Annotated in this window: 49 protein-coding genes and 1 tRNA gene (1 of these 50 running past the window's edge); 27 read left to right on the top strand and 23 right to left on the bottom strand. The window is 67.2% G+C overall.

Going from position 1 to position 57,671, the window contains the following annotated elements:
- The 3 genes from ON30_RS06635 to ON30_RS06645 all read left to right on the top strand — a co-directional run.
- On the top strand, window positions 1-1,203 hold a 1,203-nt coding region (locus ON30_RS06635), incomplete at its 5' end, for a hypothetical protein (RefSeq protein WP_040704943.1).
- Window positions 1,200-2,576, top strand: a complete 1,377-nt coding sequence (locus tag ON30_RS06640) for a CHAT domain-containing protein (protein ID WP_051029005.1) — start codon at window positions 1,200-1,202, stop codon at window positions 2,574-2,576. The genes ON30_RS06635 and ON30_RS06640, both read left to right, overlap by 4 nt.
- Entirely contained in the window at window positions 2,560-5,277 is a 2,718-nt protein-coding gene (locus tag ON30_RS06645; protein ID WP_040704944.1) for a tetratricopeptide repeat protein, read from the top strand. Before ON30_RS06640 ends, ON30_RS06645 begins: the two co-directional genes overlap by 17 nt.
- Here ON30_RS06645 and ON30_RS35925 read toward each other — a convergent pair whose 3' ends face one another.
- Both ON30_RS35925 and ON30_RS38880 read right to left on the bottom strand, forming a co-directional pair.
- Entirely contained in the window at window positions 5,278-5,907 is a 630-nt protein-coding gene (locus ON30_RS35925) for a TetR/AcrR family transcriptional regulator (RefSeq protein ID WP_051029006.1), read from the bottom strand.
- A 200-nt stretch (window positions 5,908-6,107) separates the two neighbouring features.
- A complete protein-coding gene (locus ON30_RS38880) occupies window positions 6,108-6,263 on the bottom strand; it encodes a hypothetical protein (protein ID WP_157183634.1) in 156 nt (51 codons plus the stop codon).
- A 410-nt stretch (window positions 6,264-6,673) separates the two neighbouring features.
- Here ON30_RS38880 and ON30_RS06660 point away from each other — a divergent pair, with 410 nt between their 5' ends.
- From ON30_RS06660 to ON30_RS06670, 3 genes are all read left to right on the top strand, one after another.
- On the top strand, window positions 6,674-6,922 hold the full coding sequence (locus ON30_RS06660) for a LuxR C-terminal-related transcriptional regulator (protein ID WP_040704948.1): 249 nt from the start codon (window positions 6,674-6,676) through the stop codon (window positions 6,920-6,922).
- Between the two features lie 194 nt (window positions 6,923-7,116).
- A complete protein-coding gene (locus tag ON30_RS06665; RefSeq protein WP_051029007.1) occupies window positions 7,117-8,553 on the top strand; it encodes a phenylacetate--CoA ligase family protein in 1,437 nt (478 codons plus the stop codon).
- On the top strand, window positions 8,550-9,635 hold the full coding sequence (locus ON30_RS06670) for a ThiF family adenylyltransferase (RefSeq protein WP_040704949.1): 1,086 nt from the start codon (window positions 8,550-8,552) through the stop codon (window positions 9,633-9,635). Before ON30_RS06665 ends, ON30_RS06670 begins: the two co-directional genes overlap by 4 nt.
- Window positions 9,636-9,670: 35 nt before the next feature.
- On the opposite strand, the gene ON30_RS06675 is transcribed toward ON30_RS06670, so the two are convergent.
- Window positions 9,671-10,879, bottom strand: a complete 1,209-nt coding sequence (locus ON30_RS06675) for a TetR/AcrR family transcriptional regulator (RefSeq protein ID WP_245553959.1) — start codon at window positions 10,877-10,879, stop codon at window positions 9,671-9,673.
- A gap of 296 nt (window positions 10,880-11,175) precedes the next feature.
- Here ON30_RS06675 and ON30_RS06680 point away from each other — a divergent pair, with 296 nt between their 5' ends.
- Window positions 11,176-11,448 carry a response regulator transcription factor gene (locus ON30_RS06680; RefSeq protein ID WP_040705021.1) on the top strand — a complete coding sequence of 91 codons (273 nt, stop codon included), beginning with the start codon at window positions 11,176-11,178 and terminating at the stop codon, window positions 11,446-11,448.
- A gap of 57 nt (window positions 11,449-11,505) precedes the next feature.
- Here ON30_RS06680 and ON30_RS06685 read toward each other — a convergent pair whose 3' ends face one another.
- From ON30_RS06685 to ON30_RS42205, 4 genes are all read right to left on the bottom strand, one after another.
- Window positions 11,506-11,940 carry a hypothetical protein gene (locus ON30_RS06685; protein ID WP_040704951.1) on the bottom strand — a complete coding sequence of 145 codons (435 nt, stop codon included), beginning with the start codon at window positions 11,938-11,940 and terminating at the stop codon, window positions 11,506-11,508.
- A gap of 305 nt (window positions 11,941-12,245) precedes the next feature.
- On the bottom strand, window positions 12,246-15,068 hold the full coding sequence (locus ON30_RS06690; protein WP_040704952.1) for a M48 family metalloprotease: 2,823 nt from the start codon (window positions 15,066-15,068) through the stop codon (window positions 12,246-12,248).
- The gene (locus tag ON30_RS38375) at window positions 15,065-15,574 is read right to left on the bottom strand and encodes a hypothetical protein (RefSeq protein WP_051029008.1); all 510 of its coding nucleotides are present in this window, start codon (window positions 15,572-15,574) and stop codon (window positions 15,065-15,067) included. Before ON30_RS38375 ends, ON30_RS06690 begins: the two co-directional genes overlap by 4 nt.
- Before the next feature lie 450 nt (window positions 15,575-16,024).
- Window positions 16,025-16,252: a response regulator transcription factor gene (locus tag ON30_RS42205; protein ID WP_218006238.1), complete on the bottom strand. Its 228-nt coding sequence runs from the start codon at window positions 16,250-16,252 to the stop codon at window positions 16,025-16,027.
- A gap of 346 nt (window positions 16,253-16,598) precedes the next feature.
- Here ON30_RS42205 and ON30_RS38885 point away from each other — a divergent pair, with 346 nt between their 5' ends.
- The 4 genes from ON30_RS38885 (at window position 16,599) to ON30_RS06715 (ending at window position 20,758) form a co-directional block, all read left to right on the top strand.
- Complete coding sequence (locus ON30_RS38885; protein ID WP_157183635.1) at window positions 16,599-17,051, top strand: hypothetical protein; 453 nt, start codon at window positions 16,599-16,601, stop codon at window positions 17,049-17,051.
- A 6-nt stretch (window positions 17,052-17,057) separates the two neighbouring features.
- Complete coding sequence (locus ON30_RS06705; protein ID WP_157183636.1) at window positions 17,058-18,419, top strand: NAD(P)/FAD-dependent oxidoreductase; 1,362 nt, start codon at window positions 17,058-17,060, stop codon at window positions 18,417-18,419.
- Between the two features lie 84 nt (window positions 18,420-18,503).
- The gene (locus tag ON30_RS06710; RefSeq protein ID WP_040704954.1) at window positions 18,504-20,330 is read left to right on the top strand and encodes an acyl-CoA dehydrogenase; all 1,827 of its coding nucleotides are present in this window, start codon (window positions 18,504-18,506) and stop codon (window positions 20,328-20,330) included.
- Window positions 20,330-20,758 carry a hypothetical protein gene (locus tag ON30_RS06715; RefSeq protein ID WP_040704955.1) on the top strand — a complete coding sequence of 143 codons (429 nt, stop codon included), beginning with the start codon at window positions 20,330-20,332 and terminating at the stop codon, window positions 20,756-20,758. Before ON30_RS06710 ends, ON30_RS06715 begins: the two co-directional genes overlap by 1 nt.
- Window positions 20,759-20,811: 53 nt before the next feature.
- On the opposite strand, the gene ON30_RS06720 is transcribed toward ON30_RS06715, so the two are convergent.
- The gene (locus tag ON30_RS06720; RefSeq protein ID WP_051029010.1) at window positions 20,812-22,692 is read right to left on the bottom strand and encodes an ABC transporter ATP-binding protein/permease; all 1,881 of its coding nucleotides are present in this window, start codon (window positions 22,690-22,692) and stop codon (window positions 20,812-20,814) included.
- 194 nt (window positions 22,693-22,886) lie between these two features.
- Between ON30_RS06720 and ON30_RS06725 the strand changes: the two genes are divergently transcribed.
- Window positions 22,887-23,087 (top strand): DUF6011 domain-containing protein, encoded by a 201-nt coding sequence (locus ON30_RS06725; RefSeq protein WP_040704956.1) that lies wholly within the window; start codon window positions 22,887-22,889, stop codon window positions 23,085-23,087.
- A 68-nt stretch (window positions 23,088-23,155) separates the two neighbouring features.
- Here ON30_RS06725 and ON30_RS35935 read toward each other — a convergent pair whose 3' ends face one another.
- From ON30_RS35935 to ON30_RS06760, 7 genes are all read right to left on the bottom strand, one after another.
- Window positions 23,156-24,178 carry a helix-turn-helix transcriptional regulator gene (locus tag ON30_RS35935; RefSeq protein ID WP_051029011.1) on the bottom strand — a complete coding sequence of 341 codons (1,023 nt, stop codon included), beginning with the start codon at window positions 24,176-24,178 and terminating at the stop codon, window positions 23,156-23,158.
- A 137-nt stretch (window positions 24,179-24,315) separates the two neighbouring features.
- Window positions 24,316-24,888, bottom strand: a complete 573-nt coding sequence (locus tag ON30_RS06735) for an NUDIX domain-containing protein (protein ID WP_040704957.1) — start codon at window positions 24,886-24,888, stop codon at window positions 24,316-24,318.
- 36 nt (window positions 24,889-24,924) lie between these two features.
- Window positions 24,925-25,479 carry a hypothetical protein gene (locus ON30_RS06740; protein WP_040704958.1) on the bottom strand — a complete coding sequence of 185 codons (555 nt, stop codon included), beginning with the start codon at window positions 25,477-25,479 and terminating at the stop codon, window positions 24,925-24,927.
- A 165-nt stretch (window positions 25,480-25,644) separates the two neighbouring features.
- Complete coding sequence (locus ON30_RS06745) at window positions 25,645-26,019, bottom strand: VOC family protein (protein ID WP_040705028.1); 375 nt, start codon at window positions 26,017-26,019, stop codon at window positions 25,645-25,647.
- Between the two features lie 181 nt (window positions 26,020-26,200).
- Window positions 26,201-26,956, bottom strand: coding sequence for a trypsin-like serine peptidase (locus tag ON30_RS06750; RefSeq protein ID WP_040704959.1), 756 nt, complete (start codon window positions 26,954-26,956; stop codon window positions 26,201-26,203).
- Between the two features lie 40 nt (window positions 26,957-26,996).
- The gene (locus ON30_RS06755; protein WP_157183637.1) at window positions 26,997-27,668 is read right to left on the bottom strand and encodes a hypothetical protein; all 672 of its coding nucleotides are present in this window, start codon (window positions 27,666-27,668) and stop codon (window positions 26,997-26,999) included.
- A gap of 367 nt (window positions 27,669-28,035) precedes the next feature.
- Entirely contained in the window at window positions 28,036-28,662 is a 627-nt protein-coding gene (locus tag ON30_RS06760) for an MspA family porin (RefSeq protein ID WP_083911187.1), read from the bottom strand.
- Window positions 28,663-29,400: 738 nt separating this feature from the next.
- Here ON30_RS06760 and ON30_RS06765 point away from each other — a divergent pair.
- The 3 genes from ON30_RS06765 (at window position 29,401) to ON30_RS06770 (ending at window position 31,740) form a co-directional block, all read left to right on the top strand.
- The gene (locus tag ON30_RS06765) at window positions 29,401-30,132 is read left to right on the top strand and encodes a hypothetical protein (RefSeq protein ID WP_157183638.1); all 732 of its coding nucleotides are present in this window, start codon (window positions 29,401-29,403) and stop codon (window positions 30,130-30,132) included.
- A gap of 200 nt (window positions 30,133-30,332) precedes the next feature.
- On the top strand, window positions 30,333-30,836 hold the full coding sequence (locus ON30_RS38890) for a hypothetical protein (protein ID WP_157183639.1): 504 nt from the start codon (window positions 30,333-30,335) through the stop codon (window positions 30,834-30,836).
- Window positions 30,796-31,740 (top strand): homocysteine S-methyltransferase family protein, encoded by a 945-nt coding sequence (locus ON30_RS06770; protein ID WP_051029012.1) that lies wholly within the window; start codon window positions 30,796-30,798, stop codon window positions 31,738-31,740. The genes ON30_RS38890 and ON30_RS06770 overlap by 41 nt, the downstream gene beginning before the upstream one ends.
- Window positions 31,741-31,774: 34 nt before the next feature.
- Here ON30_RS06770 and ON30_RS35940 read toward each other — a convergent pair whose 3' ends face one another.
- Window positions 31,775-32,701 (bottom strand): helix-turn-helix domain-containing protein, encoded by a 927-nt coding sequence (locus tag ON30_RS35940; RefSeq protein WP_083911188.1) that lies wholly within the window; start codon window positions 32,699-32,701, stop codon window positions 31,775-31,777.
- Window positions 32,702-32,981: 280 nt separating this feature from the next.
- On the opposite strand from ON30_RS35940, the gene ON30_RS06780 reads away from it, so the two are divergent.
- Window positions 32,982-34,076 (top strand): pyridoxal phosphate-dependent aminotransferase, encoded by a 1,095-nt coding sequence (locus tag ON30_RS06780; protein WP_083911189.1) that lies wholly within the window; start codon window positions 32,982-32,984, stop codon window positions 34,074-34,076.
- A 114-nt stretch (window positions 34,077-34,190) separates the two neighbouring features.
- Window positions 34,191-35,159: a 2-hydroxyacid dehydrogenase gene (locus tag ON30_RS06785; protein WP_083911190.1), complete on the top strand. Its 969-nt coding sequence runs from the start codon at window positions 34,191-34,193 to the stop codon at window positions 35,157-35,159.
- Window positions 35,160-35,186: 27 nt separating this feature from the next.
- On the opposite strand, the gene ON30_RS06790 is transcribed toward ON30_RS06785, so the two are convergent.
- Window positions 35,187-36,617, bottom strand: a complete 1,431-nt coding sequence (locus tag ON30_RS06790) for an NsdA family TPR-like regulatory protein (protein ID WP_501040357.1) — start codon at window positions 36,615-36,617, stop codon at window positions 35,187-35,189.
- Between the two features lie 325 nt (window positions 36,618-36,942).
- Here ON30_RS06790 and ON30_RS06795 point away from each other — a divergent pair, with 325 nt between their 5' ends.
- Window positions 36,943-37,266 (top strand): hypothetical protein, encoded by a 324-nt coding sequence (locus ON30_RS06795; RefSeq protein WP_040704967.1) that lies wholly within the window; start codon window positions 36,943-36,945, stop codon window positions 37,264-37,266.
- Window positions 37,267-37,351: 85 nt separating this feature from the next.
- Here the strand turns inward: ON30_RS06795 and ON30_RS06800 are convergent, their stop codons facing one another.
- Together ON30_RS06800 and ON30_RS06805 are read right to left on the bottom strand one after the other, a co-directional pair.
- Window positions 37,352-37,594, bottom strand: coding sequence for a hypothetical protein (locus ON30_RS06800; RefSeq protein WP_157183640.1), 243 nt, complete (start codon window positions 37,592-37,594; stop codon window positions 37,352-37,354).
- Window positions 37,595-37,671: 77 nt separating this feature from the next.
- Window positions 37,672-37,893: a helix-turn-helix domain-containing protein gene (locus tag ON30_RS06805; protein WP_040704969.1), complete on the bottom strand. Its 222-nt coding sequence runs from the start codon at window positions 37,891-37,893 to the stop codon at window positions 37,672-37,674.
- 146 nt (window positions 37,894-38,039) lie between these two features.
- Between ON30_RS06805 and ON30_RS06810 the strand changes: the two genes are divergently transcribed.
- The 5 genes from ON30_RS06810 (at window position 38,040) to ON30_RS06835 (ending at window position 48,839) form a co-directional block, all read left to right on the top strand.
- Window positions 38,040-39,509, top strand: coding sequence for a Scr1 family TA system antitoxin-like transcriptional regulator (locus tag ON30_RS06810; protein WP_157183641.1), 1,470 nt, complete (start codon window positions 38,040-38,042; stop codon window positions 39,507-39,509).
- Between the two features lie 642 nt (window positions 39,510-40,151).
- Entirely contained in the window at window positions 40,152-42,239 is a 2,088-nt protein-coding gene (locus tag ON30_RS06815) for an AIPR family protein (protein ID WP_083911192.1), read from the top strand.
- Window positions 42,240-42,347: 108 nt separating this feature from the next.
- Window positions 42,348-45,911, top strand: a complete 3,564-nt coding sequence (locus tag ON30_RS06820) for a type I restriction endonuclease subunit R (RefSeq protein WP_083911193.1) — start codon at window positions 42,348-42,350, stop codon at window positions 45,909-45,911.
- Window positions 45,908-47,218, top strand: a complete 1,311-nt coding sequence (locus ON30_RS37205; RefSeq protein ID WP_083911194.1) for a restriction endonuclease subunit S — start codon at window positions 45,908-45,910, stop codon at window positions 47,216-47,218. Before ON30_RS06820 ends, ON30_RS37205 begins: the two co-directional genes overlap by 4 nt.
- 106 nt (window positions 47,219-47,324) lie before the next feature.
- Complete coding sequence (locus ON30_RS06835) at window positions 47,325-48,839, top strand: class I SAM-dependent DNA methyltransferase (RefSeq protein ID WP_040704975.1); 1,515 nt, start codon at window positions 47,325-47,327, stop codon at window positions 48,837-48,839.
- 754 nt (window positions 48,840-49,593) lie between these two features.
- Here the strand turns inward: ON30_RS06835 and ON30_RS06840 are convergent.
- Window positions 49,594-49,917, bottom strand: a complete 324-nt coding sequence (locus ON30_RS06840; protein ID WP_040704976.1) for a 4a-hydroxytetrahydrobiopterin dehydratase — start codon at window positions 49,915-49,917, stop codon at window positions 49,594-49,596.
- Window positions 49,914-51,437, bottom strand: coding sequence for an NsdA family TPR-like regulatory protein (locus ON30_RS06845; RefSeq protein WP_157183642.1), 1,524 nt, complete (start codon window positions 51,435-51,437; stop codon window positions 49,914-49,916). The genes ON30_RS06840 and ON30_RS06845 overlap by 4 nt, the downstream gene beginning before the upstream one ends.
- Window positions 51,438-51,503: 66 nt before the next feature.
- Between ON30_RS06845 and ON30_RS06850 the strand changes: the two genes are divergently transcribed.
- The 3 genes from ON30_RS06850 (at window position 51,504) to ON30_RS06860 (ending at window position 52,986) form a co-directional block, all read left to right on the top strand.
- A complete protein-coding gene (locus tag ON30_RS06850; protein ID WP_157183643.1) occupies window positions 51,504-52,022 on the top strand; it encodes a hypothetical protein in 519 nt (172 codons plus the stop codon).
- A 207-nt stretch (window positions 52,023-52,229) separates the two neighbouring features.
- Window positions 52,230-52,508, top strand: a complete 279-nt coding sequence (locus ON30_RS06855; RefSeq protein ID WP_040704978.1) for a hypothetical protein — start codon at window positions 52,230-52,232, stop codon at window positions 52,506-52,508.
- Between the two features lie 184 nt (window positions 52,509-52,692).
- Window positions 52,693-52,986: a hypothetical protein gene (locus ON30_RS06860; protein WP_040704979.1), complete on the top strand. Its 294-nt coding sequence runs from the start codon at window positions 52,693-52,695 to the stop codon at window positions 52,984-52,986.
- Between the two features lie 75 nt (window positions 52,987-53,061).
- On the opposite strand, the gene ON30_RS06865 is transcribed toward ON30_RS06860, so the two are convergent.
- Window positions 53,062-53,769, bottom strand: a complete 708-nt coding sequence (locus tag ON30_RS06865; protein WP_040704980.1) for a hypothetical protein — start codon at window positions 53,767-53,769, stop codon at window positions 53,062-53,064.
- Window positions 53,770-54,388: 619 nt separating this feature from the next.
- Window positions 54,389-54,470, bottom strand: a tRNA-Leu gene (locus ON30_RS06870).
- 385 nt (window positions 54,471-54,855) lie between these two features.
- Between ON30_RS06870 and ON30_RS06875 the strand changes: the two genes are divergently transcribed.
- Window positions 54,856-57,671, top strand: the start of a protein-coding gene (locus tag ON30_RS06875; RefSeq protein WP_040704981.1) for a type I polyketide synthase. 6,517 nt of this gene lie beyond the right edge of the window; only the first 2,816 of its 9,333 coding nucleotides appear in the window; the start codon lies at window positions 54,856-54,858; the stop codon falls past the right edge of the window.

Consider the following 57,671-nt stretch of genomic DNA (forward strand, 5'->3'; position numbering starts at 1 on the left):
GCGGCCGCCGACGGACTGGCCGCGGCCGTCGGCGACCCGGATCTGCCGCGCGTGCTCGACCGGGTTCGGGCCGCGGGGGCGGAACGCCGGGTGCTGACCGGTCAGGTGCTGACAGCCCCGTGGACGCGTTACGCCGCCGTCGCCGCCGCGCGCCGCTGGATCCTGCGCCCCGTGCACGAGGGCGCGCTGCTGCTCGACCGTGCGGTCGCCGCTCACCTGATCGGCCGCGACCTCGAGGCCGCGGCGCTGTTCGTCGCCGCCGAGGACACCCTGCTCGACCTGGGCGAGCGTTCCCGTGACGGCGAATTACCCGATGTGGTGGTCGAACTCGTGCACGAGGCGTTGCGGATCGCGCTGGCCTGCGGCGTCGACGGGCCGATCGAGGAGATCGCCGAGGACCTCGCCGGTCACGCCCTGCTGTCCGACGACGACCTCGCGACGCTGCTCGCGGAGTGGCGGCGCGCGAGTGAGACGGCTCTCGTGGGCGGCGGGGCGTCGAGCCTCGGCGTGGGCGACGGCGACGACCGCGAACCCGTCGACATCCGCGCCGTCCCGCCCCGCATCCTCGCCTGGGGCGGGCCGGACCACGCGGAACTCGCGATCGAACACGACCGTGCCGCGGCGAGTTTCGTCGTCGGAACGGCGCTGGCCGACGGCGTCGACCCGACCTGTCTGGAAGCGCGGCGGATACTCGCCTTCGCCGCCCGGCGCGCCGACGGCGCACTCACCGCGACCGCACCGATGCGTCCGCACGGCGAGGGCCTGGTGGCGCGCCTGCCCGCGCTGGGCAACGACCGCGCCGACCTGGTCTTCGGCGTGCTCGCCGCGGGCACGGACCCGGACACGTTGCGCACCGCGCCCAGGGATCGTCCGCTGATCGACGTCGACCGGGTGATGGTCGAGATCTGGGGCAGACACCGCGGCGCGCTGGCCACCCTGCGCACCGCCCCGGTCGACGCGGGCGAGGATCTGCTGCGCCGCATGCAGGCCGACTACCGCACCGGCCTGATGATGACCGTGGGCGAGGTGGACGCCGTCTTCGACGACCTCGACGAGCGCGCGGACACCACCTCCGACGACGACGTCGCCGCGCTGCTACGCGCCCGCCGGGACGCGGTGGCCCGCTACGCCGAATCGCTGCGCGACGAAGGCGGACTCGACCCGATCCTCACCGAACTGCTGCCGCCGGAGGCGATGTCGTGAACCGCGAGGTCGATGTCCTGGTCCGGGCGGCCGACGCGGGAGCCACCTACCTGACCTGGCGGTGGCTCGACGACGTGCACCGCCCCGAATACGCGGTCCTCACCGTCGAGGCGACGCGGTCCGCCCTGGCTCGACTCGACGCCGCCCTCGCCGCGCCCACCCTGGACCGGGAGCGGGAGGAACGCACCCGCTCGGCCGTCGCCGAGGGCACGTTCACCGATGTCGCGCGGGAACGCGAACTGTCCCGCGCGCTGACCGAGGCGGTGTTCCCGGCGGCGTTGCGGGCGGGCATCCGCCGCCGCGCCGAGGCAGGCGTGCGGGTGCGGGTGCGCTGGACGCCGAGTCCGCGACTGGCCCGCATCCCCTGGGAACTGCTGTGCGTCCACGACGACGTGCGCCTGCTCGAGGTGGCCGATTCGCTGCTCGAACCGCCCTCCGCCGTCCACGCGGGCCGCCCGTGTCTGCCCGATCCGTGGGAGGTCGCGCGGGATCGTCCGCCGCTGTTCGTCATCGATCCGAAAGTGCCCCGACGCTCGGCCGAGTTGTTCGCGTTGAAATCCGCCCTTGAACCGCCCGACACCCGCCCGTTCGCGACGCGACTGGACGAATACGTACAGGCCGGACGTCTCGGAGTCGGCGAAGCGAGCGCCGGACTGCGACCCCGGCTCACCCGCGTCGGGTTGAGCAAGGCGCTGCGGACCCCGCGCTCGCGGCTGTTCTACTTCGGTCACGTCAGCTCCTCCGACGCCGAACCCGGTTCCGCGGCCATCCATCTCAGCGACACCGCCGAGACCTGGGGCATGGCCGCGCCGCTGCGCGAGATCGGCGACGACGGCCGCGCCCGCGAAACCACGCAGGACCACCGTCCGCTCGCAGCCGTCGACCTGCTGTTGGGCACCTCGTCCGCCGACGCCGCCGTCTGGAAGACCTACGGCCACGACGAAGCGAAATACGGCTACGAACTGTGGCCGATGCCGCCGCGGGTAGCGATGATCGCCTGCGAAGGCGGTGCGGACTACCGCGCCGCCGAAACCTTCGGCCTGGTCGTCGCGATGGTCAACGCGGGCGCGGGACTGGTCACCACCACCCGCTGGACCCTGCCCACCGACGCGGCCTTCCGCGCGGCGGGCCACACCGACATCCACCCCACCGGCGACCTGGCGTTGCGCGTCGACGCCGCCCACGAAGGCGCCGACCCCCTCGGCGAACTCGCCGCCTGGCAGCGCGACCGACTGCGTCGCTGGCGCGCGACCGGCGACCCCGCCTGCACCCCGCTGGTCTGGGCGGCGTTGACCCACACCATCGCCCCCGCCCGTCCGCCGGTGGACCCCGCCGCCCGAGAATTCGCCGGCACCGGTGACGGACCCCGCTGAGGACGACTGGCCGAGCGCACTGTTCCTGCACGGCCTGGACCTGCTCGACGAGAACCGCGCCGCCGACGCGCTGCCCGTCCTGGAATCGGCGCTCGCCGACTGCGCGGACCACCCCGAAGTCGAACGCGCGGCGATCTGCCTGCGCTGGATCGGCGCGACCCACGCGCGCCTGGCGGGCATTGCGGCCGGCGTCGAATACCTGGTCCAGGCCATGGACCTGCTCGAGGACGAACCACTCACCGAAGTGACCGTCGAGTGCGCGCACCTGGCGGGCGTGTGGCTCTCACTAGGCCGCCGCTACGACGAAGCCGTCCCCTACCTGCGACTGGCTCGCGAAGGCTTCCGCCTCATCGCCGAACACGACTACGAGGACTTCGAACGCGACGCCGTCGTGGAAGCCGCCGCCGAAGTGGACGACGCCCTCGGTGACGCCATGTACGCCGCCGAACGCTACGCCGAAGCCCTCCCGCTCTACCGTTCCGCCGCCGCCGCTTTCGAAAGCCTCGGTGACTTGGAGAGCGAGACCTTCGCCCGTCACGACTGCGCGGCCACCCTGATGGCACTCGACGACGCCGAAGGCGCGCGCACCGAATTCACCGCCCTGTGCGCACTACTGGAAAAACAGGACCAGCACGGTGATCTCGCCGACTGTGTCTACCTGGTCGGCGTAACCAGCCACGCACTCGGCGACACCGCGAAGGCCGAGGCGGACTACCTTCGGGCGCGGGCAATGTACGACCCGAGCGAACAGGAAGTCGCGATCGCCAACTGCGACAACTCCTTGGGCGAGCTGTACCAGGAACTCGAGCGGGTGCCCGAGGCCATCTCACGCACGGTGGCGGCCAGAACGGTCTTCGAGAAGCACGACATGGAAGACGATCGCGTGGGGTGTCAGGCACGGCTGATCGACTTGTACCCGAAACTCGCGGATCTACAGATCGAGGCCGCGCAGATCGACGTGGCCGCCGACACCGCCGCCTTGCTGCGGGAGATCGTCACGGCGGAGGATTTCACCGAACGTGTGCTCGCGGAGGACCTTCCGCGGTACTTGACCGATCTCCCCATAGCTGTCGCGCACGTGGAGACCGCGCTCGGCGCCGCGTGTCTCGGGGTGGGCCGATACTCCGAGGCCGCCGAGGCGTTGACGCGGCTGCGTGACCTCCGACGCGAAACCGCCGACCGGTTGGCCGAACTCGATGCCGAGGTCCTGCTGGCGATGGTCTGGTTGCATCAGGGGCGCGTCGATGCCGCCGAGACGGCGGTGGCGCGTGCCCGGGACGAATTCGCGTTGGCTTCGGACGCGCCCCGGTACTGGCGCGCGCTGCGGATCATGGCCGTGATCGCCTCCACCCGACTCGACTACGCGGCGGCCATGACCATGCTCGACAGTGCGATCCGGTGGGCGAGCGAGAATGGGGACGACGAGTTCCTCGCCGAATGCCGGGGCGACCGTGCCCAGGTGCTCATCGACACCGCCGACTTCGCCGCCGGGATCGACGAGGCGACCGAGGCCGGGGCGAAGTTCGAGGAATTCGGCGAGTGGCTGCACGCGGCGGCCTCCCAGGTCCGCGTGGCCACCGCGGAGTACTTCCTCGGCAATTACGCGCGTGCCGCGCGATTGTTGGATGCGGCGTGCGCGATGTTCGAGCGCAGCGGAGCCCACCGACTGCACCTGAGTGCGAAAGTGGTCAAGGGGTTGTTGCTCAGCGATACCGGTCGCTACGGCGACGCCGAACAGGTGTTGCGCGAAGCCCGCGCGCTGGCCCGGAGATCCGGCCTCGAGACCGATCAGGCCACCATCCTGCACGGTCTGGGCGCGGTCCGGTTCCACAAGGGCGACCTCGCGGCCGCGGCGGACGCGTTCGCCATCGCGGAGCGGATCTACCGCCGCGCCGGACTCGAGCGCTTGGCGATGGGGGCGATGCAGAACCGCGCGGTCGTCATCCTGTCCCAGGGCGACCCCGTCCAAGCGCACGGGTTGACCGAGAGCGCCCGCCGGTACTACGAGTCGAACCCGGCGATGCGCTGGAATCTCGCTATGACCTACCGCAATCTCGCGCACCTGTGTTCGCGCCTGGGGAATCACGCCTCGGCCGCGGCGCACATCCGCTCGGCCCGCGCGATCGCGGCGGAATTCGGGCTTACCGCCGAGGTCGCGCGCTGCGATTTCGGCGCGGCCGAACTGCGTCGGGTCGGCAACGGCGCGGACCTGTACGCGATGCTCGACCTCGCCGTGCCCGCCGTTCTGTTTTTGGACGCCCAGCGACTCCAATTTCCCCATGCCGCCGACCGGGTCGCCTGGCGCAGCGGCACGCTCGGCGAGTACCTGGCGACCATGTTCGACTGGGCGCACCGGTACGGCAACGGCGCGTTGATGGCCGACTTGGTCGAGATGACCGTCAACTCCGGAACCCACGTCGCCGCCGCGGCTTCCGAGGCGGCGGACCCGCGCCTGGCCATCCTGGACACGGTCCCGCTGGAAGACATCGAGACCTCGGCGCGGACACCGGGGCCCCCGACCGCGGCCGAACCGATTCGGATCGGCGGTGCCGCCACGCTCCTCGCCGGTGCGAAACTGCCCATGCGCCCACCCCCGCGCTTGGTGAATCCGACCGGCCACGTCGTCCTCGGGCGTTTCCTCGACAGCGCCGACCAGCGCTACGGGGTGGTGCAGCGGCCCGCGCCGGTGCGAACTTGGTGATTACCGCCGAACTCCGTCGAGCACAGCGGGTTCCACCTGGCTCCAGATGAGTTCGGCTGTGTCGGCGGCACTCTCGCCGTGTTTGGTGTAGATGTGCAGCATCATGGCGTTGGAGTGGAAGACGCCCATGGCCACGGCGGACGGATGCTTCGTGAAGCGACCTTGGTCCTGACCGTAGGCGATGATCCCGATCATCGGTTCCGGAATGGGCACGATATTGCGCGCGTCGTTGGTGTCGCCCGGTTCAGCCTTTCCGTTGGCGGTCTGCTCGAAGACCGCCGCCAAGAGCGCGTTGGTGAGGGTCTGGTTCTCCCGCCCGAGCGCGCTGAGGTCGGTGACGTGGCGGCGCAGTGCCGTGAGCGGGTCCACGCCCGCGTCCACGTCCGCGCGCGCGGCGGCGCGCAGCGGTTCGAACAGTGGCAGGTACACCTGCCCGATGAGGCTGTGTTTGGAGAAGTGGTTGAACGCGGTGGCGACGCTGACCCCGGCCTGTTTGGCGATGTCCTCGACCCTGGTGCCCTGCCACCCGCGGGTGGCGAAGTGCTCGCCGGCGGCGGCGAGCAGGCGCTCGCGGGTGCGCTGCCGTTTGGTCTCGGCGCTGCGCTGCCGGGAGTCGAGCGGGGAGTTCATGGGCATCGAGGCTACACCTTTCGAATCCGGACAGAACTCCGGTGCAATTCCGACTCCGCACACGTTTTCGGCCGCGGCGAATGCGCCGCGGCCGAAAACACCCCTCGAATTCGGCGCCGCCGATTTTCCTCTTCGCGGCGACGTGGTGGCCTGTTCGTTCGCGCGGGGTGGCCTCGCGTTCGATTTCGTGACGGGTTCGGTTACTTCTTCCAGTGGCCGTCGTGGGTGTTGCACACCAGGCCGGTGTTGCGGCAGGCCGAGCAGTTCAGCCTGCCCGCGATCCCGTAGCCGCCGCCGCGCCCTTTGCAGGACTGGCAATCGTTGAGACGTTTGTAACACTTCTCACACTGGCTCATGGACTTTTCCTCGGTCGAATATGTTGGCGGGCTGTCGCATTCGATCGTGGCATTTTCGGCCTCGGTGCGCTGTACTGCGTTCGACAGACATTCGCCCACCATTCCCCGACCATTTGTCTGTCGAACGATCGACAGCGCCACCGTTTCCCCCCGAGCTACATTGTGCGGCGGCGACCGCACGGTGCCCGCCCTGTTCGCCCGTCGCGATCCAGGCCGCCGGGACCGTGGTGTGTGCCGAACGGGTAGGGGAGTTCCGAGATCGGGGGTCGCGCTTCGGGTGTGGTGAAGCGGGTGTTGCGGCGTGTCTCGGGCCGACACTCGAAATTGACTTGCATCCAGTTTGGTGCTGGCTCTACTCTGGGTGCGCAGGGGTGATACGAGACACACAGGATGAAGGTTGGTGGTTTCCGATGAGCGTCTCCCTGTTGCGGCGGCCGGAACTGACCGAGCGTGAGGTCGAGGTCTTGTTGGCCTGGCTGCGGCGTGACACCAAAGAACAGGTGTGCCGGGATCTCTACCTCGCGCTCGGCACCGTCAACGAATACCTGACCAGGATTCGGCGCAAGTACGACGCGCTCGACAGATCCGCCCCCACCAAGGCCGCGCTGCTCGCGCGGGCTTTGCAGGACGGCCTGATCACCGTCGCCGAACTCCGCTGAGACAACGGGCGCCCCGGACACGTCCCGCCGCCGTGCGGACGGACCGGGGCACTTCTGTGTTCGAAAACGATTCGCGCCCAACGCTTCACCGCGTGCGGACACGAGACGTCCGGCACCGCGAATCGCGGGCCGGGGGGATCGGTCTTCCGGGCAGAGGGGCAGCAGCTCCCTCTTCCCGAGAAGGAGATTCCAGGATGACCAAGGCACTTCAGGCCCCCTCCGGCTCGCGTCCCGGCTCCGAGCGGGCGCTGGCGTTGTTCCACCGCGCGGCCCGCGAGGTCAAGGCGTACGGGGCTTTCCTGGCCGAACATCACATCGACGCGCGGTCCATCCGCACCGCCGCGCACTTCGCCACCGTCGCGCCGGTTACCAAACGCGACTACCTGCACAACTACCCGCGCACCGCGCTGATGTGGAACGGCGATCCGACGGTCGCGGTGGTCTGGTCGGCCAGTTCCGGCTCCTCGGGCACCCCGACCTACTGGCCGCAGAACGACGCCTCCACGGCCGACAACGTCGAACTCTACGACCGGATCTTCGAGCGGCACTTCGATTCCCGCCGCAAGTCGACGCTGGTGGTGGTCGGTTTCGCGATGGGCAATTGGATCGGCGGCACGATCACGATGCGCGCGGTGGAGCGACTGCGCGAGCGCGGCCACCGCGTCTCGGTCATCGCCCCCGGCATCAACGACGCCGTCCTGGACAACATCGCCGCGCTCGGCGGCGATTACGACCAGGTGGTGCTGGCGGGCTACCCGCCCTTCGTCCAGGACGTGTTGGACCGGGCGGGCAGCGCGGTGCTGTCGCTGGACCTGCGCCTGCTGCTGGCCGGTGAGCGCATCACCGAACGCTGGCGCGACCACATCCTGGGTCGGATCGGGCGGGCGGGGGAGTTCGAGCGGATCTGCCTGATCTACGGCACCGCCGACATCGGGGTGATGGGTCACGAGACCCCCACCACGATCGCGGTGCGCAGGCTGGCCGACGTCGACCCCGAGTTGGCCCTCGACCTGTTCGGGTCCGCCGACGCGCTGCCGACCTTCGTCGAATACGACCCGAACCTGCGCTACACCGAGATCGACGAGGACGGGTCGTTCCTGTTCACCGCCGACACCGCCGTCCCGCTGCTGCGGTACAGGATCAACGATCAGGGCTCGATCCTGTCGGCGGCGCGGGTCGCGGCGGTGCTGGCCCGGCACGGGTACTGCCTGCCGGTGCAGACCAGCACCCCGGATTCCGGGTTCCTGGCGCTGCGGCGGCGCACCGACGTCAGCACCAGCTACTACGCGGTGAAGCTGTTCCCGGAGTCGGTGGTCGCCGCGCTGGAGGACCCGGCGATCAGCCCGGCGCTGACCGGCAAGTTCGTGCTGATCACCCGCACCGACGACGCGTTCACGCAGTCGCTGGAACTGCGGGTGGAACTGCGCGAACAGGTCTCGATCACCTCGATGTTCACCGATCAGGTGACCGAGAAGGTGCTGGCCGCCCTCGACCGCACCAATTCGGAATTCCGGCAACTGCACGCGGTCATCGGTGACGCGGCGGTGCCGGTGGTGATCGCCGAACCCCACGGGAGCGCCCGCTTCCGGCTCGACCGTCCCAAGCACAACTACCTGGAGAGCAACGAATGATCGAGATCCACGACCCGGCCGGGGACGAGGGCGCGCTGCTCGCGGCGCTGCTCGTCTCCGGCTCCGGCCGCCGCGTGGTCGACGCCTGGAGCGTCGCCCTGGAGGAATTGCGCGAACTCGACCCCGGCGCGGACCTGCCCGGGGTGCGGTACGCGGTGTTCGAGTCCGACGGCGCGATCGTGAAACTGCCGGACCCCGAAACTTTTCGACGGTTGCGCACGGCGCGCAACCGTCACCTGATCGACGAGCGGGAGCAGCGGCGCTGGTCCTCGGCGTTGATCGGGGTGGCCGGACTCAGCGTCGGCGCCTCCGCGCTGACGACGTGCGCGCTGACCGGCGCGACCCGCTTCCGACTGGCCGACCGGGACACCCTCGGCCTGACCAATCTCAACCGGTTGGTGTCCTCGGTGCGCGACATCGGCACGCCCAAAGTCGAACTCGCGCACCGGCGGGTGTTGGATCTGGACCCGTTCAGCGAGGTCGAGACCTTCCCGCTCGGCTACACCGCCGACACCGCCGAGGCTTTCCTCGGCGTCGGGACCGAACCGCTGACGGTGGTGCTCGAGGAGATGGACGACGCGGCCGCGAAGATCGACCTGCGCAGGCGGGCGCGGGCGGCGGGGATCCCGGTGCTGATGGCGACCGACAACGGGGACAACGCGATCCTCGACGTCGAGCGCTACGACCTGGACCGCGGCTATCCGCTGTTCCACGGCCGCGCGGGCGATCTCACCGATCTGGACCTGTCGGTACTGGCCGATCCGCGCGAGCGGGTGCGGATCGCGGGGTTGATCGTCGGCACGGACATCACCCCGCGCACCCGGTATTCGCTGACCGAGGTCGGGCGGTCGCTGCCGTCGTGGCCGCAGTTGGGGACCGCGGCCACCGTCGCCGGTGCGGTCGCGGCCTTCGCGGCGCGGCTGATCGTGTGCGGTCATCCGCTGGAGTCGGGGCGCTACCGGGTCGATCTGGACCGCGCGCTGCTCGGTCCGGCGGCGGGCGAGGCGAACCGGTGGAACGAGATGAGCGAGACCGAGTTCCTGCGCACGATGGCGGCGCGGAATCCCCTCGGGCACAGCTGATCCGAGCGGGCGGCCGGGATTCCCGGCCGCCCGGCTCAGTTTCCGCGCAACCCGTCGAGCACCAACCGGGTGACGAACCGCGCGTTCTCCTCTGCCGAGACGCCGCGACGGGTGAAGCAGCGCAGCAGCAACGTATTGGTCAGCAGCGCGGCCAGTTCCGCGGGCGACTGGTCTCCCGAGAAGTCGCCGTCGTCCTGGCCGCGCTGGATGACCGCGACCATCAGGCCGGGGAAGTTCAACTCGCGCTTGATGGAGAGCAGACCGTCCGGTTCGGCGTAGGTGTCGTGCGCGACCGCCGCCACCAGCGCGTCCATGAAGGGCCGCTCCGCCTCCACCAACCGCGCCACCCGCAGGCAGTGCTGTTCCAGCACCGAGGACATGTCCCGGCCCAGCGCCATATCGTCGGTGATGCCTTGGGCCAGCGCGTCGTGACCGGACTTGAGCGCCCCCACGATGACGTGCGCTTTGGTGGGGAAGATCCGGGTGGCGGCGTCGATCGGCACGCCCGCCTCGTCGGCGATGGCGTCGATCGAGGACATGAAATAGCCGCGTTTGGCGAATTCCGCCCTGGCGGCCTTGACCATCGCCGCTCGCGGTTCGCTGGGCAGCGCGCTCGGCCTGCCGCGTGGCACCTCCAGCGCCGTCACGTCGTCGATGTGCCCGTGGCGCTGGGCGTTGTCCACCGCCACGCTCAACACCGCCAACAGCGCGTCGGCCACCAATTCCGGGCTCACCGCGGCGGGTTCGGCGCGGTGGCGCAGGAGGAAACCGTCGAGCAGCGCGGTGAGCGTGATCGACAGGTGCCGTTTGGTGATCGGCTTGCGCAGCGTCGCACCGGATTCGGCGAAGAAGACCTCGAAGACCTGGAGAATCAGGTCGTCACCGCGGCGGTAGGCGGCGCGCACGGACTGCGCGGTCCGGTCACTACCGGTGCCCAACGCCGTCGAGAGCAGTCGGTGCACACCGGCGGCGGAGCCGAAGAACTGGTCGAAATGCGCACGCACCAAACCACGTAGCGCGGTGCGCCGGTTGCCGTCGGCGGCGGCGAGTGCCGCGCGGACGCTCCCCCGCACGTCGGCCTGCGGCGGCGCGGTGGTCTGTACGAGTCGTTCGAGCACCGTCTCGAGGTACCGCGACTTCGTAGTGAACTTCCGGTAGAAGGTGGCGTGCGAGGAATCGGCGAGGTTGATCACCTCTTCGCTGCGCAGCCCGCCGTCGAGCAGACGTTCCGGATGTTCGAGCACGAGCCGGATCCCGGTCTGCACGAGCTCGTGAACGACGTGGTCATCGCTGTTGATCGCTTGCTCCTTGCCCCTCGTCCCCCGTACGCGCCCGCCCCCCGGGCGGATATCTCGATGAGTGCATCCGGTATCCCGGCGGACTTGTTACGCGTGTCGATGAGAGTAATCGCTCTCACCGGAGTCGGTTTCGTTCGCGTCGCGGAGTGAGCCGGCAGACTCACAGCGATTGGATGGTGCCAACTATCGAATGGCCTTGCTCGAGTGTGTAACTCGGTATCCAGGCGGAAGGGATGCCCACCATGACTGTCGCAGTCGGTCGTCCGGACGAGAGCTTCTCGCCTCCGGTGCGCCCGTCCTTGAGTCCCCGCGAGATCGATGTCCTGCTCGCGTGGTTGCACTGCGATTCGAAGGCCGAGGTCGGCAAGCGCCTATTCATCTCCCTCGGCACGGTCAACACCCACCTGTCGCGGATCCGGGACAAGTACGCGGCGGTGGGCAGGCCCGCGCCGACCAAGGCCGCCTTGGTGGCCCGCGCCTTACAGGACGAATTGATCCACATCGACGACCTCTGACATCGCGCCCCCCGGCCCGGTACCGCCCGACCTCGCGTCGAACGGTACCGGGCCGCTTCATTGTTCGGGCTCGTCGGACCGGGTGCGTCGCACGGTCGGCACGACGTCGACGGCGTCGAGGGCCGCCGAGGTGGCGTCGGCGAGGAAACAGCCCCAGGACCGTTCCTGATCCCACAGCGCCCCGGATGCCGCGGTGGCGCAGAAGAACAGCGCGCGCGCCTGGTCGGCGTCGACTTCGAACAGCACGTCGACCGAGATCCGGTTGTGGGTGACGACGGTGATCGCCGCGACGGGCACGGTGCCGCTGTGTTTGGTCCGCGCGACGGGCAGCGCCAGGTCGCGCAGTCGGGCCGTGCCGATGCCGACGACGTTGTCGTAGCGCCAGCGTCGGTGCAGCGCGAAGCCGCGTTGTTCGGCCGCGGTGTGCACGGCCAGGATGAGATCACTCAGCGCGGTCGCCGAGACCGTGACCGACGAGACGGTCCGCGTCATCGTTGATCCCTTCCGTTCGCCCGGTACCCCGCGCCGGTCGCCCTGCGCACCGCCTGCCCGCGGCGCGAAACCCCCGTACCCCATGGGGCGGAAGCATCGTCGCGATCGCCCTTCGGCCCACTCATCCCAACCCACTGTCCGATCCCGCGGCGGCTGCCGCAACCCGTCCCATCCGAAACCTTTCCCCTGGCACCGAAGCTAAGCCACCCCATCGATGACCCGCTATCGTGCGATCGGGGGACACCGGTACGGGGGTGTCCGCGAGGGTACGCGTGACCTGGCGAAACAGGCAATGCTCCCCGCGCTCAACCGCCCAGGACCACGGTGATCCGGGCCATGGCGGCGATCATGTCCTGTCCGGCGGCGGTGAATTCATCGGGTACTTCCACGGCCAGCGCGCGCAGCAGCGTCTCGTCCGGGTCGCCGGGCGGGCGGCGGTCCAAGCGGCTCGCCAGATCCATACAGTGCGCGGCGATCCCGTCGACCCGGTCCAGGAAACGCGCCCAGGACGCGTCCGCCGCCGCGTCGGGGATCGCGAAGTACCGCCCCGCCTCGGCCCGGACCGCGCGCAGGTTCGCGCACATCCCGCCCATCCGGGCGAGTTCACGTGCCCAGAACTCGGGATCGTCGGATTCGGCCGCCCGGCCCACGATCGCGACCATCGCGTCGTACTCCGCCAGCGCCCGCGACACCAGGTCCGCGCCGCCCGCCGCGTTCCACGCCTGGACCTGCCGCATCCGGATGAAGCTCGAACTGTCCACCGCGTCGGGCGCTTTCATGATCGGTGTCGAACTCTCCGCGTCGCCGCTCGTGGGTTCGGCGAGCGCGAGCGGCCGCAGGACCGCGAAGGTCAGGATCGCCGCGCACAGCGCTAGAGCGGCCGCCCGCCGCGTGCGCGGACCGGAGCGGCTCCGCCCCCGGCTCGCGGGCGCGGCGGAGACGGCGCTCGTGCGACGCAGCGCGTCGAGTCCGGCGAAGGCCATCGCTACGGTCGCCGCCAGGCCCAGGCTCACCGTCACCACGGCCACCGACATGGTCAGCACCAGCATCGGGGCAGCGGACCGCCAGGCGCACGCTGCGGCGGCGGGCCCGCGGACCAGCGGCAGGCAGGTCGCCGACCCGGCCGCCGACAGGGTGACCGCGCCGCCCGCGAGCAAGGCGATCTGGGCCGCGACGAGCGTGGCCGTCAAACGGAACGGCCGCGGGCGCAGGTTGATCGCGATCGCCGCGCACAGCGCGCCCGCCACCACGGCGGCCGTGAGCCTGCCGAAGAACATCCAGCTGACGGCCAGGGGAGGCGGCAGCGGGTCGAGCCGATACAGGTCGCGCAGCGCGAACACCGTCGCCGTCACGGTCACCGCGCCGCCGAGCAGACCGACCGTGAGCACCGACCGCGAGAGCGCGCCCGCACCGGGCGCTCCCCGGGAGCGCCGCAGGATCGTGGCGGCGAGCGGGATCACGGTGACCGCGCAGATCGCGACGGCCGCCAGGTTCGCGGACTCGAATCCGGACAGGTGGAACAGGGCTTGGACGGCGATCTCGACCTCGTCGGGCAGTGGGGTCGCGCCGAAGCGCGCGTCGAGGTAGGCCGCGGCGCTCATCGGCCAGCCGACCAGGTGCATCGTCCCCGACGCGCCCCACCACGACAGCCAGGTCGCCAATCCGACGAATGCCCCGCCCAGCACCAGGTATTCGGCCATCCGCAGCCTGCGCGGCGCGCCGCCCGCCGTCCACAGGACGGTGCATTCCACGATCCACCAGCTGTAGATCGCCCCGACGATCAGCGCGAGCGCGAGAACGGCGGGAGCGCGGGGCACCCACTCGCCGATCGCGGCCCGGTTGACCAGCAGTTCGGCGACGATCGATCCGCAGCCCACCAGCAGCCCCGGTACGAACCGCGCGGGCGGCGCGCCGCCCGCCAGGGCCGCGAACAGCGTGGCCCGCCACAGCATCCGGCCCGCGACAGCGGTGACCAGCAGCGCCGCCAGCGCGGTGGCCAGCGGCGCGGCGGCCGAATCCGCCCCCGGGACGCGCACGCCGACGGCGGACGCCTGGGCGGCGAGCAGACCGCCCGCCAGCCCCGTGAGGAACATCGACAGTCGACCCACGGCGAACGGCGCGCGGGTGTCGCGCAGCGCGCGTCGACGCCGTTCCCACCGGGGGTGGGCGCGCCACAGGTCCCCGAAGGCGTGCCACACCGCGCGCGCCCGCCCGGGACGAGCGGGCGGGTCGGCCACGGCCCATTCCCAGCCGCCGGGATCGTAGGACGCGGCGGTCCGGTCGGCTTGGATCTCGCGCCTGCGCAGTAGATCCGAGCGGGCCAGGTAGACGGCGAGGACCAGCACGAGGGTGAACGCCACGTTGCGCAGCGAGAAGACGAAGTCGCTGCGGTACTGCTGGTCCTGGAACACGCCCAGCAGGTGCCAGACGATGTAGGGGAGCAGGAACACGATCAGGAAGACCCGCCACACCGCCACCGTCAGATAGGTCAGGGTGACGTCGCCGTTGCGGACGTGGGCCAGTTCGTGCAGCACCACGGTACGGAAGTGGCGCGGGTTGGCGTAGCGGCTCGCGACCAGACCGCCGTGCAGGCAGACGACCGGGGCGCGGGTCCGGCCGAAGACCACGGCGCCGGTGGTGGGTCGGCGCGCGTCGATGACGAAGCGCGGGACACGCCGCAGTCCGGCCACGGCGACCAGATCGCGCAACTGCGCGCCGAGCAGACCGTCGGCGTCGATCCGGTCGAGCGGAACCAGTTTGCGCCTGCGCACCTTCCACGGCCCGAGGACCAGGAACAGCCCCACGGCGACCAGCGCGAGCGCGATCGGCGCGACGGGCGCCGCCCACCACGGCAGCAGTCGGTGGGTCAGGCGGGCCTCGCAGGCGGTGTAGGCCGCCGACTGCGTCTGCATCACCAGGAAGTTGTGCAGGATCGAGTGGTCCGGATCGCCGCCCGCGGCGAGCAGGCACAGGTAGCTGGGGTCCGTGCTGCGCTCGCCGACGATCGCGGCGGCGGTGACCAGTGACAGCACGACCAGCAGCGCGAACCGGACGCTCGTTCCGGTCCCGATCACGCGCTCGTAGACGGTGCCCGCGTCCGCGCGGCCCCGCTCGGCGGGAGAGGTCATCGCCGGTCCGCCGGACCTCTCGCGTCGCCTTCGGCGCGGACCTGACCGGCCAACCGCGCGCCGAGGGCCTGGGTGACGGTCGCGCAGTCGCCCTCCGACAGCCCGCGTTCGGCGCCGAGCGCGGTGACCCGCGCCAGGGTTTCACGCAGTTGTTCGGGAGTGAGGGCGGGGACCCGCGCCGGCGCGCGGCGTCCGGGGACGCGCGCCCGCAGTCGGAGTCCGGCGCGGCGCGTCCAGGTGTCCGGTCGTTCGGGCCGTCCCGCCCGCACGACCGCCGACCACACGATCGGGGTGATCAGCGCGGCGGTGTCGGTGACGCCGAAGCCGAGTCGATCGCCCCTGGTCCGGGGCATGGTGAGCGCGCGGGTGATCTCCGCGTCGCGCGCGTCGGCCAGACCGTCGAGCAGGACGGTCTCGGCGCGCGCGACGGCCGCGACGACATCGCGCACGACCGCGCGCACGGTGGGCGATCCGGAATCCGGATATCGCCTGTGCCGGCTCGGCATTCGTTCTCCTGTCGACGCGCGAATTATACCGTTCGGTCGGCGGACGCCGCGCCGGAGACGAGTCTGGTAGCCATGTCAACCGAATTCACGGCGCGTCGCGCGGAAAGCCCAGGGTGCGCGGCTATTTCGCGGCGGCCCGATGTTACGTCGATATGTGCGGTTCGCAAACGGTTCGTGTCGACAATCCCGTTCGGCGCCCGAAACCGCGCCCGTCGGGTATTCAGGAGGTCGACGGGAAGAACTCCGACCGGACAGTAGGGTCCGCTTCGGAGTCGGCCCGCGCGGCGGGCTGTGAAAATACGGGCGCGCCGCTTTCCGGACGGATCGGGAAAAAGGAACGGAACGCGGGCGAAAAATCAGCGCCGCGTTCCGGGGTTATGCGAGAGGGGATTGCCGGTCCGCCGGGGAACCGGTGTGTTCGAGAATTCCGCGCCGGAGCGGAAGGGGGCGTCAGACCAGACCTGTCCGCGAGGCGAGGACGCCGGCCTCGAAACGGCTGCGCGCGCCCAATTGACTCATCAGTTGCGATGTCAACCTTCGTACCGTGCGTACGGATAAATTCATCCGCCGGGCCGCGGCTTCGTCGGTGTATCCGCGTCCGAGTAACTGAAGTAAAGTATGTTCTCTCGGAGATAGATCTGTTTCGATGAAAGAAGTTTGTTGCGTGATTTCGAACACCCCCTGTTGATTCAGGCCGCCGAAGTTATATTATTACGCATTCTCCGGGGTCGCAATCGAAATCTCTGGCTAACCAGGTAGTTCCAGGTAAAAGTGCGCTCCGTGGGGTGGGGCAATCCATTCAGCGATCCACTGGCTACTGTTCGGTCGACCGAGTCGCCGTGCGGCGACGACGCAACGTGGATAAACGCCTTATCAGATGCGGTCTTCCGAAGTGATCCGGTGCTCGGGAGGGAGTGTCGGAAAAATGTCGGCGACTCGCTGTGCGGTGCGATCGCGGGTCGGAAGCGTCAGGTATTACGGAACTCTGTAGTAGAAATTCCGTCGCATTGTACCCTCCCTTCGGGTGGCGCGCAGTCGCTCGCGCGTGATCCGCGCCCTTCCGGGACTGTCAAGGAACGTCGACCCGTTGGCAGCATGCTGCCAACGAATTGCACGCGTGCTGCCGACATGTTGTATTTGTATCCGTCGGTCGCATGGGCGATATATTGCCGCGCGGGGCGGAACGTTATTCGTCGTCGCCGGTATTGATCTCGTTCGCGCCGACGCTGTCGAATTCGTCACAATTCTGATCGAAGGGCGTCGGCAACCGATGAATATGCTCGAAAAAGCCGCGACCGGCCCGGTCGAATTCTTCGAGCATTCCGCCCGATACGAGATGTCGCACGCGGAGCGGATCACCGCTCGTCGTGGTCGGAGCACCGCGCTCGCGGATCGCCGGCGGTGTCGATCGGCGTCGGCCGGTCCGTTCGTCGGCGGGCATATCCGGTTGTCGCGCATCGCGTTCGAGAAAAGGTGAGTGCACGTGGTTGCTTCGAGTACGGCCGGCGCCGAAACGGCGAGCCCGATCACCTACGGCGTCTACTGGCGCGAGACCGAGGAGGTGACCTACGGTCCGAGTCTGCGGGGTGAGATCGACGCCGATGTCTGCATCATCGGCAGCGGCTACACCGGCATGTGGACGGCCCACTACCTGAAGAAGGCCGATCCCGGTCTGCGCGTGGTCATCCTGGAGGCCGACTACGCCGGGTCGGGCGCCTCCGGCCACGGTGACGGCTTCATGACGCCCACGATCGGACACAACTTGTCCAGCCTGATCAAGGCGTACGGGGCCGATCGCGCCAAACTGGCCTACACGATCGTCGGCAAATCCATCCTCGAGGTGCAGCGTTTCGCGCGCAAGCACGACATCGACGCCCAGATCGAGCCGACCGGCTACCTCAACGTCGCCACCAACGGGCGGCAACTGCGCAACCTGGAGAAGGATCTGAGCCTGATCCAGCAGCTCGGCGCGACCTCGCTGCCGGATCTGCTCGACGGTCCCGGCATCCGCGCGCGCGTCGACAGTCCCGCGCTGCTGGGCGGTTTCGAGGTCGGCGGCGCGATGGTGAACCCGCACCGGCTCAGTCGCGGGGTCAGCCGGGTGCTGCGCGCCCAGGGCGTCGACATCTACGAGAAGTCCGCGGCCCGCGCGGTCGACGTGCGGGGCTCCGGCTACCGGGTGCGCACCGACGCGGGCGCGGTGACGGCGCAGCGGGTGGTCTACGCGACCAACGCCTACCAGCACCAGTTTCCGCAACTGCGGTCGATGGTGCGCCCGATGTGGAGCTACGCGATCGTCACCGAACCGCTGACGCCCGAACAGTTGTCGGGGCTGAACTGGCCGGGCCGCGAAGGGTTCGTCGAGGCGCGCAACCTCATCGCCTTCGCCCGGCTGACCGCGCAGAACCGGCTGTTGATCGGCGGCGGCCCCGTGCCCTACCACTACGGCCGGGACATGTCCGACGAGCGGATGCGCGCGCGCAAACCGCGCGACTACCTGATCGGCCTGCTGCACAAGTACTTCCCGAGCCTGCGCGGCCTGCGCGTGACGCACGCCTACGGCGGCTGCATCGATATGACCCCCGATCTGGTGCCGCATGTCGGGCGGCTGCCCAGCGGCGAGTTCTATTCCCACGGCTACTGCGGCAACGGCGTCGCCTTCACCAACACCGTCGGCAAGGTGCTGCGCGATCTGGTGCTCGACAAGCAGTCCAGTTACACCGACCTGATGTTCGTCGGGGACCAGCGCAAGCGGTACGGGGCTGAACCGCTGGCCTGGGCGCAAGCCAAAGCCCACGACCTGACCATGCGACTCGAGGACGGGCTGCCCGTGCGTCGCCCCTGAGCCGGACCGGGGCGACCGCGGTGGATTCCGCGGTCGACCCGCGACGGCGGCGCACGCCGGCGCGGCGGGAGACAGGAAACAACGATGAGTCACTACAAGAGCAATGTCCGCGACCTCGAGTTCAACCTGTTCGAGTCGCTGGCGCTGGGTCCGGTGCTGGACGGCGGCGCGTTCGGCGACCTCGACACCGACACCGTGCGCACCATGCTCGCCGAAGTGCGCCGCCTGGCGGAGGGGCCGCTGGGCGCCTCGCATCACGTCGGCGACCGCAACCCGCCGATCTTCGACCCGCACACCCACAGCGTGCGACTGCCGGAAGCGTTCAAGACCAGCTACCGCGCCCTGCGCGAGAGCGGCTGGGCCGGGGTCGGCATGGTCGAGGAGTTGGGCGGGCTCGGCGCCCCGAGCGCGGTCGCGTGGGCGATCTCGGAGATGATCCTCGGCGCGGCCCCGGCCGCGTTCATCTACGCCACCGGCACCGCGTTCCTGAACTCGCTGCACAAGAGCCTCACCCCGGAGCAGCGGCGCTGGTCGACGCTGATGGCCGAACACGGCTGGGGCTCCACGATGGCGCTGACCGAGGCCGAAGCCGGCTCCGACGTCGGTTCGGGTCGCACCAAGGCCGTCCGCCAAGCCGACGGCTCCTGGCACATCGAGGGCGTCAAACGCTTCATCACCAACGGCGACGCCGACGATCTGTTCCCCAATCTCGTGCACCTGGTGCTGGCTCGCCCGGAAGGCGCGGGCCCCGGCACCAAGGGGCTGTCGCTGTTCTTCGTGCCGAAGTTCCACTTCGACGCCGACACCGGCGAGATCGGCGAGCGCAACGGCGTGTTCGTCACCAACCTGGAACGCAAGATGGGCCTGAAGGTCTCGGCCACCTGCGAACTCACCTTCGGCGGCCACGGCGTGCCCGCCAAGGGCTGGCTGGTCGGCGAGGTGCACAACGGCATCGCGCAGATGTTCGAGATCATCCAGTCCGCGCGGATGATGGTGGGCGTCAAAGCCGCCGGGACGCTGTCCACCGGCTACCTGAACGCCCTCGACTACGCCAAGACCCGCGTACAGGGCGCCGACCTCACCCGCATGGCCGACAAGAGCGCGCCCCGGGTCGCCATCATCGCCCACCCCGACGTGCGCCGGTCGCTGATGGTCCAGAAGGCTTACGCCGAAGGGCTGCGCGCGGTGTACCTCTACACCGCCGCGCACCAGGATTCCAGTGTGGCCCTGCATGTCTCGGGCGCTGACCCGGATCTCGCCGCGCGGGTCACCGATCTGCTGCTGCCGATCGTCAAGGGTGTGGGCTCCGAGCGGGCCTACCAGTACCTGACCGAGTCCTTGCAGACCTTCGGCGGTTCGGGCTTCCTCCAGGACTATCCGATCGAGCAGTACATCCGCGACGCCAAGATCGACTCCCTCTACGAGGGCACCACCGCGATCCAGGCACAGGATTTCTTCTTTCGCAAGATCGCTCGCGACGGCGGCGTCGCGCTGGGGCATCTCGCGGGGCAGGTGCGCGCCTTCGTGGCCGCCGAAGCGGGCAACGGCCGCCTCAAGGACGAACGCGCGCTGCTGGCCGCGGCCCTGGCCGACGTAGAGGCGATGACCGGCACGCTGACCGCGCATCTGCTAGCGGCGCGGGAGGATTCGCGCGAGCTGTACAAGGTCGGCCTCGGCTCGGTGCGGTTCCTGTTCGCCGTGGGGGATCTGCTGATCGGCTGGCGACTGCTACACCACGCCGAAATCGCCCTCACCGCATTGGATTCCGGTGCCACCGACCCGTTCTACGAAGGCAAGATCGCCACCGCCCGCTTCTTCGCGCGCGACGTGCTTCCGCAACTGAGCGCCGTCAGAGCCGTTCTGTCCGCCCTCGACGGCGAGGTGATGAACCTCGACGAAGCCGCCTTCTGATGAGCGCGGCGCCCACCACGCCGGACCGCCGCACCGACCGCAGACGCGCGGTGCTGTGGCTCGGCGCGGTGGCCTACCTGGCCGGCTACCTCATCCACAGCATCAGACACATCGTCCACTTGATTCCCCAGACCCCGACGCCGACACTGGTTCTCGGCAGCACGGGCTGGCTGCTCGCCGTCGTCGTGGTCCTAGCCGTCCGCCGCGACCACCCGCACGCGCCCCACGTGTTGATCGCGATCGGTCTGTTCACCGGCGTGATGGTGCTGCTGGTGCACCTCGCTCCCGACTGGACGCCCTTCAACCAGCCCTGGCGGCAGCACAACGCCACCTTCACCATGTGGTTCTCGCTGGGGGCCAACGCCGTCGGCGCGCTGATCGCCGCCGTCGCAGGCGCCGTCGCGCTGCGCATGCGACCCGCGCGATAGCTCTTCGATCATGAGAAGGGCGGCGTCCGAGAACACCGCACTTCCCCGTGCTCCTACTTCTCGGCCGCGACCGGCGCCAACTCCCACGGGCCCGAACCGTCGAGTTCCAGACGCTTGGTGTGGTGCTTGTCGACCGTGCTGCGGTGCGCGACGCTGATCAGGATCGTCTCCGGCACCTCGGTGCGCAGCAGGTTGTAGAGCGAATACTCCAGACCCTCGTCGACCGCGGAGGTCGCCTCGTCCAGGAACACCGCCTTCGGCCGGGTCAACAGCACCCGCGCGAAGGCCACCCGCTGCTGCTCACCGGGGGACAGGATCTTGTTCCAGTCCGACTCCTCGTCCAGACGCCCGCTCAGATGACCCAGGTGCACCTTGTCCAGCACCTCGCGCAAGGTGTCGTCGGAGAACGCGTCCGGCTGCGACGGATAGGCCAGCACCGTGCGCAACTGCCCCAGCGGCAGGTAGGGGATCTGCGACAGGAACAGCGTCCCGTTGCCGTCCGGCCGGTCCAACTCACCCGAGGCGAACGGCCACATCTGCGCCAGCGCGCGCAGCAACGTCGTCTTGCCGCTGCCCGAGCGGCCCTTCACCACCAGCGCCTCGCCGCTGCCCAGCGACAGCGCCAGTTGCTCGATCAGCACCGTCCCGTCCGGCTTGCGGACATCGATCCCGCTCAACTCCACCCCGTCCGGGCGGTCGACCACGGTGACCTGCGGCAACTCCCGCGACTGATCGCCCGCGACCTGAAGACCGTCCAGACGGATCAAGGCCGCGCGGTAGGCGGCGAAATCGTCGTATGCCTCACGGAAGAACGACAGTGAATCGTGGATCGCCCGGAAGGAACTCGCCGTCTGTTGCACGCCGCCGAGGGTGACCGCGCCGTCGAAGAATCGCGGGGCTTGAATGATGAGCGGGAACACCTCCGCGGTCTGGTTGACCGTGAGGTTCCAGCCGCTGAACTTCAGCGTCCGGAACACGACTTGCCAGTACGCCTTGATCAGGTCGGCGAACCGGCCGAGCAGTCCGCGCCGCTCCACGTCCTCGCCGCGGTAGAACGCGACGTTCTCGGCGCTGTCGCGCAACCGCACCAGCGCGTAACGGAAGTTGGCCGTAGCCCGTTCGTAGAGGAAATTCAACCGGATCAGCGGACGGCCGAGCCAGAACGCGACCACCGTGGTCAACAGCACGTAGATCAGCAGCAGGAACATCATCGCGCGCGGAATCTCGATCCCGAACAACGGAATCGGTCCCGACAGATCCCACAGGATCTGGGTGAAGGAGATGACCGTCGCGACCGCGCTGACGCCGCCCATCGACAGAATCCGCGACTGTTGGACGAACTTGGTGATGTCCTCCTGGATACGCTGATCCGGGTTGTCGATCGTCTGGTCGATGAACCGGGCCTTGTAGAACGCGCGTCCGCGCAGCCAGTCGGTGGTGACGTGCTCGGTCAACCACAGCCGCCACCGGATGTCGAACGCCTGCTCCAAGTAGTAGTCCAGCAGCGCGCGCACCACGTGGATCGTCGCGAGCACGGCGAACACGACCACCGAATTCCAGAACGCCGACTTCGCCGCGTCCAGTTCGCCGCCGTCGCCGCCCGCGATCGCCGCCGCCGCGGCCGCCAACGCCGTATACATGTCGTTGGCCTGATAGGAGAACAGCACGTTCATCCGGACCGCGAACAGCGTCATGAACAGCAGCACCGCGACGAACACATAGGTCTGCCACGCCCCCGGCTGCGTGAAGAAGGTGCCCGAGACCTTCCAGAACTGCCTACCCCAGACCGTGAACCGCAGCAGCAGCGCCACCACGAGCGTGAAGACGATCGCCGTGATCGAGAAGGCGATCACCAGCCACTGCACCGTCGCGAGGAGCTCATTGCCCCAATCCCTGGACGTATCCACCGACTCTCCCGTTTTCCACGGGCCCATCGCCCGTCCAGCCGCACCGAAGAACAGCGCGCACCGGCCGGACCGGTCCGTGATCGGCGAAGTCTGAGGAAGGACCCCCGCGAGCTGTCGACCCATAGAGTAGCCATGGCCACCTTTTCCCCGCAGCGCGACGGCTCTTTGTCGGTGCCCGCCGGCACACTGGAAACGAAGCAGTCCGGCCCGAGGAGAACCACATGGCCACCGCCGACGACCGCCCCACGGTACGACTGGTCGCCCACTGCCGCCGCTGCCACGGCTGGCTCCTGTCCCCGCGCTCGGTCGCCGAAGGCATCGGCCCCACCTGCGCGATCCGCGAACGCGCCGAAGCCCGCGCCGCCGCCGAACTCACCCTTTTCGACCCCGCCGCCGAACTCACCCTTTTCGACGCCGCCTGAGCGCGGCGCGCTCCCTCAGCAGGAGCCGCGCTCACCCAGTTTCACCGCCGGTGAAGAGACGCGGCCGGTCAGTTCCGGAGGGTGTCGCTGGGGGAGCGGCCGTAGAGCCGTTGGTAGCGGATCGCGAAGCGGCCCGGATGCCGGAAACCCCAGCGCGCGGCGATCGCGGCGACGCTCTGACCGCGCGCCGGATCGGCCGCGACCAGTTCGTCGTGGGCGGCCTCCAAGCGCACCCGTCGGTGGTAGCCGAGCGGCGTCAGGTCGTAGTGGGCGCGGAAGGCGTACTGCAACGCGCGCGCCGTGACCCCCGCGACGTCGGCGATCTCGGTGACCCCGAGCGCTTCGCCGCGATGGGCGTGGATGTAGTCGACCGCCTTGGCCAACGCCGCCGACGTCATCGGGGACGGATCGCGCCCCTGCTGTTCGGTCAACGTGGTGTTCGGGAACACCAGCAGCGCCGCCGTCGCCAGACAACTCGCCGCCTGGTTCGCCAGGATCGGGTGGGTCAGCGCGGAGTCCAACGCCATCATCTCCAGGTACACCCCGCCCGCGAGGGTCCGCCAGTACCGGGCCCGTCCGGCGTCGAGGGGATGCCAGTCCAGGAAACGCAGTCGTTGTGCCGCCGCCTCACCGTGGGCGGCCGCCGCGGCCTCGACGAAATGGTGATCGGGAATCCGCAGCACGTCCAGATCCAGGTCGTGGGCCTCGGCGGCCAGGTCGACCCGTGGCGGTTGCAGCCCGTCGGCCCCGGACGCCAACTCCATCGGTTCCCGGTCCGCGTGATGCGTGCGCCGCGTCCACACCCGGTATCCGCCGCCGCGCAGATATACGAACACCGGACAGTCCATCGGGTCGGCGTCGGTGCGGAATCCCATCGTGGACGAGAAGTGATCCGCCGTCAGCGTCGCCCCCGCGGCGAGCCCGATGGACATCCGCGCGCGACCGTTCTCCTCGGACAATCGCAACCGATTCCCGGTGTACACCCGGCCCAGATGGTCGCTGATCTCCTCGGAGTCGGTACTCGCGAACTCCTGCCGTCGGATCGGCACGGTCTCGGACCGTCCGCCGCCCGACGTCGTCTGCTCGGACACAACGGCCTCCTTCCCGCCGAGACGAGGGTCGCGCCGTCCGGTGCGTCACCATGGCACTACCACCTCAGCCGCGGTCTACGCAGGCCGAACGCCGTTCGTTCCGATCTTCACCCCCTCGGACGGACCGGCGACCGGCGTCAGCCCGCCGGCCGCGACCCCCGCACTTTGCGCAGGAACCGGCGCAGATGCGGATCGAACCGTGCTGGATCGGCCGCTTCGATCTCCGCCACGCCCCACCACCGACCCGAGCGGAATTCGGTCGGATCGAGGGTGAACACCGTCTCGCGGCCCGCGGTCGTCACGAACCACAGACTCACGTCCTCGTGACCGCTGTCGATGTTGACCGTGGTGGTGATCGTGAGGAACACCGGCCGACTCGCCGCGTCCAGGTCCGTGCGGATCCCGAGTTCCTCCTCGACCTCCCGCCCGGCCGACAACGCCGGATGTTCCCCGACCTCCACGTGCCCGCCCGGCGGCAACCACAACCCCGCCTTGACGTGATCGACCAGGAACACCGCGTCGCCCGCCGGATCGACCACCACCACATACGACACCAGATGCCGCGGCGGCGTGGCGGGCGGCGCCCGACGGAACACATCCTCGGTGCGCGCGACCCACGCCACCGCCTCCGCCAGATGCGCCCGTTCGACCTCGTCGACCGGCTCGATCCCCGCGAGCAGATCCCGAACAACATTGACAGCAGCCGTCATTCGCCCACCCTCCCACACCCCACCGACAACCCACGCTCACTCGTCGTATCCCGGATCCAATCGCGCACTCCGGTCGAACCACACGACCTCCCCGAACAATTCGGGCGGATCGAGCGCGACGACAGCTTTCTGCCGCAGGTGGAACGCCGTCGGCGTCGAACTGTGCCGTAGATATCCCCGCACCGTCGCGATCGGATCATCCGCCGACCCCGCCGTGTCGACCAGCCGGAAGATTCCGTCCACATGGCGGCCGGCGAACCCGAGCGCCACATCGTCGGGATGCCGACCGAATTCCGAGAGGCCGAAATCGATCACCCGCCGTGCCCGCCGCAACTGAGTCTTGTGTGGATCCACCTTGACGAAGAATGCGTGGATGTCCAGATCCTTCACCCGATGCTGCCCACCCGACGCGTAATGCAGGGCCGCCCCTTGCGTCAACGCCGTCATCAAGTACGCGTCCCGATACGGCGCCAAGTGCGGATTGCGCCCGAAGAACATCTCGACCTCATTGCGGGCGATCTCCGCCAGCCGCCGCAGATGCTCCTCGGTCACCGGCTCCCGCGAATACTCCGCCACCGTATCGAACCCCATCGCCGCACCCTACCGCCGGACTCTCGGTGCATTGCTCGAACGAGTGATCCGGTCAGGACGCGGTCATGGTCCACCATTCAGCCACCGTTGCCGACTCACCGCGTACGGTCGGTACACCGGGAACGGCGGCGGTCACCACGCGGGCGGTGGGACGTGCCGACCAATTCAGAGATACGGCCGGGTGATCATCTCGATCCCGTGCCCCGCCGGGTCCAGGAAATACACTCCGCGCCCGCCGTGGTCGGTATTGGTTCGCCCCGGTTCCCGTCGATGCGGGTCCGCCCAGTGCTCGATCTCCCGGTCGCGCAACCGTCGGTAGGCCCGATCGAACAATTCGTCATCGACCAGGAACGCGTAGTGCTGCCTCTGGATCTCCACCGGCGGTTCCGCGAATTGGAGCAGCACCCCGTCCTCGCACAGCAGATTGGTGAACACGCCCCAGGACGGGGCGTCCGCGAGCTCGAAGATGTCGCGGAAGAACGCCGCGGACTCGTTCCGGTCCTTCGCGGCGATGATCGTGTGATTGAAACGTGCGGACATGAATCCTCCTGTCGTGATCTGCTTTTCGAGCGAAACGATCACTGTCGAAGGAGGTCCGCGCGTCCGGTCGGGGCCGCGGGCCCACGCGGCGCTCAGCCGAGCACCGGGTCACCCGTCCGTGCGTGGCTCGACGCCGTCCCGGTTGTCATGAGAGGCAGTGTAGCTCGCACCGGCTCACCGCTCAGCAGTCGTTGACGAGGTCGGCGATCGGAGCGGAGTCCGAGGGGGCCCGATTCTCGGCCCGGCGGATGAGGTCGTGCAGTGCGTCGTCGAACGGCGGGGTGTAGGAGATCCCGTTCAGGCATCCGCCGAGATGCGGTCCGGCGATGATCCCCACGAGGTCGTTTCCCTCGACCCACGGCCCGCCGCTGGTTCCGTAGACGAATCCGTCGCAGGCGAACGAGGCGTATCCGTTCTCGCGTCCGACCGGTCTCGTGCAGGTCGTCGGCGAATCGAGAAGTCCGACACCGTAACCGGTCACCGTCACCAGGTCGTCGACCGCGGGCCCGTCCGCCGGTCGAAAACCGCCCCCGACGGCTTGCTCGACAGACGTGGGTGGCGCCCCCGCCCCCGGTCGCACCCGCAGAATCGCGTAGTCGTGATCCGCGTCGAACCCCCGCACCCACCGCGGATCGAGATACACCTCCGCCACCTCCCAGCGCCCCACGGGTTCCCGCCCGCGCGTGTAGCCGGGCGCGAACCCGAGGAACGCCCCGTTCCCGATCACACAGTGCGCGGCCGTGACGACGAGATCCCCGTCACGACTGTCCAGCACGCTGCCGGAACACGTATGAAGTGGGCCGTTTCCGAGGAACACCGCCCCGATCCACGGGTCGGGCTCGGCGACCGTCCGCGAATCCGGCACCGCGCCGGCGACCCCTGCCGCCAGGATCGCGACGGACGACAACGACACGAGCACCCCGGCGAGACGACGCATGCGTCAACGCTACAACTGTTGTTGCGTGGTCTCCAGAGGTTCAGTCCCGGTAGAGGTGATCGGCTACATCGATGAGCCCGTCGAGTCGGACGGTGACGTCGACCCCGTACTCCACCAGCGCCTTGTGCGTCGTGTTCACCTGCGCCGCGAGTTCCGCGTCGACGGGCAGGCCCGCCACGACACTCCCGACGAGCAGCGCGCCGCCCGGCGTGAGGCCGACACCCCCGAGCGCCGTGTTCAGCGCCGCCGCCCCTTCGTCGGTCAGCGCGAAGCGTTCGCCCCCGATCGCGACGGCCAATTTCGCGGCACCGGGCCGCTTGCGCAACCGGAGATCGCGGGTGTCGAGCGTGGCCAGTCGCAGCGGGCGGGTGTCGAGCGTGGCATTGACGGTGCCGGTCCCGACATCGATGATCAGGTCCGTCAACCGCGTGAGTCGTGCGCCCGAGCGCACCGTGACGTCGCCGCCGAACCGAATCGTCCCGCCGCTGATCCGACGGCCGAAGAACACGATTCGGCCGTCGTCGAACCACAGCCCGACCACGCCGTCGAATCCGCTGTCGAGATCCATCCGCAGCGCCTGCTCGCAGTCCGTCACCGCGACGACGCTGCCGCCGAGTACCGCGGGCGTGGCGGCGGCGGTCCTGGTGAGCGCGCCGACCGATCCGACGACGACCGCACCGGCCAGCGCCGCGAACTCCCTCCTCGAACGCACCGGGACAACCTCCTCGAAGCCGGGAAAGATCATCGGGTTCTGTGTTCGCCGCATTCGAACGGAGAGATGGCCGGCTATCGCGTCTCGGTCGCCACCGCCCGCCGAGCGGGAATTCTCGCGCGGACCGAGTGTATTCCCCTGTCCAGGCCATATCCGTCCGCCCGCAAGGCCCGGCGTGGCGGGAAAGTTCGAGTCCGGTCTCGCTCCCTCGCTACGCCCTTCCGTAGCCGGATGGTTCGCTGGGTGGGCGACCCCGCGCCGCACCGAGGTGGCCGCCGGGTACTGACCTCCCCGGCTCCACCTACCGAACCGCACCCGACGGACCATCGACCCGAACGCGAAGGCTCCACCGTCCCCTCGGACAGCCCTACAGAACGATCACGTCCCCGTACACCGCCCCGTTCGCGGTGGTCTCCGGCGAATCCACCTCGATCCGCGTGTAGGGCCTGATCGTCAACGCGCCGCCGCACCCTTCGACCACCAGGTGGAAGTCGCGGCTCATCACATATCCCGTCATCCCGCCGCCGAGAGTCTTCGTCCCGACCTCGATCTGTTCGATCACCCCGGGCGAGATCTCCAGATCCAATCCCATCGACGCGCCGATCTGCGGCCCGATGGACGCGCTCACCCCCGGCGACAGCGCGTCGGGCGTGCCGTCGATCCCGAGGGTGAGACCCGTGTCGAAACCGGTGCTCATCGTCGCCCCGAACGTCAGATCGATGGCGACGGCGCAGCTCACGAGATATCCGGTCCGCAACATCCCGGTTCCGGGGCCGTCGATGCTCCCGTAGGAAGTGTTGTCCAAGAACACTTCCCGAGTGGTCGGCGCCATGTTCTGCGGTGCCACCGGATTCGCCGTCAGGTCCGTGTGCCCGACCGTGAACCCGAATCCGGTCGGCATGAAGTAGGTGTTCTCGTGCGGCGCATAGCCATACGCGCGCGATTCCCCGGCCCCGACCACCGCCACGGCGATCGAAGCAAGCACAGCACCCATACCGCGCGCAAGTGTGTACGACAAGATTCCTCCCCGAAAGATCTTGTGAGCCGGTCGCCTTCGCGAGTCCGACCCACCGAGAACACCCGTGCCCGGCGGCTCGCCCCACCGCCCCCCGTGACTACTCCGCACCGCAAACCCACAGGCAGAAGCCGACTGTGCGCTCCACGGTCCGCTGGCTGGTGGACACGAGCGTTCTCGCCCACAGATATATCAGACCCCCTGAACAAACCCTGAGACCCCCAGGTAAACCTGTCTTGCACCGCGTCGGTGTCGATGGGTTCACCCGGCCTGGACGCGCCCTCCCGCTAGGACTTCAGGCGGATCGTCCGCGACGATCCTTGCTCGCGCCGCGAGCCGACTTCGGGGCCCGCAACGGGCGCGGTGACGAGCGACGCCGTCGGCGTGAGAGGCTCTGAACCGCACGGATCGCGTAATTCCGATGGGGGAGTCGACATTGCGTTTCGCGAAGAGCCCATATCAGGGTCGTAAGCTGCCCAGATCGGGCTCGCCGTTCGCCGCGAATACCGACTCGAACTCGGGCTTCCCTGTGCAGGTCCTTCTGGGTGCCGGTGACACGATCCCATGGATGACGCGCGGAGATTCACCGAGGCAGCTCGGGAACTCCGACTGAGGCCGACACACGAGGTCGAGGACACGCAGCCGGTCGATCCGGGATCCGGCGAGATCGTATGATTGCGGCGCCGTTCACGATCTCGCGCCCGAGGGAGATGTCCGATGAGTTCCGGTGAGATCGCCGATATCGACCAGTACGCGGCGGCGATCGGCTCGGTCCTGATTCGGCGCGGTTGGCGGCCATGCGGGCCCGCTGATGAGACGTCGCGTTCGCCGTCGACTGTGGGGACGAGTCTGTCTGTCTCGCATTGCCTTTCCGGTTGGGGTGTGGCGGACGTGGTGCCCCGGGTCGAGTTCATCGCGAGTTGCGATGACGACTGGAGCGAGGACGCGTACGTAGGATTCCAACTGCGGTCGGTCGCCGTCGATTCGGTGCTGGTCGAAGCGCCGCCGGAAGCGATGGGAGAGTCATGGCAGGGGACGGGGGTGTTTCTGGATCGGCGGCTGCTGGAGTCGCTGGTGTTCACCCGTGAGCAGCTCCGGCAGGGTTGGACGCTGGAGAGCCCGGAAGAGTGCGTGCGAGGGCTCGAGAAGGCCATGGACGGCCCTGTGCCGGAATGGCTGGAAGAGCGTCAAGGGGTGGCGAAGCTACTGGCGACAGCGCGTCACGCAACTTTCGACAATGTCGTGCAGAACTTTCCCGATCCCCATCGTCTCCGGGCAGTGATGGTGTTGGCCTTGTCCGTGGGTGAGGTCGAGGGGGCGACGGACCTGATGAGCTGGTATTCGTCTCTGCCCGCTTTCTCGGCGTTGGAGTCTCCGAGTCGGGTACAGGCGTTCGATGCATTTCTGTGCGAGCGGTTTTCCGCCTACCGGTCCTCTCGGGGTGGATAGGGTGAATGCCACTTTCGTGAGAGAGCAAGCGATAGATGGTCGAAGGTATGGTGGCGTCCGGCAGAACCACTGGCAGCCGAAAAGTGAATCAGGACACGGTTGCTGTCCCGAAGCCGCTTCTGCCCAGGTCTAGCGCGGTCTCCGGTCGGGTCGGACGATACGGCAGAGTTCGAGAAGCGGAAATTCAACGGGGGTGTGCGATGAGCTGGGAAAAGCCGGAGATCTGCATAGTGCGTGTGCGGCGGAACGACAGGTGGCGAGCGGAATTCGTCATCGATGGACGTCTTTTCGACAATGCCGACGATCTCCGGCGGGCCACGGACCAGGCATTCCTCGAGATCAACGGTCGGCCGATCGTCGCGGAGTTCGAGACGAGTGACGTGGGAAAAGGTGAGCCGCCGCTGCGCTTGCCGTCCTGGGAGGAATACCGCAAGACGTTGGGTCCGCGCCCCGAGTCGGCAGAGTTAACTCGGGGGCGGCCTGATCCATACGCGCACGGGGCGTGGCTTTCGAGCCACGCCCCGTTTCACGTGTTGTGCGCGATCCGTCCGCGCACCGGCGGCTATCCACCTTCGGAGGAGGAAATCCGCCGCGCACTGAAACGGCACGCGGCCTGTACGGCGATTCTCCGAAGACCGTCCGTCGACCGGAGAGAGTGGCACCGTGAACAACGTCCGTCCGACCCCGCTGTGGCGCTCCGGTGACCTGCTGCTGACCGACGGCGGCCTGGAGACGACCCTCGTCTTCCACAACGGCCTCGACCTGCCGGATTTCGCGGCGTTCCCGCTGCTGAGCGACGGGTTCGGCCGCGAGGTGTTGCGCGACTACTACCGCCGCTACGTCCACATCGCCCGCCGACACGGTCTGGACATCGTGTTGGACACCCCGACCTGGCGCGCGTCGGCCGATTGGGGTGCGCGTCTCGGCTACGACGCGCAGCGGTTGCGTGCGGTGAACGGCGAGGCGGTCGATCTCGTGCGTGGCATCGGCGCGGAATGCACCGAGGTGCGCGTGCTGGTGTCCGGCAATGTCGGCCCGCGCGGTGACGGCTACCAGGTCGGCACTCGGATGTCGGCCGCGCAGGCCGAGGACTACCACCGTCCGCAGATCGCCGCGCTCGCGCGGGCGGGCGCCGACCTGATCACCGTTCTGACGATGACCTATCCGGAGGAGGCGATCGGCGTCGCACGCGCCGCGCGATCCGAAAAAGCCTCCATAGCCGTCGGTTTCACCGTCGAGACCGATGGAAGACTTCCGTCCGGGCACACCTTGGCCGACGCCGTGGCAACCGTCGACGCCGCCACCGACGGCTACCCCCTCCACTACGGCATCAACTGCGCCCACCCGGACCACTTCCGGTCCGCCCTCGGCGCCGACCCCTGGACCGCCCGCCTCGGCCTGCTGCGCGCCAACGCCTCACGCGCGAGTCACGCCGAATTGGACGAGCCGACCGAACTCGACGCGGGCGATCCGACCGAACTCGCCGAACAGTACGCCGCACTGCGTGACCTGCTGCCGAATCTCACGGTCCTGGGCGGGTGTTGCGGCACCGACCACCGCCACATCGCCGCGGTGGCCATGGCTTGCGCGGGCGGCCGATCCGCGTGAGTCCGACTGGTGCCGAACGCCTTACGGATATCGGTCAGACCCGACGCGCGGCGTGCCAGTCACGGTCGAACTGTCGCAGCGCCGATTCCAGGTAGACCGGTTCGATGGTGAATCCGCCCTGTGCGTCCTCGCGTTGGACGTTCATGTAAGCCCAGACGCCTTCGGCCGTGATACTTCCTCGATGGCGCTCGCGCAGGATGGGTTCGCGCTGTTCCACCAGCGGCATGTCGAGGTCGAGAATGCAGACCGCGCACACCAATTCCTGGCGGAGGTGTCGGAACTGGAGATTGTCCCGCACGATATCGCGGGACACTCCCGCGCCTTCGATCAATTCCCGCAGTCGGTTCACCTGTGGGCCGAGTCCGTCGATGTCGCCGTAGAGCAGATACTCGTAGGTCCGTCCCTGGTGGAGATTGTTCACCACCACTTCGAAGAAGGGGCCCGGTTCACCGTCGCTGATGTCGGACTGGAAGATCCGGGTCATCACTCGCACCCGCCGGGTGCAGGTTTCCATCCCGATGGCCTCGGCATTGGTCACGAAGCCGACGGGGGCCGAGTAGTCGCCGAGTTCGGCCAGTGCCCGGGCGGTGGAACTGATCTCGTTCTGCAGCGTCCGGGCGATGCGCGAGAACATGTCGAGGTGCCGTCCCCCGAGATCGCTCGCTTCGGCGATGGCCATCCGGATCTGGGCCTTCATCAGCGTGGATTCGTCCCCTGCCACCACTTCCGGACGCTCGCCGAAAATGAGGTAGTCCATGCTCACGTCGAAGAACTGTGCGATGCCGATCAGCGCGTCGAAACTGGGCTTCGCCCGGCCGTGTAGATAGTGCGACACGGTCGCCTCGTTGACATGGATCGCGCGCGCCAACTTTTTTCTGCTACTCGATATCGAGGGCGATTCGATGAGCGAGCGCAGGGTTGCGGGAAACGCAACGGGCCGTGGCTCTTGCGTCAAGATCATTACCTCCACCACTGGGCGTCGGCCCGGTTTCCCGATCGACGATATTCAGAATATAGGCCGCTATAACGCTACGACGCGTCGAGCTTGCCACGAACGCGCGTTCGTCGCTACCGTGAAGTCGGACAACAGAAGTGTTCACCGTGGTGGGAAGTGAGGAGTGTTCCGCATCCGGTGAAAAGCGGTAGTCGGACGCCGTCCGTCTGCTGCATTGTTGATCTCATCCGCCGATATCCACACGCAGCTGGCTGTATTGCCATGCTCGAAAACAAGGAATCCGACCATGAGGTCTGTCTTGCGACGGCAGCCAACCCTGACCGAATATGAAACGGCTGGGCTTCAGATTGAATGCAATCTCGCCGACGGGCATGCGAAGTTGGACCCCGATACGGTGACGTTCACCCCGGAACTCCTCGAAACTCTCGCCTCGGCACGACAGGGAGACCTGGAGACCGAATTCCTCGACACGCTGATCCGTCATGGCTCCGCCCTGCCGCATCGTGATGTCGTCTTCTTTCCCTCCGCGAGCCTGGCCATCGACGCCGTCGCGAAACTGCTCATGGCCGAGGAGCGGCGTCGGGTCGCGTTGATCGAGCCGACATTCGACAGTCTCGCGCTGCTGCTGAAGCGGGCGGGAGCGACGATGAGTCCCCTTCGTGAGAACGTCGACGACGTTCTGGACGCCGTGCGAACCCACGATGCCGTATTCCTCTGCGTCCCCAACAATCCCACCGGATGGCACCCGGGTTCCGAGTTCTGGCCGCGGCTGGGCAGCCTGCTCGAACGCCATGACACCGTGCTCGTCGTGGACCGGACCTTCAAGTTCTTGGGCGCACCCGATGCCGCCCTGGATGAACTGGTCGAGAACCACCCCATGGTGATCGCCATCGAGGACACCGGCAAGATCTGGTCGACTCTCGAATGCAAAGTGTCCATGGTCGTCACCGGTAACAAGGACATGCGTGAGTTGGTCCGCGAGATCGGCGCCGAGATCACCCTCAACGTGTCTCCGGTGAGCCTCTACCTCTGCGCGCGGGTGATCGAAGCGGACCGGGGCGCCGAACGTCTCGGACGCGCGATCGGTCGCAATGCCGAGATATTGGGGCCCGCGATGCGGACGCTGGGATTGACCGGTGTGACAGCGCTGAGTTTCGCGCTCGCCGAGATACCGGAGCACTTCGCCGGCGATGACGTCGCATTCGTCGACCTCATGCACGGACACGGATTGGCTCTGCTGCCGGTCAGCAAATTCTTCTGGTCCGGTGCGAATACCGTGACGAATCGGGTCCGGATATCGCTGGCACGTCCGGAGCGACAGATCGCCCGGGCGGCCGAGATCATGAGGTCGCCATCGGTTCGGGCAGCTCTCGCGAACTGATCGTCATCGAAGAGGAAGGGAGGCGCATACACCCGAGCCCGCGGTGGCAAGGGCTCGACAATTTCGAGCAGTAGCAGTATCGACGACCGGCACGGTCGATCGGGGGTATCCATCATGAAGCAGTCACCTATTGTCCTCGTTACCGGATCGAGCATCGATCCGGACAAGCTGGAGCCGCTCGTGCGCGCGGGGTGCGTTGTTCGCGCTGTCGACGAGGAGCTTCGCACCGAGGACGAACTGGTCCGAGCGCTCGACGAGGTTCGGGTCTACCTGCTCGGGGGGGACGAGTTCGCGACAGCGAAAGCCATAGAATCCTCGCCCGCCCTCGAGCTCATCGCCTTCCTGGGGGTCGGGTACGAGAGCTTCATGGACGTGGAGGCTGTCCGCGAGTACGGCGTCCGCGTCACCAATACGCCGAACATCTCGAGTAATTCGGTGGCCGAGTTCACCATCGGGCAGCTGTTGAATTGCCGACGGAGACTCACCGAGTACACCATCGGCTACGCCGACGGACTCAACGGTGACGAGCAGAAGCTGCGTGACATCCACGGACATCCGGTCGGGATCATCGGTATGGGCGGGATCGGTACACGGATCACCGAAATCCTGACCCGCGGGTTCGGCGCCGAAGTGAGCTACTACAGCCGAACTCGCAAGAGGGATGTGGAGGACGAACTCGGCGTCGTCTATCGCGAGTTGACCGACCTGTTCTCGACCGTGGAATCGGTGATAGTGATGATCCCGGGAAACAGCGACACCGCCGGGCTCATCGGTGACGAGCAGTTGCGGCGACTTCCGGAAGGAAGCGTTCTGGTCAACACCGCTCGCGCCGAAGTCGTGAACCCCGTCGATCTGCTCGCGCATCTGAAGTCGGGACGGATCGGGGCCGCGGCTTTCGACGGGTTCTATCGCGATGATCTGCCGGTCACGCAGGAGCTGAAGAGGTTGCAGCCGAGTCCACTGTCGATCACCGGGTCCATCGCGTCCTTGACGCACGACGCACGCGACGCCATGGCCTGCCGAACAGTGGGATCCATTCTGAACTTCCTTCGCCACGGCACCGACGAATTCCTCGTCGAGTAGCCGACCACGCCCAGAGGAGCCGGCCGATCAACTCTCCGATCCGCGGCCGGCTCCGAGGCTTTCCAGCGGAGTCGACGCCTCGAGCCACTCACGCAGCTCGAGGATTTCCCGACTGCGTGAATAGGCGGGTTTGACGTTGTCGATGATCTGGAGAACTCTCCTGGGGATCTGACCGACCCGAAACTCCGCGGGCAAGGTGTCCCACATCGAGGTGATCGTCGTACTGCCCGCGTCCAGTTCACCCGCGCCCATTCGCAGATCGGCTTCATCGAGTCGCAGCAACGCGCGGCCGACCTCGTCCTGCCGCGCGAAGGGCAATTCCATGGCCCGGTCCCGAAGGATGTCGGCCGTCGCGCGTTCGCCGATGACGGTCAGCGCGTTCGACTGGTGCCAGCGCAGGAAGTACTCGGTCACATGCAATCCGTCGGCCGTCGTTTCCGAGTCCGGCAATTCGGCGAACATCCGGTCGGCTTTGCGTACCGCGTCGAGAGTCGCGCGACGACTGCCTGTTCGCGCACGCGCCCCCGCTTCGGCGAGGTAGCCGAATACGGCGGCGGCGTTCGGTGCGCTGCCGCCCGCCGTCTGGGCTACCTGCGCTGCGGAGATCCCCGCGGCGAACGACTGTCCGTAGCAGGTACAGGCATCGCAGATGTGTCCGGCGACCCATGCCTCGACGGTCGGGTCCTCGGCCCGCCGCGCCGCTCGCCGGGCGACGCCGAACCACTCGAACGTGTGCTCCATTCCCGCGACGTCGTTCAGTCGGATCGCGATGAATCCCGCGTTCTTCGCGTATACCCGGTGTAGCCGTCGTTGCAGGTCGGCGGAGGTGACGGTGAGCAGACTGGCTTCCACGCGACCGAGGTCGACCATTCGGGCGGAGACGAATTCCGCCGGCGCGGCGGTGTAGAGCGAGTACCCGCTTTCTTCGACGAGTTCTTCCAGAAGAGTGACATACGCGAGCATGGACCGACTGCCCGCGGGGACTGTGTCCTCGGACAATCCCGCGAGTCCGATCGGTGGCGGCGCGGACATCAACACCGAACTCGCCGCGGCCGAGCTGAGGAAATGTCGGCGGTTCACGGCTTCCTCGATTCTGGTTTCGAGGACCGGTTCGGGCTCGGAGTAATCGTGTCCGAATCCGAGCCGATCCGGCCGGGAGCGATACAGGTAGCACAGCGCGTCCAGATAGCGGGAGGTCGGCACATCACGGCCGGTTTCCCACTGCGACATGCGTTGATGCGCCAGACCTTCCCGCGGTGTGCCGCGAGTGCGCAGGATCTCCTTCAGCAGTTCGGTCGCCTCGACCAGCGTGAACCCATGGGCAATGCGATATGCCCGAAGGAGTGAGACGTGACAATGTCGATGAATGGCCGACGCGGCGTCGTGTTTCGATCCACCCGACGCCGCGACGCTATTGGCCAGGCGGCGCCCACAGGTGCTGCTGTGTTGACTCGTCACTGCCCTTCCGGCCTCCCCGGCGCGGCATATTTTCCCAGGTTACCCGGATTCTATCGGGTCGCTGACCGCTGACCGCGCATTCGGGTCCCGGCTCCGAAATCAAGGGGGCTATCCCATCGGGGAGAGGCATTTCGCCACCGTATCCATGCCGCCGCCGGGTGTCGACCCGCCGCCCGACTCTGCACGCGACGCGTGCAGAGCGCTCACGCGCAGCGGACACCGAGGCGAAGAAACTCGTGCACGGCTTCCTGTTCCGCGAGTGTGGGCATTACGCGATACAGCACGTTCCGGCGCCCGGCCGGACTTTCCCGAAGCGGAGGTGAGCATGAGCATTCATGCCACTGACTGGACCATCACCAGCGAGACGACACCCGAATGGGCCTATCGGGTCACCGAGGGAGACGGAGACGTCTGGCGGCTCACCTGGCTGCCCGACAGATCCCTCACTCGCGAACAGGCCATGGCGGGAATGGAATTCGACGAGATCGTCAGTGTCCTCGGGTCCGTCGACGATCGGTTCGCCCAAGCGACCGCCCGGCGCTGCGCCGACCGGCTCGGAATCCTCTGGGAGCACGCGCTGATCCTGTTGTGGAAGCGGATGCAGGGCCGACTCGTCCGCGCCGCCGAGCGCGTGGCGCACCAGCGGTAGGAAATACGCGCGGTGCCCGTCGAGGGGTCGGGCACTCGCCGGGGCTCACGTGCCCCCATCTCGGCTCGGCACGTGAGTTCGGCCGTTATCTACGGAGCACGAGAAGACGCACCACCGCCAGGCCGAGCAGCGTCGTGGTCGCGAACCCGCCGCTACCGGCGAGCACCGCCTGCCACAGCGGAGATCCCGCCACCAGCGCGACGAGTAGCGCGAGAAGGGCGACGATGGCGGCGAATTCGGCGACGAGGGCCAGAGCCAGGAGCAGGACGGCCGACTGGTAGCGGTCGCGTCGGGACGTACTGGGGGAGTCGAGCTTCTGTGGAGCCATGACCATGCTTTCCTCGGTACAGAGTCAGGTGCGGATCGAGCGGCCGTGCACGCGTCGAACGGCCGGGAATGCGAGTGTCAGTCCTCGGTTTCGACCGTGATGGCCGCTAGTCGGACTTCCAGGGCCGCGGCGACGCGACAGGCGATGGCGTAGGTGCAGCCACGCCGGCCGGCCTCGATATTGGCCAGATGCGAGGGGCTGATGTGGATTCGACCGGCCAGGGCGCGTCGGGGGAGACCCTGCGCTTCACGGAGGGCGCGGATCGTCTCGCCGACCCGGTCTGCATCTTTCAATGCCATATGTGCATCGTAGCTATAACTGGGCAGCAGTTGCCATTTTGAATAGGAAGCAGCTTCCAGTCAGCGAATCGGTTCTGGTCAGCGTTCGGGGATGACCTGCGTAGCTATTCTGGCGTAACCGGGCACCGGAGTGGCAGAGTATGCCTATGGCGGCCACTGCGGACTGGAAACACCTGGCAGGTCAGGTGATCGAGCGACGTCGAGAACTCGGGATGCCGACCCGCGGACACTTCGCCCGCGCCACCGGGCTCAGCTACCGACTCCTCGGCGATCTGGAACGCGGCACCCGGGGCGTCTCGGAAGGGACGCTGGCCTTGGTGGAACAGGCGCTGGGGTGGGTGCCGGGCAGCGCGCGCGACGTCCTGCACGGCGGCCCGCCGTTGGTCGGCGCGGGGCCCGCTGTACTCACCGCCGCGACCGCGGTCCGGCCGCGCGAGCGCCGCGAATCCCGTTCGGCGCTACGCGCGTTGACCGACGGTTACCGGCTGGCCACCGAGATAGCCGAAGCGGGCGCGGACGAACACGGGGCCCGCCTGTTCGAGATCCTCGGCGACATCGCACACGAGTTGACGGCGAACCCCAACGCCCACCTCGTCACGAACGGACCCGGCAGCGCCGCCGAACCGTACCGCACCTCCGTCCCGACCGTGCTGCGCATGGCACTGGGCGACTACCTGCGCCACCTGCGCCAGAAGAATGCCCTCGGAACGGCGGAAGTGGAACGCGCGCTGAAGTGTCCGCCGAACTTCCTCCCCGAACTCGAAGCCGGTCGCGCGACCTTCGAGGAAGACCTCGTCCGCCGCCTGCTACACGTGTACGACGTCGACCAGGCCGACATCGTCGACGAGATCGTGCGACTCGCCGCCGACGCGGGCCGATCCGGATGGTGGACCCGCTACGACGACGTCCTGCCACCGTGGTTCCAGACCTACGTCAGCCTCGAACAGACCGCCGACACCATCCGCGCCTTCGAAGGCGCCTACGTCCCCGGCCTCCTGCAAACCGGCGACTACGCCCGCGCGCTGATCGGCCGATCGCAAGGCACCGCGGTGGTCGGCGCGGGCGAAGTCGAAACGCAGGTGGAGGTACGGATGCAACGCCAGACCGTGCTGTTCCGCCCCAACCCCGTCCGACTGTGGGCCATCATCGACGAGAACGCGCTGTTCTGGCTCCCCAGTCCGCACGACAGCGTCACCGGCCGCCTCGACCACCGGCGATACCGCCACCAGATGCACTCGATCTACCGCGAGCAGATCGACCACCTCATCTTCATGGCCCGCAAACGCCACATCACCCTGCAGATCCGCCGCCGCGCCGCCACCACCCGCGAACTGTCCCACTCGTTCAGCCTGCTGCGCTTCGACTTCCAACGCTCCCGCCGCCCCGACCTCGTCTACATCGAACACCTCACCAACGCCATCTACATGGACAACCCCCGAGAAGTCGAACCCTACGCAGCCCTCTTCGACCGCCTCGGCGTAGCCGCCCTCTCACCCGCCGACTCCATCGACTACCTCAAACAACTCAGCCGCAACCTCACCGACCACCCCGAATCCGTAGAAGCCGCCCGCCGAACCGTCCCTTCCCCCGAGCCCTCCAGCTCGCAGTCTTCCTGACACGCCGTGCTGTCGGGCCGAGCGCATACGCGGCCGAGGACGCGGTCGTGTCGAGACCGCGACCACCATCGTGTTGGACGCAGAGCTTCGATCTATCGTCACAGCCGGAGTCGTCACTCACCGTCAGGAACGACATGCGCAAATAATTCTCGTGCTGCCCCTGCGTATTCGGTTCAGACTCTGGTGCGCGGTCGGTTGGAAACCGGTCCTATGTCAATATCCGCTGAACTGCCCGCCTGTGCAGTCACGTGTGTCGATCCACGGCCGGGAATGCTGCAACCTGCACACCGATGACCGACTGTCACAGTCCGTTGACCTAGCCCATGGATCCCCGTCAGGTCCACGTGGACCGATCAACGGACGCCACGAACACGCGTCGGCGAGAGCGTCCGCAGAAAGACCACTACTATCGACGGTCGAGCAGTCTATTGTCATGGTGGGTCGTGCGGGCTTGGGCGATACAGATATCGTGGCAACAGATTTCATCTGCTGCGTGACACTGCGGTTTCCAGGTAGAGCGTCGAGTTCGGCATCGTGGTCTCGTGTCCGCTGGCGTACGGGTGGTCGGGAGGGAAGAGAGTGATCAGTTCGCAAGACGCCGATGTACCGACACAGGTTCGTCAAGTCGAGAGGGCGCTACGGATGATCTACATCGAATCCGGCCTGCTGGATATCAGCGACCTCGACGGTCGTCCCGCGTCCGATGTCGAGCCTCGTGCGATGTCACGGGCTCTCACCGCTCAGGCGGTGCGTATCGTCACCGGATTCGGCCATCAGGAGGCGGCTCTCACGGTGATCGACGGAGTGTCGGACCAGGGAATCGACGCCATCGCGGTGGTTGATGGCACCGACCCCCACATCTATCTCGTCCAGGCCAAGTGGAGCAAGAACGGGAAGGCGCACAGCGACCGTGGGGCGGTGCTGGAACTGCTGGCCGGACTACGCCTGATCGATGACGGAGATTTCGCGCCGTTCAACCCGCGCGGCAGGGCGCTCGCCGAGCGCGCGCACGCCGAGATGACCAGACTGCCGGTGCCGGTGACGCAGGTCGTGGTGTTGATGCGCGCTGACAGAGTGACCGATGGATTCACCGAGGCGCTGGCCAACGGTGAAAAGGAGTTCAATCGGCATGGTGAGATTCTCGACCACCGGGTCATCCTCTCTCCCGAGGTATGGGAGTCGATCCGGAAGGACCTCACGCCTCCGCCGGTGAATCTCGACGTGGACCTTTTCCCGTGGTTCGAGCTCGGCTCGCCCTACCCGTCGTTCCAGGGTGTGATGAACGCAGGTGAGATCGCTCGATGGGTCGAGAACGGTTCCGATCTGTTCAATGCGAATATCCGCAATCCGCTCGGCCGAACACCCATCAACAACGCGCTGATCGCCACACTTACCGACGAGCCCGCCAACTTCTGGTATTTCAACAATGGCATCACCGTGCTGTGCGATTCCGCCGATCGGACCAACCAGTCGATGCGTGCACCTCATAATCGACCTCTGTCGCTGGTCCTGCGTGGTGCGAGCGTCGTCAATGGCGCCCAGACGGTGAAATCCATTGCGGAGGCCGTTCATCGGGAAGAGGCTGCCGCCGAGGCTCAGGTGAATGTTCGCATCATCGTCACCAACGGATCTTCGCAGTTCGCCAAGCAGACGACACAGGCGACCAATCGCCAGAACCGGGTCGAAGCCAGGGATTTCATAGCCTTGGAGCCGATCCAGGCCGGGATCATGGAGGAGATGCGGGCCGAACTCGGCCTCGACTACAGCGTACGCCGCGGCGAACTCGAACCACCGGCGGATGCCGGCTGCTCGGTGGTGGAGGCAGCATGCGCGTTGGCGTGCGCCCACCCGGACAGCCAGTATGCCGCGCGCATCGCGACAACGTTGGATGTGCTGTGGGAGCGCGGCTCACAAGGGATCTACGACGTGTTGTTCCGACCGCAGCCGAGCGTCTATCTGCTGTGGAACGCGGTTCTTGTCCTGCGCGCGGTTCAGAGCAGTCTGCACAAGCTGCGTGGCCGTTTCGAGCGCCGCGGTGTCGTGTTGATGGATCACGGCAAATACCTGCTGGCACACCTCGTGTTCCGCAAGCTCGATGCCGACGGCATGGATGAACCCGATCGCGATCTTCCGTGGTCCGAGCGCGCGGTCGCTGAGGTCCCCGATCTGGTGAAGCAACTGGTTCCGGTGGTTGCCACGACGATCGATGCTTTGTACGGGGAACGTTCCCAACTGCCAGTCGTGTGCTCGGACGTTGTCAGGTGCCGGGAGATCACCGACCAGGTTCTGCATGGATCACCAGCCTCGGAGACGGCGGCACGACGCTACCGCAAGAGCACACAGCAACGTCAACGCCGCCGCCCGAATGCCGTGACGGTGTTGATCGACAAAGGCGTGCTCGCAGAGGGCACCCCTCTTGTCCTGTCGAACAATTTCCCTGTGGAAACAGCCGCTCTGGAAAGCTGGCTCGCCAAGGACGCGCGACGTGGCCGCGCGACGTGGGTTCCGCACCGTCAACGTCCGATCCTGTGGGCAGCCGACGGTAAGCAGTATTCGCCATCGGGCCTGATTTCGCATATGTGGGAGCTCGCCGAGTGGGCGGCACGGCCTGTCGCCAATCAAGGAACGACTCGTTGGATGACTCACGAGGAGGAGACACTCGCTGACTTGGCGAGAAGAGCCCTCGATGACCTCGAGGACGCCGAAATGGACATCGCAGCCGGAGACTGACGAGCGCCGGGCTTGTCCGCGTGGTCAGCCGATTGGTGTCGACGCAGGTCAGGGTCCCGCAATTCCATTAGGATATGTCCGGGAGCAACATCGCAGTAGGGGAGCCGAATGTCGACCGTGGATCCGAGACTGCTGGATGCTGCCCGAGAATCGGTCAATTTCGGATCGCTGGCCCGCATCGAGCCGCTGCTCACCATCTACGGGGCGGGCGCCGAGTCCGGTGTCTACACCGATCCGAATGGGGCGCTGATCAAATGCCGTCAATTCGGCGAGGTGCTGGCCGAGCAGTTGATCCGCCGCAGTGGCACCCGCTTCAGAGGTTCTAAACAGTTTGACCGGATCACAGCGCTCGAACGCGCGGGAGTGCTCACCAAAGCCGCCGCCGCGACACTGCACGACGTCCGCAAGATCGGCAACGAGGCCACCCACAGCCACCTGTTCAACGTCCGATCCGCACTGTGGTCGGTCGAGCAATGCTGGCATCTGGGCAACCTGCTGCGACACGCTGTGTTCCCTGATGATCTGAGGCCCCGCAGCTTCATCGCCCCGCAGCCCCCCGCGCCACCGCAGGTCGTCGATGTCGGTGATCAGGCCGCGCTCGACGCGATCAACCGTCAACTCGCTGCCTCGCAGACCGAGCTGACCGAGACCTTGACCGTGCTCGACGCCGCCAAGACCGCGCAGGCGGCCGAGGCCGAAGCACGTCGAGCCGCAGAGGTGGAACTCGCGAATGCCCGGGACCGCGAGCGGGCGGTCGCCGAGCGATTGGCAGCTCTCGAGCAGCAGCTCGCAGCGTTGCAGCGGTCGGGTGCGCTTGCCTCCCACGAACCGGAGAAGGTATCGGTCGCCGCTGGCAACTCCTTCTCCAAGGCTTTTCGTCGCCGTCCCCCGCTCAACGAGGTACAGGCCCGTCGCGTCATCGACGCTCAGCTCGCGGCGGCGGGGTGGGCGGTCCAGGACTGCGCGGATGTCAACCCGCACGAGCGGATCGGCGTTGCGGTGCGCGAATTCCCCCTCGCGACCGGCTACGCCGACTACCTGCTGTATGTCGACGGCAAGATCGTCGGCGTGATCGAGGCCAAGCGTGAGGGCACCGCACTCGTCGGAGTCGAGGAGCAGACCGCGAAGTACTCGGTGGGGCTCCAGAAGGAGGATCAACTCGCGGCTTGGCGGCGCGGCGAAGCGCTGCCTTTTCTCTACGAGTCCACCGGCGCGGAAACCCGGTTCACCAACCGACTCGATCCGAAGCCGCGGTCGCGAGAGGTTTTCACTTTCGCCAGGCCGCAGACGATCAGATCGTGGATGCAGCAAGCTGACGAGCGTCCCGACGCACCGACCTTCCGCGCTCGACTGCAACATCTCCCTGTTCTCGACGCGAATGGGCTGCGCCCGAACCAGATCCAGGCCATTGAGGGAATCGAGAAATCCCTCGCTGCCAACCATCCTCGAGGGCTCGTGCAGATGGCCACCGGCGCGGGCAAGACCTTCACGGCGGTGACGTCGAGCTACCGATTGATCAAACACGCGGGAGCATCGAAGATCCTGTTCCTCGTTGATCGCAACAACCTGGGCGAACAGGCCCAGTCGGAGTTCGACAACTACGTGCCGGTCGATGATGGCCGCCGCTTCGGCGACATCTACAACGTGCAACGCCTCGCGGGTCGTGCCGTCCTCGGCTCGACGAACGTCGCGATCTCCACCATCCAGCGTTTGTTCCTGATGCTCCAAGGGAAGGAATTGCCCGAGGCGGATGCCGACGACGATCTGGACGGCGACTCGGTCGAGCCCGATGGGCCGGTGGACGCGGTCTACAACCCGGACGTACCGCCGGAGTCGTTCGACCTGATCATCGTCGATGAATGCCATCGTTCCATCTACGGGCGCTGGCGGGCGGTGCTCGACTACTTCGACGCCCCGATCATCGGACTGACCGCCACCCCGACGAAGCAGACTCTCGGCTTCTTCGACCGGAACCTGGTCAGCGAGTACACGTACGAGGAGTCGGTGATCGACGGGGTCAACGTTCCGTTCGACGTCTACAAGATCCGGACGCGAATCACCGAGGAGGGGGCCACCATCGAGGCGAGAACGGTGGTCCCTGTGCGCGACCGCCGTACTCGGGCTCAACGCTATCTCGAGCTGGACGAGGACTTCTCGTACACCGGCGAGGCGATCGGCAAGGATGTGATCACCGAGGACCAGATCCGACTGGTGCTCACGACGTTTCGGGACCGCCTCTACACCGAGATCTTCCCCGGCCGTTCGGCGGTGCCGAAGACCCTCATCTTCGCGAAGACCGATGCGCACGCGGACATGGTCGTCGAGCAGGTGCGCGAGGTTTTCGACGAGAGTGCCGACTTCGCCGCGAAGATCACTTACAAGTCGAAGGGTGAGGGCAATGATCCCAGGCGACTGTTGCAAGACTTCCGCAACAGCCCGTCGTTGCGGGTCGCGGTCACAGTGGACATGATCGCCACAGGCACTGACGTGCGCGCGATCGAGTGCGTGTTCTTTCTGCGGTCGGTCCGTTCCGCGGTGTACTTCGAGCAGATGAAGGGCCGCGGCTCCCGGATCATCGGGGCGGATGACTACGCGGCGCTGACTCCGGATGTCCCCAAGGGCGTCAAGAAGGACCGGTTCGTCATCATCGACGCGGTCGGTGTCACCGACTCGCCACTGGTGGATGTGACGCCGATGGAGCGCGCCCCCTCGGTGTCACTGGAGAAACTGCTACAGAAGGCGGGCACCCTGACGATCACGCCCGACGAGGCGTCCAGCTTGGCGGTGCGGCTGGCGAAGCTGGCCTCGCAACTCGACCCCGCGGAGTCCGCCGAACTGGCCGAAGCCGCAGGCGGAGTCGAGTTGCGTGAGATCGCGAAGCGGATCGCGGACGCCAGTGACAGCGACGCCGTGCTCTCCGCCGAGCGGCGTGGCGGGAACGCGGAAGTGGCCGAGCAGATTCACGACGGCATCGCCCCGCTCGCAGGCAACCCGGAGCTGCGCCGGGCGATCCTCGACATCCGCCGCAAGAAGGACCTGATCTTCGATCAGGTCAACGCGGACACACTGCTCGGCACCGACCGTGTCGCCTACGGCAAGGGCACGCACGAGCCGGTCCGTTCGTTCCGCGAGTACCTGGCCGAGCACCGAGACGAGATCGCGGTGCTGCAAGTGTTGTACGGCAGCGCTCCTGGCCGACCGACGTACGCGCAACTCAAGGCCCTCGCCGAGAAGGTGGCGCGGGTGCCCGCGATCGGAAGCATCGAAGCGTTGTGGCAGGCCTACGCCGACCTCGGCGAATTGGCCGACCCGGAGCACAAGGTCGAGGTGCCGGATCTCGTGTCGATCCTGCGGTTCGAGCTGGCCAAGGACGCCGGCGTGGGAAGCGACTCGAAGATCCGGCCTTTCGCCTCCGAGGTGGAGGACCGGCTCGCGGCCTTGCTGGCCGAGCAGCAGCGGAGAGGCGTCGAGTTCACCGGCGAGCAGCGTCGCTGGCTCGGCGTCATCGTGGATGTGGTGAAAACCAACGTCGCAGTGGAGATCGCCGACCTCGACCAGATACCGTTCAGCGACCTCGGTGGCAGCCAGCGGTTCGCGACCGACTTCAAGATCACGAGTAGAGAGGCAGCCTTGCAGTTGCTGGATGAGCTGAATACGGAACTGATCGCATGATGGAGCGAACTCTGCCGACGGGGTGGATGTGGACGACGTTGGGCGACGTAGCCGTTGTCTCACCACGAGATCCGGCACTTGTTTTCGGCGCGCAATTCGTCACGATGAGCGCGGTCGAAGTGGGATCACGCCACCCGGTCTCGTACGAGCAGCGCGGTAGCCGCGCTGGGGTTCGTGCGCGCTGCAATGATGTGCTCTTCGCGCGAATTACTCCCTGTCTTGAGAACGGCAAGGTTGCACTGCTGCCGCCCGATGCGCCGCCGACCGGCGGTAGTACCGAATTCATCGTCATCCGCCCAACATCCGCTGTCGATCCCGTATTTCTCTACTACTGGTGTTTACATCCGGACGTGAGGGACGACGCTCAGCATCAAATGGCCGGTGTCACCGGGCGTATGCGACTTGCGGGGAGCGATCTGTCGAAGTTCGATTTCCCACTACCCCCAATCGCCGAGCAGCGGCGCATCGTCGAGGTTCTCGAAGATCATCTCTCCCGCTTGGACGTGGCCGAGCAAGGCGTTTCCGACGTGCATCGGCGAACATCGAGACTCGTTCGTAGGCTGATCGCGTCTCGAGTCGGGTGCCCATGGCCTGCCCATTGGTCCGTGCGAACCGTAGCGGAAGCGGGCCGGATCGACCTCGGTCGTCAACGACACCCCGACTGGCACGATGGTGAACACATGCGTCCCTACCTGCGAGTCGCCAATGTATTCGAAGACCGACTCGACCTTTCCGACGTGATGGAGATGGATTTCCCGCCGGAGGTTTTCGAGCGATTCCGTCTCGTTCCCGGCGATATCCTCTTGAATGAGGGGCAGAGCCCGCATCTGCTCGGTCGACCCGCGATGTATCGTGGGAATCCGCCAGAGATCGCTTTCACCAATAGCTTGATTCGTTTCCGAGCCGTCGAAGATGTGCTTCCTGAATGGGCCCTTATGGTTTTTCGGCACTATATGCATTCAGGCAGATTTACCAAGGAGGTGCGAATCACTACCAATATCGCGCATCTTTCCGTGAACCGCTTCAAGACGATCGAGTTCCCTGTACCGCCGACAATCGAGCAACAGGCCATACTTTCGGCCCTCGAACGTGATCTCGAGCAGGCGCGAAGACTCGAAACGGGGTTGCCGACGATTCGGTCGAAGTCTGCCGCGCTCCGCCGCTCCCTCCTTCGCGCGGCATTCAACGGCGAACTGGTCGACCAAGACCCCACCGACGAGCCCGCCGACCTCACGCTGGCGACAATCAAGGATCAGCAGCCGAGTGGCGTGCCGCGTCGAAGCCGGAAAGCGGTGGCCGCGAATTGACCGGGTCCCGGCGTGCACATCCGACACGGTCTCGGGTCTTCGGCTCTTCTTCTCGAGATGAGGTCCGCAGCCACGGCTTCGATACCGGTACGGCTACCCTCGACCGGTGAGCAACGCCGCGGAACTGCGCCGCCTCGTCGACAAACTCTGGAGCTACTGCGACGTCCTGCGGGATGCCGGAGTCTCCGCCATCGATTACGTTGAGCAGCTCAGCTTCCTGCTGTTCCTGAAGATGGCGGACGAGCGCCAGCGGAACTTCATGAACCCGGTTCAGATCCTACCGGCGAGCCTCGACATCTCGTGGGGCCGCCTCACGGACCTCGACGGTGTCGCGCTCGAGGCGGAGTACCGCCGAATTCTGAGCGAACTCGGAAAAGAGACCACCAACCTCGGTGTCGTCTTCCGTAAGGCGCAAAACCGGATTCAGGAACCGGCGCTGTTGCGCAAGCTCGTGGTGGACCTGATCGGGTCCGAGAACTGGTCGAGTATCGGCGGCGACCTCAACGGCGACGCCTACGAGGGGCTCTTGCAGAAGTCCGCCTCGGATGTGAAGTCCGGCGCGGGTCAGTACTTCACCCCGCGCACGCTTATCCACGCCATCGTGGATGTGATGCGCCCGACACCGGCCGAGACCATCGTCGACCCCGCGTGCGGAACGGGCGGATTCCTGCTGGCCGCGGTCGATTACCTGCGCGCCCATCACAACGACTCCATCACCCCCGAACAGCGCACAGCGCTGAGCGAGGGGCGGACCGTCCGCGGCGTCGAACTGGTCGACGGCACCGCCCGGCTCGCGACGATGAACATGTTTCTGCATGGCATCGGGCAGGCGACCGGCGACCCGGTGATCGACGTTCACGACGCACTGGCGACGAAACCCGCCCGCTCGGCCTCGATGGTGCTGGCCAATCCACCCTTCGGGAAGAAGTCGTCGATCACCGTCGTCGGGGACGACGGCCGGGCCGAGCGCGAGGATGTCGCCTACAACCGTCAGGACTTCTGGGTCACGACCACGAACAAGCAACTCAACTTCGTCCAGCACATCGCGTCGCTCCTCGCGATCGACGGCCGTGCTGCGGTGGTCGTGCCGGACAATGTGCTGTTCGAGGGTGGCGCCGGTGAGCAGATCCGCAGGCGCCTGCTCAAGGAGTACGACGTCCACACTCTGCTACGGCTGCCGACGGGAATCTTCTACGCGGGCGGCGTCAAGGCGAATGTGCTGTTCTTCGATCGCAAACAGGCTCGGCCTGGCCAACCGTGGACGGACAAGTTGTGGGTTTACGACTTCCGTACCGGCGAACACTTCACCCTCAAGCAGCGGCCGCTGCGTGACGAGCACCTTGCCCCGTTCATCGAGGCGTTCAACGCCGACGACCGATCCGCTCGGATCGAGTCCGAGCGATTCAAGCCCTATGCGTACGACGAGCTGATCGCCAGGGACAAGGCGAACCTCGACATCACGTGGCTCAAGGACCCATCGCTGACCGATGCCGACGACGGAGTCCCGCCGGAGATCCTCGCGCAAGAGATCGTGGAGGACCTGACCGCCGCACTCGCCGAGTTCTCCGCCGTCGCCGACGCGTTGGCGGCCCGCGCCACCGAGGTCGCGAATCGGGACTGAATCGGCGGCGGCCGGTATGAGCGAAGGCGTTCACACCTACTCGCGCAGTTCCGAGAGACGCGTTTGACCCGTGCGCGTGCTGGTCGGCGCGCCACATAGAGACGGGGCAAGGGAAGTCCCGACTGAGATCCCCCACCGTCTACCGCACATGCCGCCAAGGGGCGAGGACCAATCATTCGCGCAACGATGCCCATGGGATGGAGTCGAACTCGCGTCGCTCGGCATGGCAATCCCGGCAGCCGTCATGGGTGCGATCGCGCGTGCTCGCCGGCACGAGCAGAAGTCGCTTCGAGCGCACGGGAGCGATCCTCGGGTGTACTCGGTGAGCACACCCGTGGAGCATCAGCCGCCCATATCACCATGCCCGCAGACAGCTCCGACCGTCAAGACTTCTTCGAGCGAAGCCCGAACATAAGACGGCGAAAACCCAGGTGTCTGATCGTCGATCGTCCGGATCTGGGACGGCTGCGCCTGGCAGAGCAAACCCGGCGGCCGGACGCGTCGACAGCGAGCGGGGCAGGGAGACCGTGATGTAAAGCAGGCATGCGGCATTCATTCTCGTGCCAGCGCGCTGATCCACCCAACGTCCATCTATCCTGATTCTGCGCGTTCGTGCCACTTTTCGAGTCGGTGATGCGATTGGTCCCGCAGGTGGACAAGCTGTTCTGGTGTCCGTGCCCGGCCGCCCTGGTGGTGGACGGCGGCGATCTGACCTTGCTTGTGCCGAAGGTTCGCAGATCGCCAGTGCCGGGTGCTAAGAGTCTGGGGCCGGCGTTGCTCCCGCGGCGGTTGCGATTCGGTCGATGTGCCGTGCGAGCTCGAAGTCCAGTGCGGTCAGTTTCCGTCCGGAGTCGTGGGTCGTGATCCTGAACTCCACTCGCTGCCAGGTGATCAGGATGTCGGGGTGGTGGCTGACCTCCCGTGCCTTCGCCGCGACGTACACAGCGAGGTGGACGCACTCGTGGTAGGTGTGAGCAAAGGTGCGGGTGATCTCGTCGCCGTCGCGTTTCCAGCCCGGTAGGGCTGTCAGGGCGGCGGCGATCTGGTCGTCGTCGAGCGCGGGCGGCGGTGTGGTCATGCGACGGACCCCACGATCGCCCGGAGTTCACGACCGGCCGAGGTGTTCGCCCACTGGTGCGAATGCGTGGGGAGCGCCTTCAGCTCGCGGCGGAGTCTGGCCGATCCTGTTCGTCCGAGTACCTCGACTGCTTCGGCGGCTGCCCAGACAGCGCGGTCGGGGTCTGGCACTTTCGCGAGTGCGGCGGATTGGCGTGCTCGGAACACGGCGTTGTCGCGGCGGGCGAGTTCGGGCAGGGTGTCGATGATCTCGTCCCACAGCACTACCGCGGCGGCGGCGTCGTGCGCGGTTCCGGTGCGCCCATAGCAGATGGCGCGCTGGACTTGGATGTGATGAGGGGTCCGGCGGCTGGCGTTTCCCCATGGGTGGTGGTCATCGACTTTGTCGACGAGGTGGGCGGCATCGTCGAGCAGGCGGTCGGCGGTGGCGCGGTCGCCCAGCATGGCGTGGCCTTGGGCTTCGTGTTGGAGTGCGATCACCCGACATTTCGGGGACAGCTCTCGTTCGGGCGTTCGAGCGGCCCGTGCGTATTCCACGACTACTCGACCGTCGTCCTGGTCCAGGGCGAGCATCGCCATGTTGGACAGCGCGTAGGAGAGTATCTGCCGATCACCGGATCGGTGGGCCAGCGCCAGAGTGGTGCAGCGCCATTCCGTCGATGCGGAGAGGTCGCCCGAGTCCTGGTAGAGCCAACCGAGGAGTGCTGCGTAGGCGGCCCCGGTTTCGAGTAGGTCATGGCGCGTGGGGTCGTCGGTCTCGCTCGCCAGGCGGATGATCAGCTCGGTCTGAGCCCGCACCGTGGGAATCAGGTGAATCGAACCCAGGTATGCGTCCGCGGTGTAGTGCCCGGCGAGCTGGGCGCGGAAGTAGTCCACGAGTTCGGGTCGAGAACAGCTGCTTTTCAGCGCGTCGACGGAGTCGCTCGACCGGGCGGTGGTACCCGCTCCGAGTGCCAATCCGACTACGGAGCCGGTCATCACCTGGAGAAATGTCTTGCGTTCCACAGGGTCCTCCCATGCCGCGTCTCGGGCGCTCTCCTGCACGGTAGTCGCGCTCGGATGAGGAACAGAGGTGGTGGTGTAGGGCTGCTGTGGGGATTCGAGGACGAGTTCGGCGCTCGCCGCGCGGCGGACGTGACGCTCGCGCCAGACCGCTTCGCCTTCGGCCAGGATCTGCTCGAAGCGGGCGCGGTCCTCTGCTGTCGCGCGCTGCTCCAGCGTGGTATCCAGGATCTCCTGCATTCTGGGGCGAGGAGTGACGGTTCCCAGTCCCGACCGCCAATTGGCGACCGTCGTGGTGTCTATGCCGAGCGTCGCGGCGAAATCACGGATCGACCTGCGCATCGCCTCCTGAAGGGCAGCCGCTTCGAAACCGGTCCATTCCCGCCCTCTGACCATTGATTTTCCTATGTCTCCGACGCTCGTCCGGGGCAAATTCGCACGCTGTCCGAACGATACCCGAACGCTGTGCCGTATCGACCGACAAACGTTGTGGACCAGGGTGAATGAGGTATCCGGCACCGGGGCGACGCTGCCCCTCCCGCCATTCGGGGCAGCGCATCGGCCGCCGTAATGATGCGGGTGCCGATGGCCGAACAGCCCCCGGTGCCGGATACCCAGCAACCGAACATCGCAGGGGCGGAGGCAATCATGGGGTCTTCCTGGCTCGATTCAGATATTGGCAGTAGTGGCGCGGCGCGGGCGGAGTCGATCGATCGTGTCGGGAGTGAGGGGAGATTCGCCCTTCGCGCCGCGGCGGAGCGGACGGCGCAGGACGAGTACTACGGTTGTCTCGGCTTTCTGCGGAGCCTGCCGAACGACGAGCGAATGGCCGCCTTCGCGGCGCGCCTCGAACAGGCAGGGCCACCGGCTCCGGTATGGCATGACAGCGCGCGTGGGTGGTTGAACTGGCACATCCGCTACGTGCCCACGGTCGAGGAGTTCGCGCAACTGCTGGAGCGGTTGGCGACCGAGGGGTTGTTGACCAGCGTCGAAGCTGCTTCTTATACGGGGACTTCGGCTGCCGAAGCGGTCGCCGAGATCGCGGCCAAGGTGCAGGCCATCGACGCCATATCCCGGGCTCACGACCGTGGGCAGGTCTCGTGAGCGACACCGCTGTTCCCGCTGCCGGTACTACCGCAGCGCGTGCCAGCTCCCGGCGGTCGTGGATCCGAAGACCGGAAGCATCAGTTTCCGTACCGGAATGGTGTGGGCACTCGAGATGTCCTCGGAGGTGGCGCAATTGGTCAAGATCGATCTGGATCGCCGACGCCTCGGCGGTGGACCGATCATCAGCCACCCGCGCGGTGCGCAGTGGACTTTTTTGGTTCCTCCGACATTCCCGCCGGCGTCATCGCGCGCGATGAATCGCTGTGGGGTGACAGGGTGCGGTTGCTCGCGCGCGGCGAACTGGTCGGGTTGCCGTCACCGTCGGGGTGCGGGGTGTTCTATCGCGGGTGGATTCACGCCGCTCACAGCCCGCACCGGCCATCGGGGTTGGCAGTGGTCGAGTCCGCCCGGTCGGTGTTGCGGGCGATGACCCCGGTGGAGACGACCGCGGAACTGCCCGCGATCACCACCGCACACGATTAAAGCCATCCCCATGACCATGTCGCGTTATCCGGCCGGGGCGCGGCGTGTGGTGTCAGGGAATTTCGCGGAACCCCGACCGTGCGGGGAGCGATGTGCCTGCAACTCCGGTCACATCGGGTGCCTTCCGCGAAGGAATCCCGCTCTCCCGGCTGATCCAGTGTTCGCGAAAAGGAGGGTAGAACTGTTGTCACTGAGAGCGATCGGACTGCTACACCTCGGCTTCGCCGACGAGATCCTGTCGTCGCAGACCACCATCGAAGCCCTTGCCGAACGGTATGAGTACACGCTGGTGAACATCCTGTCGATCGACTACGACACCTTCGTGCCGACCACGCTCATCGTCGACACCGCCGCCAAGGCCCGAGCTGCGGTGATAATCGCCGCCGACTTGGAACACTTCGGCACCGCCTACAAGGCCGTGCCCCGCGTCTGTCCCGTGCTGTTACCGACCGGACTCATCCCCGCCCACGTTGCCTAACTACGATCAGTGATTTCGGCATTGATTAGGCCGGAACTCGTTTTGTTTCCAGCACACACGTCGGTTCTGAATGGTTCAGTCGGTGATGGGCGTGCGTGGCACAAGAGTGATGGTGAGTTCGTCGACATGACCGCCGAGGGCCAGATGCTCCCCGGTCACGTCGGTGAGGTTCCGCTCGGCGCCGGAGCGTAGGGTGTGCAGGGATACATGAGGTGGGCGGGAGCGCAGACCCGTTACGACGAGCACCCATACCGGTGTTGGGTCGAGGTCGACAGGGGTTTCGCGGTGGGCGCGAGTGGATCCGGGTGGGCCGAGTCGGTCGAACACCTCGTCTCGGCTGGCAACCAGACCGCGGCGTTTGAGTCGGCCGGCCATCTCGTGTTCGGTGACGCCGGTCGCTGCGATCAGCTCGTCCCAGGATGCCGCACGCTGCCAGCCGTCCGACAGCGCGGTGTCCATGGCCTCGCTCCAGTAGGCCTTGCCCGAGTCGACGGCATGGTCGATGAGCTGTTGTTCCCAGTCATAGTTCGGATCGTTGCGTAGTTCGGCGGCCAGCAGGGCCAGTGCCGCTCGCTTGCTGTTGCGGGCCGCACGCCGCTGCGGCGGTAGCAGCATCCGGCAGCGGGCCCGCACCGCTTCGTCGGTGCGACCGAGTTCGGCCGCCAGTTCGAGGGCTGTTCTGCCCGCTCGGACCCCCTCGACCAGGCGACGGCATTCGGCGGTCAACCACGGCTCACCGGCCCGCGCTGTGGCCACCCGCTCCGAATCGTAGGTTTCCGTCATGTGTGGTCCCTCCCTGTTTCCCCGCTGGCCTGAGCTGTTCGGCCCAGTCGGTGTTCCGGGTGGGAGTATTCCCCGCCACCCCGACAACTCCAGAGTGCACGAAAGTCGCACTGCAAGTGTCGGATTCATATCGTAGGAACGGTCCTCGTATGGCTGTCCAGCCGCCTGTTCGGGCCAGCGGCCACTGGACGGCGGCAAAGGTCGACGACAGCACCGGGGCGGCCACGGGGGCGGATGGGCGTTCCGTCGGCTGGGCGGGAAGGGGCGTCGGCACTCGTCGATTCGAGCCGGAATCTCGGTAGGCGGTCCGGCGACCAGGGATGGTTCGCGGGCGGCTCCCGCGCCGGGCGCGATTCGGACAGGAAATCGGGGTGACAGGGGACGGACCGAGCGGTTCGTGACCTGCGGTTTGTGAACGTGTTCTAGCAATTCCGGCCGCGGTCGGGTGACCGGCGCGATCGCCGGGAATGGCCTCCGCGAGCAAACATCTGGACAGTGGTCCGACGGCGGGGATTGGTGGACGCAGCGCGGGAATCCGCAGCTCAGGGTAGATGTGATCGGATCGTGTCCGTGTCTTCGCGTGGGCGAGACGAGCGGTCGGCGAGGATGCTGGAGTATGTGCGCGAGAGGGGACTTGAACCCCTACGTCCGTGGACACCAGAACCTAAATCTGGCGCGTCTGCCAATTTCGCCACTCGCGCTTGATGGTACGACCGTCCAAACTCTACCGGGCTTGACCGGGATCGCGAAGAACATGTGGCGAGTGTCGTACTCGCCGGTAACCCGACCTGGGATTATAACGGTTCAGTAACGGTCAACATGAGGGGCGCTCATGTTTCGTACGCGTTGGTAACCGGATCGACCAGCGGGTTCAAACGTGAGGAGGGGTCATGTTTCGGAAGATTCTGGTACTTCCGTGCGCGAATACCGAGTGGTAAGGGGGCGAGTGCGGAGCAAACGTGAGGATTTCCTCATGATTTTGTGGAATCCTCGCGGAAGACAGGCCCGTGGGTCGCGAAGGTGCGAACCGGAAGGGAGCGACGTGCCGGACGGGGTAGGTCGCCAGGAGAGAAAGTCGAAAGCGTCTTGACGATCAACGAGAGCACCGAGACCGGGACCGGATCGAGCGCCAGGATCACCGCGCAGAGGGGTGAGGTGCGGGCGCCGTTGTTGGATCGTCTGCTGGACGGGGCGCCCTACGCGCTCGCGTTCGGCGGCCAGGGCGCGCAGTGGCTCGGCGAACTCGAGGAGATCGGGCGTGACAGCGCGCTCGAGCCCGAGTTGACCGCCCTGGTCAACGAAGCCGCCGCGCTGCTGGAACCCGTTGCGTCGCAACTGCTCGTGGTCCGTCCGGTCGGGTTCGACCCGATCGGGTGGCTGCTCGAAGAGGAACTCGCCGATCCGGACGCGGGGGACAGCTCCGCCGCGCCGTCGGACGCCGTGCTGCGCAGCGCGCCGGTGTCGATGCCCGGTGTGCTGCTGGCCCAGTTGGCGGCGCTGCGGGCGCTGCGGTTGCAGGGGCTGGACCCGAGTGAGAACGCGCCGGTGGCCGTGGTCGGGCATTCGCAGGGTCTGCTGGCCGCGGCGGCGGTCGAGGCAGGCGGCTCGCGGGACGCGGAACTGCTCGCGATCGCCCAATTGGTCGGTGCCGCCGCGGGTCTGGTGGCCCGGCGGCGCGGGCTGATGCCGGTGGGGGAGAAGTCCTCGATGCTGGCGGTGTCCAACGTCGATCCCGAGCGGTTGCGCGCCGTGCTGGCCGAGGTGTCGGAGGGCGTGGATCCGAAGGCGGCCGCGGTCATCTCGATCCGCAACGGACGCAGGCGCGTCGTGCTGTCGGGCACGCCGGCGCAGTTGGGTCGGGTGCGCGCGCGCTGCGGGGAGATCCACGACGAGCAGAGCAAGGCACGCGAGGCCAAGCAGTTCGGCGGCGCGGTGTTCGCGCCCGTGTTCGAGGATCTGCCGGTCGACGTCGCGTTCCACCATCCCGCGCTCGGCGACACCGTGGACCTGGTCGGCGGCTGGGCGGCGCAGTGCGGTCTGGACCGTGAACTGGCGAGCCGGATGGCCAAGGAGATCCTGGTCGATCCGGTCGACTGGGTCGCCACGGTCGACGAGGTCGTCGCCGCGGGCGCGCGGTGGATCCTGGACCTGGGCCCCGGCGATCTGCTGAGCCGGGTCACCGGCGGCTCGCTCAAGGGCGCGGGCGTCGGGATCGTGGCCGCGGCCACCCGGGCGGGGCAGCGCAGCCTGCTCACCCCGGGCGCCGCGCCGACGGTGGCGCGGCCGTGGTCCTCGTTCGCGCCGAAGCCGGTGCGCCTGCCCAACGGGCGCATCGTGGTCGAGACCTCCTTCACCAAACTCACCGGCCGTTCGCCGATCCTGTTGGCGGGCATGACCCCGACCACGGTGGACGCCAAGATCGTCGCCGCGGCGGCCAACGCGGGCCACTGGGCCGAACTGGCCGGCGGCGGCCAGGTCACCGAGCAGATCTTCGCCGACCGGGTGGCCGAGCTGAAGACGCTGTTGCAGCCGGGCCGCACGGTGCAGTTCAACTCGCTGTTCCTGGACCCGTACCTGTGGAAGTTGCAGTTGGGCGGTAAGCGCCTGGTGCAGAAGGCCCGTCAGGCCGGCGCGCCGTTCGACGGCGTGATCGTCACCGCGGGTATTCCCGAACTGGAGGAAGCGGTCGCGCTGATCCAGGAGCTGACCGAGGTCGGCATCAGCCACGTCGCGTTCAAGCCGGGCACGGTCGCCCAGATCCGCGCGGTGCTGCGCATCGCCGACGAGGTCCCCGACTACCCGGTCATCATGCACATCGAAGGCGGCAGGGCCGGCGGTCACCACTCCTGGGAAGACCTCGACGACCTGCTGATCGAGACCTACGCCGAACTGCGCGGCCGCGACAACGTGGTGGTCTGCGTCGGCGGCGGCATCGGCACGCCCGAGCGGGCCACCGAATACCTGACCGGTGAATGGTCGGCCGCGCACGGCTACCCGGTGATGCCGCTGGACGGCGTGCTGGTCGGCACCGCCGCGATGGCCACGCTGGAGGCGACCACCGCTCCCGAGGTCAAGCAGTTGCTGGTCGACACCCCCGGCACCCCCGACTGGGTCGGCGCGGGCACCGCCAACGGCGGAATGGCTTCGGGCCGCAGCCAACTCGGCGCGGACATCCACGAGATCGACAACGCCGCCTCGCGGACCGGACGTCTGCTCGACGAGGTGGCCGGTGACGCCGACGCGGTCGCCGAACGTCGCGAGGAGATCATCGCGGCGCTGAACACCACCGCCAAGCCGTACTTCGGCGACGTCGCCACCATGACCTACCTGGACTGGCTGGAGCGCTACGTCGAACTGGCCGTGGGCCTGGACCGCCGCAAGGATTTCGACTGCGGCAGCGACATCGGCGAGGCGATCATCGACGCCACCCGCTCGGTGTGGTTGGACATCACCTGGCGCGACCGGTTCGCGGAGATGGTGCGGCGCACCGAATCCCGCCTCAACCCGGCCGACCGCGGCGAGATCGAGACGCTGTTCGCCGATGATGACGAGTTCGAGCGCCCGGTGGACGCGATCTGCCGCCTGAAGGAGCGCTACACCGCCGCCGAGACCACGCTGCTGCATCCGGCCGACGTGCCGTTCTTCATCTCGCTGTGCAAGATCCCGGGCAAGCCGGTGAACTTCGTGCCGGTGGTCGACGGTGACGTGCGCCGCTGGTGGCGTTCGGATTCGCTGTGGCAGGCCCACGACCCGCGCTACTCCGCCGATCAGGTGTGCGTGATCCCGGGCACCGTCGCGGTGGCAGGGATCACCCGGGTCGACGAGCCGGTCGGCGAACTGCTGGACCGTTTCGAGCAGGACACCGCCTACGCGCTGGTCCGCGCCGGTGACGTGCCCGCCGC

Source organism: Nocardia takedensis NBRC 100417, from assembly GCF_000308695.1.
GTDB classification, from domain to species: Bacteria; Actinomycetota; Actinomycetes; order Mycobacteriales; family Mycobacteriaceae; genus Nocardia; species Nocardia takedensis.

Excerpts from the sequence above, each read along its gene's own strand:
- ON30_RS06710 (WP_040704954.1), top strand. The coding sequence starts at position 18,504 with ATGAGTCACTACAAGAGCAATGTCCGCGACCTCGAGTTCAACCTGTTC.
- ON30_RS38890 (WP_157183639.1), top strand. The coding sequence starts at position 30,333 with ATGAGCTGGGAAAAGCCGGAGATCTGCATAGTGCGTGTGCGGCGGAAC.
- ON30_RS06665 (WP_051029007.1), top strand. The coding sequence starts at position 7,117 with ATGACCAAGGCACTTCAGGCCCCCTCCGGCTCGCGTCCCGGCTCCGAG.
- ON30_RS37205 (WP_083911194.1), top strand. The coding sequence starts at position 45,908 with ATGATGGAGCGAACTCTGCCGACGGGGTGGATGTGGACGACGTTGGGC.
- ON30_RS06840 (WP_040704976.1), bottom strand. The coding sequence starts at position 49,917 with ATGACCACACCGCCGCCCGCGCTCGACGACGACCAGATCGCCGCCGCC.
- ON30_RS06670 (WP_040704949.1), top strand. The coding sequence starts at position 8,550 with ATGATCGAGATCCACGACCCGGCCGGGGACGAGGGCGCGCTGCTCGCG.
- ON30_RS38375 (WP_051029008.1), bottom strand. The coding sequence starts at position 15,574 with ATGCCGAGCCGGCACAGGCGATATCCGGATTCCGGATCGCCCACCGTG.
- ON30_RS06865 (WP_040704980.1), bottom strand. The coding sequence starts at position 53,769 with ATGACGGAAACCTACGATTCGGAGCGGGTGGCCACAGCGCGGGCCGGT.
- ON30_RS06765 (WP_157183638.1), top strand. The coding sequence starts at position 29,401 with ATGAGTTCCGGTGAGATCGCCGATATCGACCAGTACGCGGCGGCGATC.
- ON30_RS06850 (WP_157183643.1), top strand. The coding sequence starts at position 51,504 with ATGGCCGAACAGCCCCCGGTGCCGGATACCCAGCAACCGAACATCGCA.
- ON30_RS06810 (WP_157183641.1), top strand. The coding sequence starts at position 38,040 with ATGGCGGCCACTGCGGACTGGAAACACCTGGCAGGTCAGGTGATCGAG.
- ON30_RS06660 (WP_040704948.1), top strand. The coding sequence starts at position 6,674 with ATGAGCGTCTCCCTGTTGCGGCGGCCGGAACTGACCGAGCGTGAGGTC.
- ON30_RS06685 (WP_040704951.1), bottom strand. The coding sequence starts at position 11,940 with ATGACGCGGACCGTCTCGTCGGTCACGGTCTCGGCGACCGCGCTGAGT.
- ON30_RS06715 (WP_040704955.1), top strand. The coding sequence starts at position 20,330 with ATGAGCGCGGCGCCCACCACGCCGGACCGCCGCACCGACCGCAGACGC.
- ON30_RS06780 (WP_083911189.1), top strand. The coding sequence starts at position 32,982 with ATGAGGTCTGTCTTGCGACGGCAGCCAACCCTGACCGAATATGAAACG.
- ON30_RS06795 (WP_040704967.1), top strand. The coding sequence starts at position 36,943 with ATGAGCATTCATGCCACTGACTGGACCATCACCAGCGAGACGACACCC.
- ON30_RS06800 (WP_157183640.1), bottom strand. The coding sequence starts at position 37,594 with ATGGCTCCACAGAAGCTCGACTCCCCCAGTACGTCCCGACGCGACCGC.
- ON30_RS06725 (WP_040704956.1), top strand. The coding sequence starts at position 22,887 with ATGGCCACCGCCGACGACCGCCCCACGGTACGACTGGTCGCCCACTGC.
- ON30_RS06805 (WP_040704969.1), bottom strand. The coding sequence starts at position 37,893 with ATGGCATTGAAAGATGCAGACCGGGTCGGCGAGACGATCCGCGCCCTC.
- ON30_RS06680 (WP_040705021.1), top strand. The coding sequence starts at position 11,176 with ATGACTGTCGCAGTCGGTCGTCCGGACGAGAGCTTCTCGCCTCCGGTG.
- ON30_RS06785 (WP_083911190.1), top strand. The coding sequence starts at position 34,191 with ATGAAGCAGTCACCTATTGTCCTCGTTACCGGATCGAGCATCGATCCG.
- ON30_RS06740 (WP_040704958.1), bottom strand. The coding sequence starts at position 25,479 with ATGGGGTTCGATACGGTGGCGGAGTATTCGCGGGAGCCGGTGACCGAG.
- ON30_RS06760 (WP_083911187.1), bottom strand. The coding sequence starts at position 28,662 with ATGGGTGCTGTGCTTGCTTCGATCGCCGTGGCGGTGGTCGGGGCCGGG.
- ON30_RS35925 (WP_051029006.1), bottom strand. The coding sequence starts at position 5,907 with ATGAACTCCCCGCTCGACTCCCGGCAGCGCAGCGCCGAGACCAAACGG.
- ON30_RS06745 (WP_040705028.1), bottom strand. The coding sequence starts at position 26,019 with ATGTCCGCACGTTTCAATCACACGATCATCGCCGCGAAGGACCGGAAC.
- ON30_RS06750 (WP_040704959.1), bottom strand. The coding sequence starts at position 26,956 with ATGCGTCGTCTCGCCGGGGTGCTCGTGTCGTTGTCGTCCGTCGCGATC.
- ON30_RS06720 (WP_051029010.1), bottom strand. The coding sequence starts at position 22,692 with ATGGGCCCGTGGAAAACGGGAGAGTCGGTGGATACGTCCAGGGATTGG.
- ON30_RS06735 (WP_040704957.1), bottom strand. The coding sequence starts at position 24,888 with ATGACGGCTGCTGTCAATGTTGTTCGGGATCTGCTCGCGGGGATCGAG.
- ON30_RS38880 (WP_157183634.1), bottom strand. The coding sequence starts at position 6,263 with ATGAGCCAGTGTGAGAAGTGTTACAAACGTCTCAACGATTGCCAGTCC.
- ON30_RS06815 (WP_083911192.1), top strand. The coding sequence starts at position 40,152 with ATGATCTACATCGAATCCGGCCTGCTGGATATCAGCGACCTCGACGGT.
- ON30_RS35940 (WP_083911188.1), bottom strand. The coding sequence starts at position 32,701 with ATGATCTTGACGCAAGAGCCACGGCCCGTTGCGTTTCCCGCAACCCTG.
- ON30_RS06820 (WP_083911193.1), top strand. The coding sequence starts at position 42,348 with ATGTCGACCGTGGATCCGAGACTGCTGGATGCTGCCCGAGAATCGGTC.
- ON30_RS06690 (WP_040704952.1), bottom strand. The coding sequence starts at position 15,068 with ATGACCTCTCCCGCCGAGCGGGGCCGCGCGGACGCGGGCACCGTCTAC.